We start from the raw sequence: 44,269 nt of genomic DNA, 5'->3' as shown, positions 1-44,269 counted from the left end.
CGCCGCCTCCGCCACCACGGGTCGCCGCGCCTCCGCCGCCGCCGCGGGTATCGGCGCCGCCTCCACCGCCACGGATGGCCGCGCCGCCGCCTCCACCGCCACGGATCGCCGCGCCGCCGCCTCCACCGCCACGGATGGCCGCGCCGCCGCCTCCACCGCCACGGATGGCAGCGCCGCCGCCGCCGCCGCGGATGGCCGCGCCGCCGCCTCCGCCACCACGGATGGCAGCGCCTCCGCCTCCGCCGCCACGGGTCGCAGCGCCTCCGCCGCCCCCCGCGGCTGCGGCAGTCAAGAAATGCCCGCCCAACGTGCCGCGGTGCTGACATTCCCGGCCCAGCAGTCAGGAAAGGTAAGGCCCCGAAAGGGGCCTTATTTCCTTGCTTCTGGCCGAAATCGCGCTATATAGCGCGCCATCTCACACGGAAACATGGCTCAAAAGGCCGTCCGGTGGCAGCCGGGCCGAGAAGGCTCCGTTTGCTCACACGTTTCCGGAGGAACCAACCGGAGAATTTACCAATGGCGCTGCCTGATTTCACCATGCGCCAGCTGCTTGAAGCTGGCGTGCACTTTGGTCATCAATCCCACCGCTGGAACCCGAAGATGTCGCCGTACATTTTCGGTACCCGCAACAACATCCATATCATCGACCTCGCCCAGACCGTGCCGATGCTGCATCACGCGCTGCAGGCCGTCAGCGACACGGTGGCCAAGGGCGGGCGCATTCTTTTCGTCGGCACCAAGCGCCAGGCGCAGGATGGCGTTGCCGACGCTGCAAAGCGTTGCGCGCAGTATTTCGTCAATTCGCGCTGGCTCGGCGGCACGCTGACCAACTGGAAAACGATTTCCGCCTCCATCAAGCGCCTGCGCCATCTCGACGAGGTGCTGTCCTCGGGCGAAGCCAGCTCCTACACCAAGAAGGAGCGCCTGACCCTGCAGCGCGAGCGCGACAAGCTCGATCGCTCGCTCGGTGGCATCAAGGAGATGGGCGGTCTGCCCGACATGATCTTCGTGATCGACACCAACAAGGAAGACATCGCGATCCAGGAGGCTCAGCGCCTCAACATCCCGGTCGCGGCGATTGTCGATACCAATTCGGATCCGAAGGGCATCACCTATGTGGTGCCGGGCAATGACGACGCCGGCCGAGCGATCTCGCTCTATTGCGAGTTGGTGGCGCGTGCGGCGATCGACGGCATCTCGCGTGCGCAGGGCGACTCCGGGATCGATGTCGGAGCCGCTGCCGAGCCGCTGGCCGAGGAAATTCCCGCCGCTCCCCAGACGGCCGGCTTCCAGGGCCTGGCGGGTCCGCGCGGTACCGCCGACGACCTCAAGAAGCTTCCGGGCGTGTCGGGCGCGATCGAGAAGAAGTTCAACGATCTCGGCATCTTCCACTACTGGCAGCTGGCCGAACTTGATCACGACACTGCGCACAAGATCGGCGAAGAGGTGGGGCTGCCGAGCCGTGCCGACGCCTGGGTTGCCAAGGCCAAGGCGCTGACCGCGGAAGCCGAATAGCCGAGGTTGGCCGGAACTCCTCCGGCCACCATTTCATGAATGCGAATCCTGGGGTGGACGGCGGCGGCAAGGCCGCGCCGCTTTCGCCCGGCAGGCAAGAAGGGTTTTCACATGGCAACGATTACAGCGGCGATGGTCAAGGACCTGCGCGAGTCGACCGGCGCGGGAATGATGGACTGCAAGGCAGCGCTGACCGAGACCGGTGGCGATATGCAGGCGGCCCAGGACTGGCTGCGCAAGAAGGGCCTATCCAAGGCGGCGAAGAAGGCTGGTCGCGTCGCGGCCGAAGGGCTGATCGGGGCGCTGACGTCGGGAACAAAGGGCGTCGTGGTCGAGGTCAACTCCGAGACAGATTTCGTCGCGCGTAACGACCAGTTCCAGGGTCTGGTCAAGATGATCGCCCAGGTGGCCATCCAAGTCGGCACCGACATCGACAAGATCAAGGCAGCCAAGATCGGTGAGGTCAACGTCGAGGCTGCGATTGCCGACGCGATTGCTACCATCGGTGAGAACATGACCCTGCGCCGCGCCGCTTCGCTCGAAGTCGGCAAGGGTGTGGTGTCTAGCTATGTCCACAACGCCGCCACCGAGGGCGCGGGCAAGATGGGCGTGATTGTTGCCCTGGAATCGTCCGGCAAGGCCGACGAGCTCTCCCAGCTCGGCCGGCAGCTCGCCATGCACGTTGCGGCCGCCAATCCGCTGGCGCTGGATCCGGCGGGGCTCGATCCCTCCCTCGTCAGGCGCGAAAAGGACGTGCTGGCCGACAAGTATCGCCAGCAGGGCAAGCCGGAGAACGTGATCGAAAAGATCGTCGAGTCCGGCCTGAAGACCTATTACAAGGAAGTCTGCCTGCTCGAGCAGGCCTTCATTCACGATACCGGCAAGTCGGTGGCGCAGGCGGTGAAGGAAGCCGAGGGGAAAATCGGCGGGCCAGTGAAGATCACGGGCTTTGTGCGCTATGCTCTCGGCGAGGGAATCGAGAAGCAGGAATCCGACTTCGCTGCAGAAGTCGCCGCTGCCAGCGGCAAGAAGTAAGCGCCGGGTCCATCCCTTCCGGCGTTTGCCGCCGGAAGCTGCGCCCCGGAAGGGAAGGCGATCATGGCTGGTCCGGTCTATCGTCGCGTGGTGGTCAAGCTGTCCGGCGAATATCTCGCAGGAAAGCAGGGCTTCGGCATTGACCAGCCGACCGTCGACCGTGTCGCGGACGATCTGATCGCCGCGCGCCACCTTGGCGTCGAGGTCGCCGTCGTGATCGGCGGCGGAAATATCGTTCGCGGCGTGGCGGTATCCTCGAGCGGCGTGTCGCGGCCGACCGGCGACACCATGGGCATGCTTGCGACCATCCTGAACTGCCTTGCGCTGGAGGCCGCCCTTGAGCGCAAGGGAGCGCCGGCGCGGATGCTTTCGGCGTTTGTCATGCCCGAGATATCCGAACTGTTCACCCGCGCTGCAGCGCACAACTATCTCGCCGAAGGCCGGATCGTGCTTCTGGGCGGCGGCACCGGGAATCCGTTTTTCACCACGGACACGACGGCGGTGTTGCGGGCCGCCGAGATCGGGGCGCAGGCCGTTCTCAAGGCGACCAACGTCGACGGCGTCTACTCCGCAGATCCCAAGAAGGATCCTGCCGCCAAACGATTCGACCGCCTGACGCATTCGCAGGCGGTGGAGGGCGGCTACAAGGTCATGGACGCCACCGCATTCGCGCTTGCCCGCGAGACGTCACTGCCTATCATCGTGTTCTCGATCGCCGAACCAGGATCGATTGGCGCCATTCTGCGCGGCAGCGGTCGCGGGACGATCGTTGCCGGCTGAGCGGCGTGTGGGCGCTGGACGATGTCGCCCACGGAAAGTTTCTGAAGGAGAGCGTGATGCCCACGGGTAATTTCGACATCAACGAATTGAAACGCCGCATGCAGGGCGCCGTCCAATCTCTCAAGCACGAACTCGGCGGCCTGCGAACGGGACGAGCCTCAACCTCGATGCTGGATCCTGTTCAGGTCGACGCCTACGGCACGCACATGCCGCTGAACCAGCTCGCCACCATCAGCGTGCCGGAGCCGCGGCTGATCTCCGTCCAGGTCTGGGACAAGTCAATGGTCAAGGCCGTCGAGAAGGCCATCGTCGACTCCAATCTCGGCTTGAGCCCCGCGACGGAAGGCCAGGTGCTCCGCCTCCGCATTCCCGAACTCAATGAGGAGCGCCGCAAGGAACTGGTGAAGGTGGCGCACAAGTACGCCGAGGCGGCGAAGGTCGCGGCGCGTCACGTTCGCCGCGACGGACTCGACGTTCTCAAGAAACTCGAGAAGAATCACGAGATGTCCGAGGACGACCAGGAGCGCCTTGCGGCTGACGTGCAGAAGGCAACCGACGGGACCATCGCGGAAATCGACCAGATCCTGGCGGCCAAGGAAAAAGAAATCCTCACGGTGTAGAGAAGCTTCTCGAATGTCGAATGCTGCCGCGCCTGTCACGCAAGGACCGGATCGGTCCGACGGCCCCGTGCATGTTGCCATCATCATGGATGGCAACGGACGGTGGGCGGCGGCCCGCGGGTTGCCGCGCGCCGAGGGCCATCGTCGCGGCGTCGAGGCCCTTCGCCGTGTCGTGCGCGCAGCCCACGATCTCGGCATTCGATACCTGACGATCTTTTCATTCAGTTCGGAGAACTGGTCGCGCCCGGCGAGCGAGATCGGCGATCTGTTCGGCCTGCTGCGCCGATTCATTCGCAACGACCTCGCCACGCTTCACGGCGACGGAGTAAGGGTGCGTGTCATCGGCGAGCGAGCAGGGCTTGAGTCCGACATCTGCGCGCTGCTCAATGAAGCGGAGGAGCTCACACGCGACAATACGAAGCTCAACCTTATCGTTGCCTTCAACTATGGGTCGCGACAGGAGATCGCGAGGGCCGCGCAGCGGCTCGCCCGCGAGGTCGCCGAAGGCAGGCGCGATCCTTCATCGATCGATGCGGACACGCTGGGCCATTATCTCGATGCACCCGATATTCCCGATCCTGATCTGATCATCCGCACGAGCGGCGAACAACGACTTTCCAATTTCCTGATGTGGCAGTCGGCTTATAGCGAACTCGTGTTCCTGCCGATCCATTGGCCGGATTTCGACAAGGCGGCACTTGAAGGCGCGATAGCCGAATACGCCAGGCGCGAGCGCCGTTTTGGCGGCCTGGCAGCGAAAACAGCCTCGTGAGCGAGAAAACAGCCGCGCCGGTGCAGGCCGGGCAGGGCGCACGCGATCTCTTGATGCGCGTGATTGCGGCGCTTGTGCTGGCGCCGCTCGCCATTGCGCTTGCCTATGCCGGCGGCTGGATGTGGAACTGCCTGGTGACGCTGGCCGCGATCGGCCTCTATGTCGAATGGCTGATGGTGGTCGGCGCCGCGGCTTACGTCGGGGCGATGGTTTCCGGAATTGTCGCCCTGGCGATCATCGGCTTCTGCTTCAACTTCGGCTGGGTTAACGTCGCATTCCTGTTCGGCATCCTCGGGCTTGCCTGGGTGGCGCTGCTGGCCTCGGAAAAGCGCGGCTGGGCCGCGGCAGGATTCGTCTACGCAGCCGCGGCGCAGGTCGCATCCGTGCTGGTGCGGCAGGATCCGACGAACGGATTTTCCGCCCTGATGTTCGTCCTCCTCGTGGTCTGGGGCGCGGATATTGGCGGCTATTTCGCCGGCCGCATCATCGGCGGGCCGAAACTGTGGCCGCGGGTCAGTCCGAAGAAGACCTGGGCGGGCGCCCTTGGCGGATCTGGCGCGAGCCTTCTCATTGCGGCGGGTTTTGCCGTTCTGGAATTCGGCAAGATCGGCCCGCTATTGGCGCTGGCGGCGTTATTGTCTGTGATCTCCCAACTTGGCGATCTGTTCGAGTCCGCGGTAAAGCGGCGGTTCGGCGTCAAGGATTCCAGCCATCTGATTCCCGGACATGGCGGGCTGATGGATCGCCTGGATGGCTTCGTTGCCGCCATCGTCATCGCCGCGATTTTCGGCCTGTTACGCCGCGGCCTGGATGGCATTGGCAGCGGTCTTATGGTTTGGTGAAGCATGAGCGCAGTTCCATTGCGTAACAACAAGGTTGCGGCGGCCGCCGTGCGCAGCGTGACGGTCCTCGGGGCCACCGGGTCGATCGGCGACAGCACGATGGATCTGCTGCGCGCCTCGCGCGACTGCTATCGCGTCGAGGCATTGACGGCGAACAGCAATGCACAGGCGCTGGCAAAGCTTGCCCGGGAATTTGGCGCCCGCTTCGCGGCAATTGCCGATCCCGCCAAGCTGTCGGAACTCAAGGAGGCGCTGGCCGGCACGTCGACCGAATGCGGTGCTGGCGAAAGCGCGGTGATCGAGGCGGCTGCCAGGCCCGCAGATTGGGTGATGGCAGCTGTCAGCGGCGCCGCTGGCCTGAAACCGGCGCTGGCGGCGGTCGATCGCGGCGCGACCGTCGCGCTGGCCAACAAGGAATGCCTCGTCTGCGCGGGTGATTTCTTCATGCAGCGTGCCGCTAAGGCGAGTGCCTGCATCCTTCCGGCCGATTCCGAGCACAACGCGCTGTTCCAGGCGCTGAGCTCGGGCAATCGTGAGGAACTGGTCCGCGTCATCATCACGGCCTCGGGCGGGCCGTTCCGCACCTGGAAGGCCGCCGATATCGAGCAGGCCACGCTCGCCCAGGCCCTGAAGCATCCGAACTGGAGCATGGGCCAGAAGATCACGATCGATTCCGCGTCGATGATGAACAAGGGACTCGAGGTGATCGAGGCGTCGTATCTTTTCGGACTGACGCCTGATGAGATCGAGGTGCTGGTGCATCCGCAATCGATCGTCCACGGCATGGTCGAGTTTTCCGATTGTTCCGTCGTTGCCCAGCTTGGGGCGCCGGACATGCGGACGCCGATCGCGCACTGCCTTGGATGGCCGGACCGCATCAAGGGCCACGCGGCGAAACTCGATCTCGCCAAGATCGGGCAATTGACCTTCGAGGCGCCCGATTTCAAGCGCTTTCCCGGGCTGCGTCTTGCTTACGAATCTTTAAGGACCGGACGCGGAGCGACGACGGTATATAATGCTGCGAACGAGGTCGCAGTCGCGGCTTTCATCGCCGGCAAGATCAGGTTCGGCGCCATTGCAAGACTGGTCGAGGCGACGCTCGAGGACTGGATCAGGTCCGGTAATCTGGCGCCGCTCGGGTCGGCCGATGATGCGATTGCTGTTGACCATAAAGCGCGAAATAGAGCCGCCACCCTATTGCCTCAAATTGCCTTAAAGGCATCCTAGAAGGTTGGGGAACAGGGCCTCCGGCTCTGCGTCAGGGGAATTGGATGTCCGAGTTTTTTCTGCATAGTTTCAGTACTTTGGGCCATGGGCTCATCGGCTACGCGATCCCGTTCCTGTTCGTCCTCACCATCGTCGTCTTCTTTCACGAGCTTGGCCATTTCCTCATTGCGCGCTGGGCCGGCGTCAAGGTGTTAACCTTTTCGCTTGGGTTCGGACCGGAGCTTGTCGGCTTCAATGACCGTCATGGCACGCGCTGGAAAATTTCCGCAATACCGCTCGGCGGCTATGTCAAATTCTTCGGCGATGACACCGAGGCATCGACACCTTCGGTCGATGCGCTCGCGAGGATGACGGAAGAGGAGCGGGCCGGCAGCTTCCACCACAAGAAGGTCGGACCGCGCGCCGCGATAGTCGCAGCCGGTCCCATCGCCAATTTCCTGTTGGCAATCATAATCTTCACCTGCCTTTTCACCTTTTTCGGCAAGCCGAGCACAAGCGCGCGCGTCGACAAGATCGAAGCGAACAGCGCCGCTGCAGCGGCCGGTTTCCAGGTAGGCGACGTGGTGACGGGGATCGACGGCAAATCGATCGGAAGCTTTTCCGACATGCAGCGGATCGTCGGAACGCATGCCGGCCAGAAGCTGACGTTCACGGTCACGCGCGAGGGCGCCACCGTGCAGCTTCAGGGGACTCCGGAACTCCGTGAAGTGAAGGATGCGTTCGGCAATGCTCATCGCCTCGGCGTGCTCGGCATCACTCGGCAGACCGCGGCCGGCGACGTCGTCACGGAGCGGGTCGATCCGGCGACGGCTATGTGGCTGGGCGTGAAGGAAACCTGGTTCGTGGTGGACCGCACCTTCGCCTACATCGGCGGGGTCTTTACCGGCCGCGAGGCGGCCGACCAGGTTGGTGGGCCGTTGCGGATCGCCCAGATATCGGGTCAGGTCGCCACCATCGGTTTGACGGCCCTGATCCACCTTGCGGCGGTATTGTCGATATCGATCGGGCTCTTGAACCTGTTCCCGGTACCGCTGCTCGATGGCGGCCACCTTTTGTTCTACGCAGTGGAAGCGGTACGGGGCCGTCCGCTGTCGGAGCGGGCGCAGGAAATGGGTTTCCGAATCGGGCTGGGGTTAGTGCTGATGTTGATGGTATTTGCGACCTACAACGACATTCTGCATCTGGCGGCATCCTGACGCGGCTTTTTTGTGACGTTGCTAATGAGCAACGTCTTGGAACGAAAATGGAATCATTGCCTCTTCTGCCGTTTGCTGCTCCGGCGAAATTGGCTAAAAGCGGCATCTGAAATGAGAATCTGTCGGTTCGACATTTGGGGGTCGAGCCGGCACTGGAATGACAAGGGCGCATTGCGCATGAAGTTTGGAATGCGAGTCCGGGGGGGCTTGTTCGCCGCCCTGATCATGTCCGTCGCGCCGGTGGTTGCTCCGCTGGGGTCGGTGTTCGTGTCGGTGCCCGCTGCGGCGCAGACCGCGCAGTCGATCGTCGTGGAGGGGAACCGGCGCGTCGAGGCCGACACCATTCGCTCCTACTTCAAGCCCGGGCCGGGCGGTCGCCTCGACCAGGCTGCCATCGACGATGGCCTGAAGGCACTGATCGAGACCGGCCTGTTCCAGGACGTCAGAATCACCCGGCCCGGCGGCAGGATCGTGGTGTCGGTCGTCGAAAATGCCGTGATCGGCCGCATTGCCTTCGAGGGCAACAAGAAGGTCAAGGACGAACAGCTCTCCGGCGAAATCCAGTCCAAGCCGCGCGGCACCTTCTCGCGGCCCTTGGTGCAGTCGGACGCGCTGCGCATCGCCGAGATCTACCGCCGCTCGGGTCGCTACGACGTGCACGTGACGCCCGAGATCATCGAGCAACCCAACAACCGCGTCGATCTCATCTTCACGATTGAGGAAGGCCCGAAAACCGGCGTCAAGTCGATCGAGTTCGTCGGCAACCAGGCGTTTTCGGACTACCGCCTGAAGGACGTCATCAAGACGCACGAGAGCAATCTGCTGAGCTTCCTCGGCAATAACGACGTGTACGATCCGGACCGCGTCGAGGCCGACCGCGACCTGATTCGGCGCTTCTACCTGAAGCATGGCTTCGCCGACGTGCAGGTCGTGGCGGCGCTAAGCGAGTACGATCCGCAGCGCAAGGGCTTCCTGGTCACCTTCAAGATCGAGGAAGGCCAGCAGTACCGGGTCGGCTCGGTCGAATTCCAGTCGAGCATTCCGAACTTCGATGCGAACTTTCTGCGCGGCTACTCTCGAGTCAACGTCGGTTCGGTCTATAACGTCGAGTCGCTCGAGAAGTCGGTAGAAGAGATGCAGATCGAGGCCTCGCGACGCGGCTTTGCGTTCGCGGTGGTGCGGCCTCGCGGCGAGCGCAACTTCGATGCGCATACCGTTTCCGTGGTATTTGCCATCGACGACGGACCGCGGACCTACATCGAGCGAATCAATATCCGCGGCAACACCCGCACGCGCGACTACGTGATTCGCCGCGAATTCGATATTTCCGAGGGCGATGCCTACAATCGCGCGCTCGTCGATCGCGCCGAGCGCCGGCTGAAGAACCTCGACTACTTCAAGAGCGTAAAGATCATCCCTGAGCCCGGTTCGTCGAGCGACCGCGTGATCCTCAACGTCGATCTCGAAGAGAAGTCGACGGGCGACTTCTCGGTGTCGGGCGGCTATTCAACGACCGACGGCGCGCTCGCCGAGGTCAGCATCTCCGAGCGCAACCTGCTTGGCCGCGGCTTGTTCGCCAAGGCGTCAGTCACCTATGGCCAGTATGCGCGTGGCTACTCGCTGTCCTTCGTCGAGCCGTACCTGTTTGACTACCGCATCGCGCTGGGACTGGACCTGTATCAGCGCCAACAGCTTGCCAACAGCTATATTTCATACGGTACCAAGACGATGGGCTTCAGCCCGCGGCTGGGATTCCAGTTGCGCGAAGACCTTTCACTGCAGCTGCGCTATTCGATCTACAAGCAAGAGCTCATGCTGCCGTACAATCTGCAGAACTGTAACAACGATCCGACCTCGCCGTTCTTCAATCCGACCCCGGCCTATGCGGCAGCCAACGGCCTCAGCCTCGCTTCCACCAACGGTCTCGGGTGCTATAGCGACGGCGAAGCCTCGTTGCCGGTGCGCAGGGAGCTGGCGAGTGGCAAGACGCTGACGTCTTCCGTCGGTTACTCGCTGTCCTACAACACGCTCGACAACAACAAGAACCCGACCGACGGCTTGCTCGTCGACTTCAGGCAGGACTTCGCCGGCCTCGGCGGCGACGTCTCCTATCTCAAGAGTGCGGTCGATGCGAAGTACTACACCCCGCTGGTCTCCGACATCGTCGGTTTGATCCACCTGCAAGGTGGCATCCTGAACAAGATCGGCAACACCGAGCTGCGCATGCTCGACCATTTCCAGATGGGACCGAATCTGGTGCGCGGCTTCGCGCCGAACGGCATCGGCCCCCGCGACATGAATCCGTACGGTACAATGGATGCGGTCGGCGGCACGAAATACTGGGGTGCGTCGTTCGAACTGCAGATGCCGTTCTGGTTCCTGCCCAGGGAGGTGGGTCTGAAGGGTGCGGTCTATGCCGATGCCGGCGGCCTGTACGATTACCAGGGGCCGACGACCTGGGCTTTCACCAACGAAGTGACGACGCCGGCGAACTCGGGCTGTATCACGCCAACGAACAACCCGGCGACGCCTGGCACTTGCACAGGATTGGTGTATGACGACAGCAGGGCCGTACGCTCATCGGTGGGTGTCGGTTTGATCTGGGCTTCGCCTTTCGGACCGCTGCGGTTCGACTACGCGGTTCCGCTCAGCAAGGGAAAATTCGATCGGGTGCAGGAGTTCAGGTTCGGCGGCGGAACGTCCTTCTGATCTTTTCACCGGCCGCACCGCGACGGGGTGGAATGGCGCAGCCGACCTTTTTCCAAAAGCCGCCTTCGTCGACGCTGGCTGAGATTGCCGCGTTGACGAAGGCGCATCTCGTCGACCCTTCGCGGGCCGATCATGTCATCAAGGGAATGGCCTCGCTGGACGAGGCCGGCCCGATGCATCTGGCCTTTTTCGACAATCTAAAATATGCCGACGAGCTTGCCGCGACCAAGGCAGGCGCCTGTCTGGTGAGCCCTCGGTTTGAGGCCAAGGTGCCGGCGCATGTCGCCGTGCTGAGGGTCACCCAGCCGTTCCGCGCGTTCGTAAAGCTCGCCCGTGAATGGCATGGTGATGCGTTGCGTCCGCAATCCTGGGTCGGCAATGAAGGCATCTCCAACTCCGCGATCGTCGATCCCTCGGCGCGCCTGGAGGACGACGTGGTCGTCGATCCGCTGGCGGTGATCGGCCCGGATGTGGAGATCGGTTCTGGGACCGTGATCGGCGTGGGCGCCGTGATCGGCCCCGGCGTCAAGATCGGCCGGGACTGCAACGTCGGCGCCCGCACGGCCATCCAATGCGCGCTGATCGGCAACAATGTGCTCATCCACCCGGGCTGCAGCATCGGCCAGGACGGCTATGGCTTCGTCTTCTTCGGGCCCGAGGGCCATCTGAAGGTCCCGCAGATGGGACGGGTCCTGATCCAGCACGAAGTCGAGATCGGCGCGGGAACCACCATCGATCGCGGCAGCCTGCGCGATACGGTGATCGGCGAGGGGACCAAAATCGACAACCAGGTTCAGATCGGCCACAATGTGACCATCGGCCGGCATTGCCTGCTGGCGGCCCAGATCGGGCTGGCGGGCAGCTTGACCATCGGGGACAACGTGGCGCTGGGAGCCAAGGTGGGGATCAACAATCACCTCAAGATCGGTGATGGGGCCCAGGTGACGGCCATGAGCGCCGTCAAGGACGACATCCCGCCGAACGGTCGTTGGGGTGGTCACTTTGCCAAGCCGACCAAGCAGTGGTTCAGGGAAATTGTCGCCGTGGAGCGTCTGGTGCGCGACAGCGCGGCCAGCGCGAAGGGCGAGGGGCAGGAGTGATGGAGGAAGCACCGATCAGGTTCGAGCTCGTGGACATCAACATGATCCTGCAGACGCTCCCGCACCGCTACCCGATGCTGCTGATCGATCGGGTAATCAACATCCGCACCGACTACAGCGGGATCGGCATCAAGAACGTGACCTTCAACGAGCCGCCGTTCCTCGGCCATTTTCCCGACCGGCCCGTTTATCCGGGTGTGATGATGATCGAAGCCATGGCGCAGACCGCCGGCGTGATCGGCATCAAGTCGGTCGAAGGCACCGAAAAGCCGAAGGCGGTCTATTTCCTCACCATCGACAAGTGCAAGTTTCGCAAGCCCGTGATGCCCGGGGACACGATCGAATACCACATGCGCTCGCTCGGCCGGCGCAAGACCATGTGGTGGTTTCACGGCGACGCCAAGGTGAACGGCACGATTGTCGCCGAAGCCGATGTCGGCGCGATGCTGACCGATTGAGCAGGCCGGCTCGGCGCGCTTGATCAGAGCGGATCGTGCGTCCGGCAAGCGAGGCGACCCGAATCATCGCCCCTGATACTTCGGTTGAAGAACTGGCCCATCGAGGGCGCGGCCATCAGGGCTTCGAACAGGTCAGCCGGCACGTTGCAATATTGATTGTATCTGCCCTTGGTCGCGACGAGCAGATGCCGCTGCTGCCGGTCATAGCAGACGCGCTGAACGATACTGCTGCGGTTGATGTCCCGGCATTCGAATCTCGTCAGCTCGACAGGGCCGCGCCTTTCGACCTCGACCGTTTCCGAAACGATCGGGGCAGTCAGCAGGTGGACGAGCATGGTGAGGGCAGTTCTGACCATGGTGAGCGCAGGGAATTGGCGTAGAGCGAATTCAGCCCCGGGTTCGCCCGGAAAAGGAAGCGATGCCCGTGGCGCTGAAACCAACCGAGATCATACGTCACTGGACAGTGATGGCAAAGTCGCGCTAACCACCGGAAAACCCAGTGATATCAACACAAGATCATACCTTCTTCATGAGCAGCATCGACCCCACCGCGCGGGTGGAAGACGGCGCCGTCATCGGCCAGGGCACCACGGTCGGCCCATATTGCTTGATCGGACCGAATGTCGTGATCGGCAATAACTGCAAGCTGATCGGACACGTGCAGGTCATGGGGCACACGAGGATCGCAAATGACTGCGTGATCTCGCCTTTCGTCGCGCTCGGCGGCGCTCCGCAGGATCTCAGCTATCGCGGCGAGCCGACGCGGCTGGAGATCGGTTCGGGCTGCACCATTCGTGAGGGCACGACAATGAACGTCGGCACCATCAAGGGCGGCGGACTGACGCGGGTCGGCGACCGCGGCTTCTTCATGAACAACAGCCATGTGGGCCACGATTGCATCGTCGGCAACGACGTCATCTTCGCGACCTCGGCGACGCTCGGCGGCCACTGCGAGATCGGCGATTACGTCTACATCGGCGGCTTGTCCGCGGTGCACCAGTTCACGCGGATCGGGCCTCAGGTCATGGTTGGCGGTGTATGCGGCGTGCGCGGAGACGTCATTCCGTACGGTCTCGTCAACGGCCAATATGCCGCGCTCGAGGGCCTGAACCTCATCGGCATGAAGCGGCGCAAGTTCACCCGCGAGCGGCTCGCCATGGTCCGGGCCTTCTATGACAAGCTGTTCCACGGGCCCGGCGTGTTCGCCGAACGGCTCGCCGCCGTGCAACCCATGGCGGGTGAAGATCCGGCGATCGCACAGATCCTCACCTTCATAGATAGCGCGAACAACCGCGCGCTGTGTCTTCCGGCCGACGGCGGTAATCGCAACTGAACAACGGGATCGCCGCAGCCATGACCACAGCGGCCTTGCAGATATCATCGCCTGTCGGCGTGGTGGCCGCTGGCGGCGCGATGCCGTTTGCTGTCGCGGATTCGCTTCGTGCTCGGGGCATCGAGCCGGTCCTGTTCGCGCTGCGCGGCGTCTGTGATCCCAAGCGCGTTGAGCGCTTTCGCCATCACTGGATTTCCATCGGCCAGCTCGGGCGCGCGACGAAATTGTTTCGCGCCGAAGGATGCCGCGACCTGGTCTTCATCGGCTCCCTGGTCCGGCCGGCGCTGTCGGAGATCCGGCTCGATTGGGGGACGGTGCGTGTCCTTGGCCAGGTTTGGGCGGCCTTCCGCGGGGGCGACGACCATCTGCTGTCCAGCATCGGTCGCATCCTCGAACGCGATGGCTTTCGCATGGTCGGGATCAGGGACGTGGCTCCCGATCTCCTGGTGCCGGAAGGCTGCCTGACCCGGATAATACCCGATGCCACCGCGAACGCGGACATCGCCAAGGGCCGGGAGGTGCTGCGTGCGCTTGGTGCGTTCGATATCGGCCAGGGGGTTGTCGTCATCGACGGCCACGTGATCGGCATCGAGGATATCGAAGGCACCGACGGGCTCCTGGCGCGGATGGCGCGCTTGCGCGGCGAGGGACGCATTCGTGCTGCAATGGGTCGCGGCGTGCTGGTCAAGGCGCCCAAGAGCACGCAGGATCTTCGCTTTGACCTGCCGACGGTCGGGCCGCGCACCATAGAGGCCGCCGCAGCGGCGGGACTTGCGGGGATTGCCGTGATCGCCGGAAATACGATCGCCGCCGAGCCGCAGGCCACGATTGAAGCCGCCGACGCCAAACACCTCTTCGTTGTCGGTTTGCCTGGCTGATGCAGGCCCGAACTCCCGATATCGCGCGACGCGTGTTCCTGATTGCGACCGAGGAATCCGGCGATCGGCTCGGCGCCGCGCTGATGAAGGTGCTCCGGCAGCGCCTCGGCGATGCCGTGCAGTTTGTCGGTGTCGGCGGGCGCGCCATGGCGCGCGAAGGGCTTGTCTCGCTGTTTCCCATCGAGGAACTGTCGATTGTCGGCTTCGCCACTGTCGTGCAGCAACTGCCGAAAATCCTGCGCCTGATCCGGCAGACCGCCGATGCGGTCATGCAGGAAACGCCCGACGTGCTTGTCATCATCGACAGTCCCGACTTTACGCACCGCGTGGCCCGGCGTGTCCGCGCGCGCGATCCGATGATTCCGGTCGTCGACTATGTATCGCCCTCGGTCTGGGCCTGGCGACCTGGCCGCGCTCGCGCCATGCGCGCCTATGTCGATCACGTGCTGGCGCTGTTGCCGTTCGAGCCAGAGGAGTATCGCAAGCTGCGCGGACCGGCCTGCAGCTATGTCGGCCATCCGCTCACGGAGCAGCTTTCCTCGCTGCGGCCGAATGAGGAAGAAAAGAGAAGGCGCGATGCATCCCCGCCGGTTCTGCTGGTGTTGCCGGGGAGCCGGCGCTCCGAGATCCGGCACCATCTTGCGACCTTCGGCGCCGCGCTGGATCGGTTGCGAGCCGTCGGTTCCGAGTTCGAGGCGGTGCTCCCGACCACGCCGCATCTCGAGCAGGCGGTCCGCCAAGGCGTACAGGGTTGGCAGGTCAAGCCGCGGATTGTGGTCGGAGAAGACGACAAGCGCGCCGCGTTCCGGGTGGCGCGCGCAGCGCTGGCGAAGTCCGGGACCGTGACGCTCGAGTTGGCGCTGTCGGGCGTTCCCATGGTGACGGCTTACCGCGTCGGCGCGATGGAGGCCGTCATCCTGCGGCGGGTGATCCGGGTGCAATCGGTCATCCTGGCCAATCTTGTGATCGGCAAGGATGTCATCCCCGAGTTTCTCCAGGAGGACTGCACGCCGGAGAAACTGTCGCAGGCCGTTTCCGAAGTGCTCGCCCATTCCGTCTTACGCCGGCGGCAGCTCGAGGCTTTCGCAACGCTCGATGCGGTCATGTCGACCGGCCAGCCGCCAAGCGTACGGGCCGCGGACATCGTGCTTGCGACCATGCGGAAGGGGCACCGCTAAGCGCGGCGAAGTCGGTCCGGATCCGTATCGCCCGAGGATTTGGAAGAGGAAACGAAAGAGCCGGATGCTCGGCGCATCCGGCTCTTTGTTTCAGCGCCGAACGAGAGTGTCAGCCCCGCTTGTTGATCGGGACATAATCGCGGCGGGCGACGCCGGTGTAGAGCTGGCGCGGACGGCCGATCTTCTGGTGCGGGTCCTCGATCATCTCGCTCCACTGGCTGATCCAGCCGACGGTGCGGGCAACCGCGAATAGCACCGTGAACATCGAGACCGGGAAGCCCATCGCCTTGAGCGTGATGCCCGAATAGAAGTCCACGTTCGGATAGAGCTTGCGGTCGATGAAGTACTGATCGTTGAGCGCGATGCTCTCCAGCTCCATAGCGACCTTCAGCATCGGATCGTTGCCATGGCCGATCTCGTTCAAGACGGCATGACACATCTTCTGCATGATCTTGGCGCGCGGATCGTAGTTCTTGTAGACGCGGTGACCGAAGCCCATCAGGCGGACATCGCTGTTCTTGTCTTTCACCTTGGCGATGAATTCCGGGATCTTGTCGACCGTGCCGATGCTGGAAAGCATGTTCAGCGCCGCCTCGTTGGCGCCGCCATGGGCCGGTCCCCACAGGCAGGCGATGCCGGCCGCGATGCAGGCGAACGGGTTGGCGCCGGAGGAGCCGGCGATGCGCACCGTCGAGGTCGAGGCGTTCTGCTCGTGGTCGGCGTGGAGGATGAAGATCTTGTCGAGCGCGTCCGCGAGCACCGGGTTGATCTTGTACTCCTCGCACGGCACCGCGAAACACATGTGCAGGAAGTTCTCGGCAAATTTGAGCGAGTTCTTCGGATAAACGAAAGGTTGGCCGATCGAGTATTTGTAGGCCATCGCCGCCAGCGAGGGGATCTTCGCGATCATCCGCATGGACGCGATCATGCGCTGCTTCGGATCATTGATGTCGGTGGAGTCGTGATAGAACGCGGCGAGCGCGCCGACCGAGGCTACCATGACCGCCATCGGATGGGCGTCGCGACGGAAGCCCTGGAAGAAGCGGGCCATCTGTTCATGGATCATCGTGTGATGGATGACACGATAATCGAAGTCCTTCTTCTGAGCGGCGGTCGGAAGCTCCCCGTAAAGGAGAAGGTAGCAGGTCTCGAGGAAGTCGCCGTTTTCGGCGAGTTGCTCGATCGGATAGCCGCGGTATTCCAGCACGCCCGCATCGCCGTCGATATAGGTGATCTTCGATTGGCAACTGGCGGTTGAGGTAAAGCCCGGATCGTAAGTGAACAGGCCGGACTGCGCATAGAGCTTGCCGATGTCGATCACGTCCGGCCCGATGCTGCCGCTGTAGATCGGGAGATCAAAGTTCTTGTTTCCGACCGTCAGCGTTGCGGTCTTCTTGTTGGATGCGTCCATCGTAAATCCCCGATGAAATCGTGTGTAAACAGGCCGGACCCTGCCCAGCTTGGAGGAGGCGGGACAAGCCGGATTATTCTGAAGGTTCCGGTTTTATGCGTATATTATTGCACTGTGCGCTGCAAGATGGCCCCAGCCCGGGGCAACTTAGGTAGTAGTCTGATCGTCAAGCCTGGCAAGGCTCTCGTCGCGGCCAAGCACATCCAGAACCTCGAAAATCCCGGGCGAGGTGGTGCGTCCGGTCACCGCCGCCCGGAGGGGCTGGGCGACCGCGCCGAGCTTGAGGTTGTTGGCCTCTGAAAATGCACGCATCGCGGATTCGGTGCTTCCGGCGGTCCACGGCTCCACCGTCGCCAGCGCCTGCTTGAGCCGGCCGATCAGCTGGCGATTTTCCAGGGTGAGGATCGCTGCGGCTTTCGGGTCGAGCTCGATCGGCCGATCGGCGAACAGGAAGTTGGAACCGTCGATCAGCTCGATCAGGGTTTTCGCACGTTCCTTCAGGCTCGGCATGGCCTTGAGCAATTGCGCACGCGTCGTGTCGTTCAGCCTTGCCTTGAGCGCGGCACGGCCCGGAACGTGATCCAGCACGTCCTCGAACATTTTCACGAGCGATCGATCGTCGGTGTGCCGGATGTAGTGGCCGTTGAGGTTTTCCAGCTTGGCGAAATCGAACCGCGCAGCGGCGCGGCCGACACCCGAAAGATCGAAGGCCGCGATCATCTCTTCGGTCGAGAAGATCTCCTGGTCGCCATGGCTCCAGCCGAGCCGAACCAGGTAGTTGCGCAGCGCTGAGGGCAGATATCCCATGGCGCGGTAGGCGTCGACACCGAGCGCGCCGTGCCGCTTGGACAGCTTCGATCCGTCGGGCCCGTGGATCAGCGGGATATGCGACATGCTCGGAAGCGACCAGCCCAGCGCGTCGTAGATCTGCTTCTGGCGCGCAGCGTTGATCAGGTGGTCGTCGCCCCGGATGATGTGGGTGACGCCCATGTCGTGATCGTCGACCACCACCGCGAGCATGTAGGTGGGCGTGCCGTCGCCGCGGAGCAGGACAAGATCGTCCAGGTTTTCGTTCTGCCAGACCACGCGGCCCTGCACCTGGTCCTCGATCACGGTCTCGCCGGTCTGGGGGGCCTTCAGCCGGATGGTGGGCTTCATGCCGGTGGGCGCCTCCGAGGGAGCGCGATCCCGCCACATGCCGTCGTAGAGGCGGGTGCGGCCCTCGGCGCGGGCCTTCTCGCGCATGGCGGCGAGCTCGTCCGGCGTGGCATAGCACCGGTAGGCCTTGCCTTCCGCCAGCAGTTGCTCGGCCACCTCGCGGTGGCGCGCGGCCCGGCTGAACTGGTAGATCACATCGTCGTCCCAGTTGAGCTCAAGCCATTTCAGGCCGTCCAGGATGGCGTCGATGGCTTCCTTGGTGGAACGTTCCCGGTCTGTGTCCTCAATACGCAGCAACATCTTGCCGCCGTGCTTGCGCGCATAGAGCCAGTTGAACAGCGCCGTTCGGGCGCCTCCGATGTGGAGAAAGCCGGTCGGCGAGGGGGCAAAGCGCGTGATGACTTGAGACGTGGTCATTCGATAGCAAGTAACCGATGTGAGCTTGACGGGCGACCGTGTATCATAGGCTCGGGAGATTTTGCTAATGCTAATCCAGGTCGTTCATAGCCATCCGCTTGTGGACAGCTACAACCATGCGCTGTTCCGAACCATCGTCGAGACGCTCGAGCACCGCCACGAGGTGATCGCGACCGATCTTTACCGTGAGGAATTTTCCCCGGCGATGACCGAGGGGGAGCGGCGCAGCTATTACCAGGGGCCATATGCGGAGGATGCGGTGGCGCGCCTTGTTGGCTTTCTGCGGCGAGCGGACGGCATCATTTTTTGCTTCCCGCATTGGTGGTTTTCGATGCCCGCCATGCTCAAGGGATATTTCGACCGCGTCTGGGCGCCCGGAACCGCGTTTGCCCACGAGACGGGAGGCGGGCGCATCAAGCCACTGCTCACCAACATCCGCTTGTTCGGGGTCGTGACGACCTACGGCTCGCCGTGGTGGCTGACCCGCATCGTCATGCAGGATCCTGGCCGCAAGGTGCTGTTTCGCGCCCTGAAGCCAATGTGCGGACCGCACGTTGAGTCGTTCTATTTGGCGCATTACGACATGGACCGCTCAACGCCGGCGTCCCGGATAGCGTTTGCAGACCGGGTGCGTGCCAGGATTGCCGGACTTTGACCGCCGTTGGCGCAGGGCTTGGCGTGCGGGCGCGAATTTGGCAGAAGGGCCGCAGGTTTCCTCACAGGATTCAGGAATGAGCACAGAACCGGTAGTGGCGGAGGCGGGGCGCGATTTCATTCGTGACATCGTCCAGGCCGATCTCGATGCAGGCAGATACAAGGAGATCGTGACCCGGTTCCCCCCGGAGCCGAACGGTTATCTGCATATCGGCCATGCCAAGTCGATTGCGCTCAATTTCGGCATCGCCCAGGAATTTGGCGGCCACTGCAATCTGCGATTTGACGATACCAATCCGACCAAGGAGGAGCAGGAATACATCGACTCCATCCAGGCGGATGTGCACTGGCTTGGCTTCGACTGGGGCAAGAACGTATTCTACGCCTCGGACTATTTCGAGCGCCTGTACGAATGGGCCGAAGGTCTCATCCGCGGCAGTCTCGCCTATGTCGACGACCAGTCGCAGGAGGAGATCCGCGCCACCCGCGGCACGCTGACCGAGCCCGGCAAGAACTCGCCTTTCCGCGACCGCTCGGTCGAGGAAAACCTCGACCTGTTCCGGCGGATGAGGGCCGGCGAATTCCCCAACGGCGCGCGCGTGCTGCGGGCCAAGATCGATATGGCCTCCGGCAACATCAACCTGCGCGACCCGGTGCTCTACCGCATTCTTCACGCGCATCATCCGCGTACCGGCAACAAGTGGTGCATCTATCCGAGTTACGACTACGCGCACGGTCAGTCGGACGCGATCGAGGGCGTCACCCATTCGATCTGCACGCTGGAATTCGAGGATCACCGTCCGCTCTATGACTGGCTGATCGAGAAGCTGCCGGTCCCCTCGCGCCCGCGTCAGTACGAATTCGCGCGCCTCAATCTGACCTATACGCTGCTGTCGAAGCGCGTGCTGACCCAGCTGGTGCGGGATGGGCATGTTGCCGGATGGGACGACCCGCGCATGCCGACCATGGCCGGATTGAAGCGCCGTGGTGTGCCGCCGGCGGCGATCCGCGAATTCGTCAAGCGCATCGGCGTCGCCAAGGCCAACTCGGTCGTCGACGTCGGCATGCTCGAATTCTGCATTCGCGAGGAACTCAACCGTACGGCGCAGCGGCGCATGGCGGTGCTGCGGCCGCTGAAGGTTGTGATCGAGAATTACCCGGAAGGGCAGGTCGAGGAGCTCGAGGCGGTCAACCATCCCGACGATCCGTCGGCGGGCACGCGGAAGATCGCCTTCGGCCGGGAGCTTTATATCGAGCGGGACGACTTCATGGAGAATCCGCCGAAGAAGTTCTTCCGCCTGTCGCCGGGCACCGAAGTGCGGCTGCGCTATGCCTATTTCATCAAGTGCCGCGAAGCGATCAAGAACGCGGCCGGTGAGGTGGTCGAGGTGCGCTGCACCTACGATCCCGCGACCAGGGGCGGCAACGCGCCCGACGGCCGCAAGGTCAAGGCGACCATGCACTGGGTGCCGGCGGCGCAGTCGCGTGTCGCGGAGGTCCGCGTATACAACCAGCTCTTTGCCAATCCCAGCCCGAGCGCCGCGAACTTTGCCGCCGACCTCAACCCCGAGTCGCTCGAAGTCCTGCGCGATGCGCGGGTCGAACCTTCGATCGTCGAGGGCAGTTCGAACGAACCGATGCAGTTCGAGCGCCAGGGCTATTTCGTCCGCGACAGGGCCTTTACGCCCGAACGTCCGGTGTTCAACCGCACGATCGGTCTGCGCGATACCTTCGCCAAGGAGGTCGGCAAGGGCTAGGCGGCCTGCGGTGCAATCGTCGACGGAATCATCGTGATGCCTAGCCACGCGGACGAGATCGTGTACGGGATCATTGGGAAGTGGTCGGCAGGTTTCCGCAAGCTTGATGCCGAGGCGCTTGCTTCGCTCTATTCCAGAGAGGCGTTCTTCTTCGGATCGAACCCGAACCTCTATCGTGGGCGCAAGAGCATTGCGGCTTATTTCAATGGGCTGCCGCGTTGGGAGACGCCGAGCGTCCAGTTCGGCGACGTCCGGATTGCGAAAGTCAGCTCCGAACTGATCAACATGGCCGGCAAGGCGTCATTTTTCCTGGACGGCGAGGCGTCGGCCCTTTCGGTCAAGATTACCTGGACGATTGTCCGCGAGGACGGCGACTGGAAGATCGCGAGCCACCACGTTTCGTCGTACACGCCGCTGATCGAGCGGTAGCGGGTCACCGGTTTGCGGCTTTCCGCCATGCCGACGTGGTGGTGACATGCACGGAGAGATATAGCCGGTCGCCGCCGCGCATCCACCGCGAGGCCTTGTTGTTTGACTTGGCACGTGGAGATCGGTGATTAAGAGGCGTTCGAAGTCACGCGGCGTGATGGTCCCGTTTTGCGATCATCAGGGTGACACCGTTGGATCCGACGGTCGAGGGGCAACATGTCGGTAACATTTCGGAATCCCGTCGTGAATATGTCGACGGGCACAGCCATTTTCGAATGGCTCTTCACCATCGATCATAAGCGGATCGCGATCCTCTACCTCATCGGCTCCCTCGCGTCGTTCGTCGTCGCAGGTATCCTGGCGCTTGGCATTCGTATTGAACAGATGGCGCCGGGCGAGTCGGGCGTGATCAATTACTTCGTCCTCGACTTGGCCAGGACGCTGTCAACGGGCGCCGCCTATAATGCCGCGCTGTATTTTCACGGCGCCGCGATGATCCTTGCATTCCTGATTCCGGGGCTCACCGGATTCGCAGCGAACTATCTGGTGCCACTGATGATCGGGGCCCGTGACGTGGCCTTTCCGCGTCTGAATGCGCTGTCGCTTTGGTTGTTCTGGGCCGCCATTGTGATTGCCCTGCTGACATTCGTCGTCGCCGACAAGCCCGACGTCATGTGGACCGGCTATCCACCGTATTCCATAACCACGACGGCCAACACCTCGCTTTACGTCTTCACGGTGTATCTGATCGGCTTTTCGTCACTGCTCAGCGCAGTCAACTTTCTCGTCACCATCATCTTCATGCGGGCGCCGGGGATCGGCTGGCATCAGCTGAACATCTTCGTCTGGTCCACGTTCGCCGCGTTCATCATTCAACTCGTCTTCGTCCCGGTGCTCGCGGCAGCCGTGACGTTGCTTCTGTTCGACAAATACGCCGGTACTGGCTTTTTCGACTCGGCGCGGGGCGGTGACGTCCTGCTCTATCAGAACCTGTTCTGGTTCTACGGCCACCCTGCCGTCTACGTGATCTTCCTGCCCGCGATCGGGCTTCTGTTCGACATCGTTGCCACGCAGGCCAAGAACCGCGTGTTCAATTACAGGATCGTGGTTTGGGGCGGCATCATTCCAATCATCGTCATGAGTAGCGACGTATGGATTCATCATCTCTACATCGCCGGGATGCCGGACTGGATACGCATCGCAATGATGGTGACGACGATGATGATCTCCATCCCCGTCGGGCTGGTGATGATCTCTCTGTGGGGTACGATGTGGAGGGGAGCCATCACCTACAACGTATCGATGTGGTACGCCGTGGCGTGCCTGTTTCTGATTCTTGTCGGAGGGCTTACTGGCATTCCGCTTGGCATCACGTCGTTGACGGTGCACCTGTCGGAAACGACCTTCGTCCATGCGCATTTCCATTTCATCATGGCCTTGATGGCGGCCTTTGCCCTGTTTGCGTCCGTCTATCATTGGTTTCCGAAAATGACGGGACGCACTGCCGACACGCGCACGGCCAAAATTGCTTTCTGGTTGACGATGCTCGGCACGCAGATGACGTTCTGGCCGCTCTTGATCATCGGCATTGAAGGCATGCCGCGGCGGTACTGGAATTACGCGCTGTTTTCGCAGTTCGAATCCCTTCATCGCGTTGCAACGCTCGGCGCCTTCATTACGGCGATTGGCACACTGCTCATGATCGTCGGCTGGATCCATTCGGCATTCCGCGGGCAGATGGTCGCAAGCAACCCGTGGCGATCGAAGTCGCTCGAGTGGACCCAAACTGACAGCCCACCCGGTCCGGGAAACTTCAGGCAGCCTGTCGAGGTCGATAAGGGATGGAGCCCCTACGCTTACCACTAGGCCGCCAGGGGTACCCGACGCGGCCTATTGCCCCCAGTCGAAGGTGGCAGGATGCGGCTGTCCGCCAATGCCGATGTGGCGGTGACCATGGACAGAGAGAGCCGGTACCGCCGCCCTGTCACACCATTCTGCATCCGTTCTCCTATCCGACGCCCCACAGCTTCCGGTAGCCTTGGGATGCCTGAGGGATCGCAGGGTGTAGAGCCGAATGGCAGAGCCGGGCAGGCCGCCGCGCCGGGCGCAGGGAGTAGCGGGCACGTGGCCGCCGGGCAGGACGGCACAGGCCGGCGGTCTTGCGCCGGCAGGCCTTGACGCCTGGTCCAGCCTCGTCGAGCGCCTGCGCGGCTGGGCGCGGGCTGAAGCCGGAGCGGGTCGCCTGTTGCCTTGGGTACCGGTCGCCTTCGGCAGCGGCATCGCGCTGTATTTTGCCGCCGATCACGAGCCGGTCCTTGCGGTCACCGTCATCACGGCGATTGCGCTCTGTGTCGCGGCCTTCCTGCTGCGGCGGCAGAGGCTGTTTCCGCTCGCGGTGATGATTGCCGCCGTGGCGGCGGGGTTTGCAACGGCGACCTTCAGAGCCGCCCGCGTCACGCATACAGTGCTGTCACGGCCGCTCTACTCGGTATCCCTGTCCGGCTTTGTCGAGACCCGCGACATTCGTGAGCGCACCGATCGCTTCGTCCTGCGCGTTACCCACATGGAGGCCGGCCGGGGAGACCTGAGGCTTGATCGTGTGCGGCTCTCGGTCCGCAAAGGTACAGCGCCGGCGGTCGGCAGTTTCGTGCAGCTGAAGGCGCGCTTGTTGCCGCCGCTCGCGCCGGTGCGGCCCGGCAGCTACGATTTCGGCCGCGACATGTATTTTCAGGCCATCGGGGCCTCCGGTTTCGTCATGGGCGCGATCACGACCGCAGCGCCGCCGGCCGAGCGCGCCCTGACGCTGCGCTATGCCGCGTTCATGCAGGGTCTGCGCGATGCGATCGATGCCCGCATCCGCGCAACGCTCGAAGGCGACAACCGCGCGATTGCGACCGCGCTGCTCACCGGACGGCGCGACGCGATCTCCGCGCCCGTCAACGATGCGATGTTCATCTCCGGTCTCGGCCACGTGCTCTCGATCTCCGGCTATCACATGGCGGTAGTTGCCGGTGTCGTGTTCTTTGCCGTGCGGGCGCTGCTGGCGCTGGTGCCGGGGCTCGCGGTGAGTGCTCCGATCAAGAAGTGGTCGGCGGCGGCGGCCCTCGTTGCGGCCGGGTTCTATTTGCTGTTGTCCGGCGCCGAGGTCGCGACGCAAAGATCGTTTTTCATGACGGCCGTGGTGCTGATCGCGGTGATGGTCGATCGCAGGGCCATTACGTTCCGCACCCTTGCGGTTGCCGCGCTGATCGTGCTGGCGATAGCTCCGGAAGCGTTGGTGCACCCGAGCTTCCAGATGTCGTTTGCGGCGACACTCGGTCTTGTCGCGCTGGTGCAGGTCGGCATGCCGCGCCTGTTCGCTTCGCCCGATCATTCCACGACCGCGCGCATCGCGCTGTGGGGCGGACGGGAGATCGTCATGCTGCTGCTTGCCTCTCTCGTTGCCGGACTTGCGACCACGCCCTATGCCGCATTCCACTTTCATCGCGTCACGCCCTACGGCGCGCTTGCCAATCTTGCCGCGATGCCGGTGGTCTCGGCCATGGTGATGCCGGCGGGGCTGATGGGACTGGTCGCCACGCCGTTCGGCCTCGATGGCGTTTTCTGGTGGCTGATGGGACTTGGCATCGACTGGATGGTCGCGGTTGCGCGCTGGGTGGCCGCGCTTCCCGGCGCGGTGGGGCGCATTGCAGCGTTCGGTATCGCTCCACTGATCGCGGCCAGCGTTGGCATCATCCTGTTGGGCCTGCTGCGGACCCCGCTGCGCTGGTCGGGCGCGGCGGTGCTCGCCTTTGCGGTGGCGTGGGCACTGCAGGTGAAGCAGCCGGACGTGCTGGTCTCCGCTGACGGCCACAACGTCGCTGTCCGGGGCAGGGACGGGCGCCTGCACCTGATGCACACCACCAAGGATGCGTTCCTCGTGAAGGAATGGCTGGCCGCGGATGCGGACTCGCGGCTGGTCGGCGATTCCTCGCTCGGCGCGGGCGTCTCCTGCGACGACGCGGGCTGCGTGGCGCCGATGGCCGACGGCGCATTCGTCGCACTGGCGCTGCGTTCCGAGGCGGTCGCCGACGATTGCAGCCGCGCGGTGCTCGTGGTGGCTGCCCGGCAGGTCCAGCCGGACTGCGCTGCTGCCGTCGTCAATCGCGAGCGAATGCAGCGTCAGGGCGCGCTGGCGTTGACACGGAACGGATCGGAGTTTTCGCTGAAGAGCGTCAAACCCAAGGGCGCAAACCGACCCTGGTCGCCGGCAGCCGCCGGCGATAGCGACTTGGAAAACCGACTCGCACCGCGGCCGGCCATTCCGCGCGACAAGGACGCAACGCCGCCGGAAGCCGACCTGCAGGCCGAGGATTAAGCCGGAGGCTCTTGCCCAGAGCCGCGGCGATTATGACACGGTCAGCCGATCGGCAGTGACGTCGTCGTGCCCTGCGTCCGGGCGGCCGGCTGCTTCTTCGGTTCGCTTACCGGCTGGGTTACGGGCAACTGGAGCACGGTGGCGCGCTGTCCTTCGACCAGCTGGGTCACCAGCACGGAGTGTCCGTCCGGAAACTCGATCGCGTCATGGTGGCGGTCGGGAACGTGCGGATCGATCTTGCCGAACTTGCCGACGCGGGAGTTGACCGTCCTGGTCCAGATCCAGCGGTTGTCGTAGCGAACGTTCTCGGTGAAGGCCAATTCGGTGCCCGGCAGGAGACAGACGGCCACTGCAGGATCGTTTTCCGAGGCAAAGCCGCGTGTCGATGTGCCGCGGAAGGTCGTGGTGACAAGTGTCTCGCCCACTTGGGCGGGGCGGGAAGCAACGGCGTGCAGGCTATAATCACACATCGGAGGTGCTCCTCGTATAAGAGATAGCGACCAACGCCCCCGAGACGCAGGTCTCTATCAGGGTGAGCTTCAAAGATTTTGCTTGGTTATGGGCAAATCTGCGGCTCTCGCGCGCGCAGGGCCATCACAATATCTTTTTCGATGCGGGTCGTATTTTTTGGAACAAAGTAAGCGGTAGCGAGTCTTACTTGGTTCGCTTTCGTGACGTTTCGCGGCGACGACAGGTTGCCGAGGCGGGATCGCCCCGTGCAGCCTTCATCTCTGGCGTGCCATCTCTGGCGTGCCGCGGCGTTCCTCAGTACTTGCGATAGAGCCCGATCAGCCGGCCCTGGATCTTCACCCGGTTGGGGGGCAGGATGCGAACCTCATAGGCAGTGTTGGCAGGCTCGAGCGCGATCGAAGCGCCGCGGCGGCGGAACCGCTTCAGCGTCGCCTCCTCGTCGTCAATCAGCGCCACGACGATGTCGCCGGTGTTTGCCGTCTCGTTGCGCTGGACCAGCACCGTATCCCCGTCGAGGATACCGGCATCGACCATGGAATCGCCGCGGACTTCGAGCGCATAGTGTTCGCCGGGGCCGAGCATGTCGGGCGGCACGCTGATGGTGTGGCTGCGCGTCTGCAGGGCCTCGATCGGCGTACCGGCGGCGATGCGGCCCATCACCGGTACAGCCACGGGGCGCTCGCCTTCGTCGGCGCTCGATCTCCCCTTGCCGAGATTGCCTTCGATGACGCTGGGGGTGAAGCCGCGGCGGCTGCCGGCCGCCGCCAACTCGGGCAGCTTGATCACCTCGATGGCACGGGCGCGATTGGGCAGGCGGCGGATAAAGCCGCGCTCCTCCAGGGCAGTGATCAGCCGGTGAATCCCGGACTTCGACCGCAGATCGAGCGCATCCTTCATCTCGTCGAAGGAGGGCGGCACGCCCGATTCCTTCAGACGCTCGCTGATGAAGCGCAGGAGCTCGTATTGCTTGCGTGTTAACATCTCGACCAGATCCTCAACGTTGGTGTCGCTTCGATTCCGCGACATCGGATTCAGCTAGGTCCCACTCAGACTGCCAAATACTCGAAACAAATCATGAACGGACACTATATGTTCGATATGTGTTCCGCAATCATTTAATTTAGGGTGAACGCGAGGAAGTTCTGGAACTCGTCGCCAGACGCGTTCAGATGGGCAGCCGCAGCACCTCGCACGGCGTGCCCGCCGAGGCCGCCGGCGCGTGCGGGTGCCGGACGAGGAGTGCCTGTGCTGCAGCCAGATTCGCGAGCAGCGAGCTGTCCTGGTGATTGACCGGCGTTGCCACCAGCGCGCCGTCCGAACGCTGGTCCAGGCGCGCGCGAACGTAGTCCTCGCGAACGTCGTTGGCGTCGATGTCGCGGCCGAGAACGGCCGTCTCGCGCCGGTGGTGAACCGCCGTTCTTCCGGAGAGGGCTCGAATCAGCGGCACCAGGAACAGGAAGGCACAGACGTAGGACGAAACGGGATTGCCGGGCAGTCCGATCACCCGCATTGCGCCGAGCCGGCCATGCATCATCGGCTTGCCGGGCCGGATGGCGATCTTCCAGAAGGTCATCGAGATGCCTTCGGCCTCGAGCGCCGGCTTGACCATGTCATGGTCGCCGACCGAGGCGCCCCCGCTTGTGACCAGGATGTCGGCACCTGACTCGCGCGCAGCGCGGATACCCGCGGTGGTCGCTTCGATGGTATCGGCGGCAATCCCGAGATCGATTGTCTCGGCCCCCTCGGCGCGGGCGAGGGCACGCAGTGCATAACCGTTTGAGTGGACGATCTGCCCGGGACCCGCCGCGCTGCCCGGCATGACCAACTCGTCGCCGGTGGCCAGCAGAGCCACCTTCGGCCGGCGGTGCACGAAAAGGTTAGGATGATTCATCCCGGCGGCGAGCGCAACGTCGCGTTCGGTCAGGAGGGTCCCCTTCCTGAGCAGGACTTCGCCCTCCCGGAAGTCGATGCCGGCCGGGCGGATGTGCCGGCCCCGGACCGCCGGTTGGGTGATGGTCACGTCGTCACCACCGGCGACGGTGTCCTCCTGGATCACCACCGCGTCCGCCCCTTTGGGGATCACGCCGCCGGTGAAGATGCGGAGCGCCTGGCCGGCGCCGACCGATCCCTCGAACGGCCGGCCGGCGGCCACTTCGCCGATGACCTTCAGCCGGGTGTTGGCTCGTGCCGCATCCTCGAAGCGCACCGCATAGCCGTCCATCGCGGACATGGCCTGCGGCGGCTGCGTACGCAGCGCAGCGACGTCGCGCGCCAGCACGCGGTGCCAGGCTTCATCCAGCGCCGCCAGTTCTTCCGGCAACGGCTCGGCGCCCGCAATGACTGCGGCAAGTGCGTCGGCAACCGGCATGAGGGCCACGGCGAACTCCTTGACTAGCGAACGGCTCGACCAGACATCGCGGTTGCCTTCTAGCCGAGTGCGGGCCTGGAGGCAAAACGCGCGGTGATGGCCATTCCGCGCAGGCGGGTGATCAAGCCGCCTAGATGCCGAGCGCGCTCAGCGCGTTGGCAATGTCGGCGGAGGAGGTGACGTGAACCGCGGTCAGTCCGCGGGCGCGGGCGCCCCGGACGTTCTCGGCAAGATCGTCGAAGAACACGATGCGCTGCGCCGGCACGCCGATCGCTTTCACCACGTGATCGTAGGCCTCGGCATCCGGCTTGCGAAGCCCCATGGTCGAGGACAGGAACAGCTCGCGGAAATGGCTGAGCAGGTCGGCATATTCCTTGGAGAAATACTCAACATGCGGCCGGTTGGTGTTGGAAAAGGCGTAGAGCGGCAGGCGCCTGGCCGCGCGCGCGAGCAGGGATGCGATATCCGGCATTTCACCGGCGAAGATCGCGTTCCAGCCTTCCAGGAACTGCTCGTGCGTGATCGAGATCCCGAGCGAAGCGCGCAACGAGTCAAAATAGGCCTCGTCGCTGATCGTGCCGGTCTCGTGGTGCTGGTAGGCCTCGTCACGCACGAAGCGCGAGACGATCGCTGCCGGCTCGCAGCCCGCATGGCCGGCCCAGCACACGATCGCCTTTTCGAAATCGACGTTGAGCACGACGTGGCCGAGATCGAACAGCAGCGCATCGGCCGCGCCGGGGGTGAAACTGGGAAAGGTCATCGCGTCCACGAACACCCTCTAGTAGCGATAGGGCTCGACATCGAGCAGCGGGAACGCGCTGAATACGTCCGGCAGGTTGGTCGCCGCCGCCGGATGCAGGAAGGTTCTGTCGACCTCCGCGAATGAAGTCGCGCCGAGCAGGCCGAGGCACCGGATCACCTCGTCCTCGAGCAGCTCCAGCATTCGCTCGACGCCGGCTTCACCGGCTGCCGCCAGCGCCCAGCATTGCAGGCGGCCGATGCCGACAAGATCGGCGCCGGAAGCGATCGCCTTCACGACGTCCGTGCCACGGCAGAAACTGCCGTCGACGATGATCCTGGCCCGGCCTTTCACCGCGTCGACGATCTCCGGCAACACATGCATCGCGCCGCGTCCGTGATCGAGCTGCCGTCCGCCGTGGTTGGAGACGTAGATCCAGTCCACGCCATGGTCGAGCGCGAGCAGCGCGTCTTCCGCGGTGGCGATGCCCTTGATGATCAGGGGTATGTTGAACCTGTCCTTGATCAGCTTGACCGTACGCCAATTGAGACCCTTCTGGTAATCGCCGCCAGTGGCGCGCAGCCGGCTCTCGCGAACGTACCGCTTGGCGATGTCACGTTCACGGCGGCTGTAATGGGCGGTATCGACCGTCAGGCAGAAGCCGGCATATTTGTTCGCGACCGCGCGGCTGACGACCTCCTCGACAAAATCATCGTCGCCGCGAACATAGAGCTGGTAGAAGCGCAATGCGTCCGGCGCGGCTTGCGCGACCTTCTCCAGGCCGGGCTCGGAAACAGAGCTCAACATGTGCGCCGCGCCAAACCTGCCGGCCGCGCGCGCGACGGCAGCGGCTCCCGCGGGATCAAAGATCTCCAGCGCACCGACCGGTGCCAGCACCACCGGCAGGCGCAATTTGCGACCGAGCTTCTCGACAGAGGCATCAACGTGCCGGACGTCGCGCAGGACGCGCGGCCGGAACGCAATCTCGTCAAGCGCCATCCGGTTGCGGCGCAGGGTGGTCTCGGTCTCCGTGGCGCCGATGATATAGTCCCAGGCATTCTGGTTGAGATTGGCCCGCGCTTTCCGGATGAATTCGTGCAGGTTCTGGAACGGCTCGTCGCTGGCGCCGAGTTCGACATTCCTGGATGGCTGGATGCGGGGCGTCTCGTTCATTCTTCCCTCCCGAAATGTGATGCGGCTTTTCCATCGCCTATCGCGTCCGGCGACCCGATACTATCCCTAAATTGCATGGCTTCCGGGCGGTCTTGCCGAGGATCGCCGGCTATGCCGCGCCTCGCGGTCCGTATATCGTCAGGGGATCCCGTCCAGAACGCGTGCGCTTCGAGGGAACGTCATGTCCGCAATCCTGCTGTTTTCGCCGCTGACGATCCGGGACCTGACCTTGCGCAACCGGATCGTGGTGCCGCCGATGCACCAATACTCCGCGGTGAAGGGCTTCCCGACGGACTGGCACCTGATGAACGCCGGCAAGTTTGCGGCCGGCGGCGCCGGCCTTGTGATCGTCGAATCCACCAAGGTCGAGCGGCGCGGCTGCGGCACGGTGGGCGATCTCGGGATCTGGGACGACGGGTTCATCGAGCCGCTGCGGCGGCTGGCAAAATTCATCAAGGAGCAGAACGCGGCCGCCGGCATTCAGCTCGGCCATTCCGGCCGCAAGGCGCGCGCAAGGCGGCCCTGGGAGGGCGACGGGCCGCTGCCACGAACGCCCGACATCGACGACTGGGACGCGTGGACACCGGTGGCGCCCAGCGCGATTGCCCACAGCGAGAAGTGGCCGGTGCCGCGCGCGATGGAGCGGCAGGAAATCAAGGACCTCGTGCTGGCTTGGGGCGAGGCGGCGCGGCGGGCGCGCGAGGCCGGGTTCGATGTTCTCGAGTTGCACGGTGCCCACGGCTACCTCGTGCACGAATTTCTGTCCGAACGCGCGAACCAGCGCACCGACGAATATGGTGGATCCGAATTGAACCGGATGCGCTTCTTGATCGAGATCACCGAGGCCGTTCGGGTCCAGTGGCCTGACGACAAGCCGCTGTTCGTCCGCTTGTCGGTGGAGGACAATGCGGGCTGGGGGCCGGAGCAAAGCGCCCGACTTGCGAAGATCCTGAAGGCCAAGGGCGTCGATGTGATCGATTGCTCGTCCGGCGGCATCACCGACGTCGCGCCGATCCTGGGCCAGGAAATCAAATACAATTATCAGGTGCCGCTGGCGGAATATGTCCGAGGTCACGCCGACATCATGACCATGGCCGTTGGATTGATCATCCACGGCGATCAGGCCGAGCGGATCCTGCGCAGCGGACAAGCGGACCTGATCGCGGTCGGACGCGAGATCCTCAACAATCCGAATTGGCCGATGGATGCGGCCCTCAAGTTGGGCGTTGAAGCGCCCTTCCGCAACGTTCCACCGCAATTCGGCTGGTGGCTTGGTACACGGCACAGGCGCGGGTTCGGCACGCGGCCCTCCACCTGGCAAGTCGGCCTCGAAGAAACAACTCGGCCTTGAAGAAAACAGAAAGCTATTGTGACATGCTTTTCGGATCGCCATTTGCATCGGCATCCCAAGTAACAATCAATTAACAACCAGAAGGCTCGCCATTCATGCGGAAGATTCTGCTTTTCCCACTCGGCGCGCTCACGGGAGCGTGTCTGACCTTTCTGGCGACCACCCCGCAGGGCGGGCATTTGGCTGCAGTGGCGAAAGCGGCGGGCGCGGATGCCTATTCGCAACTCAATCTGTTCGGCGAGGTATTCGAGCGGGTGAGGGTCGACTACGTCGAGAAGCCCGAGGACCCCAAGCTGATCGAAGGCGCGATCACCGGGATGATTACCTCGCTCGATCCGCATTCGCGCTATATGAACGAGAAAGCCTGGCGCGAAATGCAGGAGACGACCACCGGCAAGTTCGGCGGTCTCGGAATCGAGGTCACCATGGAGGATGGCCTCGTCAAGGTCGTCGCGCCGATCGACGAAACGCCTGCGGCGAAGGCCGGCCTGTTATCGGGCGATCTGATCAGCAAGATCGACGGCGAGGCGGTTCAGGGGCTCACGCTTGAGCAGGCCGTCGCCAAGATGAAGGGCCCCGTCAACACCAAGACCAGGCTCACGATCGTGCGCAAGGGCAAGGATCCGTTCGACGTCACGATCACCCGCGAAATCATCCATGTGAAGCCGGTGCGCTATCGCACCGAGGGCGACATCGGCTACATCCGCGTCACTTCGTTCAACGAGCAGACAACCGAGGGGCTGCACAAGGCAATTGGTGAGATCTCCAGGCAGCTTCCGGCGGAGAAGCTTGCCGGCTATGTCGTGGACCTCCGCAACAATCCGGGCGGACTGCTCGATCAGGCGGTCTCGGTCTCCAGCACTTTCCTGGCGCGCGGCGAAGTCGTCTCGACGCGCGGTCGCAATCCGGAAGAGACGCAGCGCTTTACCGCGCATGGCGGCGATCTCACCAAGGGCAAGCCGGTGGTCGTGCTGATCAATGGCGGCTCGGCCTCGGCTTCCGAGATCGTGGCGGGCGCGCTGCACGATCATCAGCGCGCCACGCTGATCGGGACTCGTTCCTTCGGCAAGGGTTCGGTGCAGACCGTCATCCCGCTCGGCACCCGCAAGGGTGCGCTGGCGCTGACCACGGCGCGCTACTACACGCCCTCCGGACGATCGATTCAGGCCCAGGGCATCGCGCCCGACATCGAGGTGTTGCAGGACGTGCCGGACGAGCTCAAGGGCCGGACCGATACCATGGGTGAAGCATCGATGCGAGGTCACCTGTCCGGTTCCGGCGGCGATGAGCAGACCGGCTCGCAATCCTATGTTCCGCCGGACGAAAAGGACGACAAGGCACTGCACACCGCCTTCGGCTTCCTGCGCGGTGTGACGGTGAATGCGGGCGTTCGACCGGCTCGCAAGTCGGCGTTGCCGAACTGAATGACACCAGGGCGTGGGCCCGCGTGCTGGGCGCGCCTGGTCAGCAGTACTGTTGTGCCGAGCCCGTTGCGCGAGCGATCGGTTCGGGCGACGTTGCGGATCCGAATCGATCAGGCGCGGTAGTGACCTGACTTTCCGCCCTTCTTCTCAAGGAGGCGAATGCCCTCGATGCGTACGCCTCGCTCGACGGCTTTGATCATGTCGTAGATGGTGAGACAGGCGACGGATACCGCCGTCAGCGCCTCCATCTCCACGCCCGTCGGTCCGGTGACCTTCACGGTTGCCTGGACGATGCAACCCGGTATTGTCGCGTCAGGCTCGATGTCGACGACGACCTTCGAGAGCGCCAGTGGATGGCACAGCGGGATCAGCTCCGAAGTGCGCTTGGCGGCCATGATGCCGGCAATGCGGGCGGCGCCAAGCACGTCGCCTTTCTTGGCATTGCCCGACAGGATCAGGTCCAGTGTTGAATTGCTCATCACGACGCGCCCTTCGGCGGTCGCGGTGCGCTCCGTGGCGGGCTTTTCCGACACGTCGACCATGCGCGCCTCGCCACCGGCGTCAATGTGGGTGAGGGCGGGCTCGGTCTGGGGGGATTTGCGCGTCATGTCAGGGCGTGCCCCGTCGCGCGGCCGGCGTCTTCACGCGACAGCAGCGCGCGCGTTGCTGCGGCGACATCGGGCTGCCGCATCAGGCTCTCGCCGACCAGGAAGGTCGAGATGCCGACCCGCGAGAGCCTCGCGAGATCGGCGCTCGTGAAGATGCCGCTTTCGCCGACCAGCAGGCGATCGCGCGGAACCAGCGGAGCGAGGGCTTCGCTGGTCGCAAGCGTGGTCTCGAAGGTGCGCAGGTTGCGGTTGTTGATGCCGATCATCGGCGAGCGCAGCTTCAAGGCGCGGTCGAGCTCGGCACGGTCGTGGATCTCGATCAGCACGTCCATGCCGTAGGAAAGTGCGGCCTGTTCGATATCGCTTGCCGCGCCGTGGTCGAGCGCGGCCATGATGATCAGGATGCAGTCGGCGCCGTGGGCGCGGCCTTCCACCACCTGGTAGGTGTCGAACATGAAATCCTTGCGCAGCACCGGGAGCGAAGTCGCCGCGCGCGCCGCCACCATGAAATCGAGATGGCCCTGGAAGGAAGGGGTGTCGGTCAACACGGACAGACAGGCGGCACCGCCCGCCTCGTAGGCCATGGCGAGGAGCGGCGGATCGAAATCGGCCCGGATCAGCCCCTTCGACGGAGAGGCCTTCTTGATCTCCGCAATCAGCGCGTAATCGCCATTGGCGTGCTTCTGCCGGATCGCCCGCACGAAGCCGCGCGGCGGGGGCGCCGCCTTTGCCCGCGCTTCGAGGGACGAGAGCGGATGCTCGCGCTTGGCTGCCGCGATCTCTTCGCGCTTGTAGGCCTCGATTCGCGTCAGGATATCCGACATGCGCGCCCTTCCGGCATCAGCTGTTGGAGACCGCGATCAGGTGCTTCAGCTTACCTGCCGCCGCGCCGCTGTCGACCGAACGGGTGCCGAGCGCAACGCCTTCCTTCAGATCGCTGGCGAGGCCGGCCACGATCAGCGCGGCCGCCGCGTTCAGCAGGGCGATGTCGCGGTATGGGCTCGGCATCCCGTCAAGCACGCTCTGCAACGCGATCGCGTTGGCATCGGCGTCGCCGCCCTTCAGTCCGTCGTGCCCGCAGCGGGGCAGGCCGGCCTGTTCGGGGCTGACCTCGAAGGTGCGGATGGCGCCGTTCTCGAGCGCGGCAACGAAGGTAGGGCCGGTGAGGGTGAGCTCGTCCAGTCCGTCCGAACCATGCACCACCCACACGGAGTCCGATCCGAGGTTCTTCAGCACCTGCGCCAGCGGCTGCACCCATTGGCGGGAGAAGACGCCGACCATCTGCCGCTTCACGCCGGCCGGATTGGACAGCGGACCCAGAAGGTTGAAGATGGTGCGGGTGGCGAGTTCTACGCGGGTCGGACCGACGTTCTTCATCGCCGGATGATGCGCCGGCGCGAACATGAAGCCGATGCCGCATTCCTCCACGCAGCGTCCGACCTGCTCGGGTCTAAGATCGATCTTCACGCCCAGCGAGGCCAGCACGTCGGCCGCGCCCGAGCGCGAGGACAGTGCGCGGTTGCCGTGCTTGGCGACCGGCACGCCGGCCCCCGCGACGATGAAGGCCGCGCAGGTCGATACGTTCACCGAGCCAGAGCCGTCCCCGCCGGTGCCGACGATGTCGACTGCGTCGGGCGGTGCCGTGACGCGCAGCATCTTGGCGCGCATGGCGGACACCGCTCCGGTAATCTCGTCCACCGTTTCGCCCCGTACCCTCAGCGCCATCAGGAGCCCGCCCATCTGCGAAGGGGTCGCCTCGCCGGACATCATGGCATCGAAGGCGCCTGCCGCCTCATCGCGCGACAGGCTGGCGCCGGTCGCGACTTTTCCAATAATCGATTTCAGGTCGTTCATCGCGTGCTTTCGGGTCTACTGGTTTGCGCCTGTTGCCTGCGCGAAGGCGGCCTGATTGATCGTCGTTCCAATGTCCTTCTCAAGCTTGGCAACGTATTCGGCAATCTGTTCGTCTGTCAGCGAGCGGTCCAGCTGCTCCTTCAGCCGCTTGATCGCGTCGGAAGCAAAGTCGACCGGTGGATCGATGACGTCGGTCACCCGGAAGATGATCCATTCGTTGCCGTCCGCCGAGCTTTGGCCGACGCCGTCCTTGGCGGTACGGAATGCCGCGGCGACCGTGCTGGAAGGCACGCCGGCCGGCGCGCCATCGCGCTTGAAGCCGGTCGCGGCTTCAACCTTGACGCCGATGCCGCCGGCTTCGTCTGGAAGCTTGCCGCCTTGCTCGATCTTCTGCACGATTTCGGTCGCCTTCGCACGCAGCCGGCTCGCGATCTGGTCGTCACGCCAGCGCGTCTCGACCTGGTCCCGGACTTCGTCGATATTGCGCTCGCGCGAGGGCGTGATGCCCAGCACTTCATACCAGACATAACCGCCGCGGAACGAGATCGAGTCGTTGTCGACGCCGACGTCGCTGCTGAAAGCCTGCGACACCACGTCGAGGCCGGGCGGGATGTTGCTGGCCGTTTGTCCGTTGGGCAATCGTCCCGAACGGTCGACGGCATCGATCGTGACGGGGGTGAGGCCGAGCTTCTGGGCAGCTTCCACGACACTCGCACCGCCGCCGCGCTCGTCTTCCATCTTGTCGCGCAATGTCGCCACCTGGTTGCGGGCACGTTCGGTGGCGATCTGCTTCTTCAACTCGGGCGCGAGGTTGGTGTAGTTGGCCTCAGCACCGGGTTCGATCTTGTCCACCCTGACCAGAGCCACGCCGAAGCGGCCTTGCACCGGCTGGCTCACTTCGCCGGAGGCAAGCGAGAACGCGGCATCAGCGACCGCGGGGTCAAGGATCGCCGATTTCGGCACGAGGCCGAGATCGACGTCGGCCGACTTGAGGCCACGTTCCTTGACGAGATCGTCGAATGACGAGCCGCTTGTGACGCGGTTGCGCGCCGCCTGGGCTTCTTCCACGTTCGGAAACACCATCTGCTGGACCTGGCGCTTTTCCGGCGTCCCGAGCTTGTCCTTGGTCTGCTCGAAGAGCTTTTTCGCATCCTCGTCGGAGACCTCGGCCCATTTGCCGAGTTCTTCGGGCGTGATCACGGCGAAGGCGATCTTGCGGTATTCCGGTGCGCGGAACTGCGCCTTATGGTCCTCGAAATAGGTCGCCAGTGTTTCCGGGGAGGGCGGGTCGATCGTTCCGGCCTGGGCGGGCCCCAGCTTCATGTATTCGATCGAGCGCTGCTCGTTCTGAAAGCGGGTGAACACCTCGATCATGGACTTGGGCGGCTCGAGACCGGCAGAGAGGCTGCTCACGAGTTGCCGGCGTAGCAACACGCGCCGCTGCTCGGCGACGTATCGCTGCTCGGTGTAGCCGAATTGCCGGATGACGGCCTGGAAGCGCTGCGCGTCGAAGGTGCCGCCGAGACCCTTGAAGTTCGGATCGTTGAGAATTGCGCGCCTGATGTCCTCGTCGGATTGGCCGAGCCCGAGCCGCCGTGTCTCTTCATCGAGCGCCGCTTCCGCAATGGTCTGCTGCAGTACCTGGCGGTCAAGCCCGAAGGCGCGGGCCTGATCCATCGTCAGCGGCCGGCCGAACTGGCGCCCGATCTGCTGCAGCCTGTCGGTATAAAGCTGACGGAATTCGTTCAGCGAGATCTCGGTACGGCCGACCGTGGCCACCGTCGACTGTCCAAAGCCGCGGAAAATGTCGCCAATGCCCCAGACGCCGAAACTGACGATCAATACGCCCATCACGACGGTCATGACGGTCTTGCCGAGCCAGTTTGATGAGGCCTTGCGTATTCCTCGAAGCATTGGGGTCCAACTTTTTAGGCAGGAGGGAACCGGGCGCGCCTTAAAGCGGATTCCGCAAAGGGGCGTCACCGGATTGATAAAGCATCATAAAGTGGCGGCTATTCTCCCGCAACCTCGCACCGACCAGCGGAGCCGGTCGGACCCGGGACCAAGTGAAGCGGTTAACGCCCCGACGCTGGAACTGCGGGCTGGGCTCTGCTAGCGCATGCTCCGAACCTATCTTGCTGGATTTTTGCCATGACTGATGCCATTCGACCGCTGATCGCCGGCAACTGGAAAATGAACGGCCTCAAGGCGTCGCTGACCGAGTTCGAGGCCATGCTCGCCGGCGCTCCCGAGGTGGCGGGGAAGGCCGATCTCCTGGTCTGTCCGCCCGCGACCCTCGTTGTGGCCTTTGCGGACAGGGCGCGCGCCGCCAAGATCCTCACCGTCGGGGCCCAGGATTGTCACCCCAAGGCGTCCGGCGCCCATACCGGCGACATCTCGGCCGAAATGCTCGCCGATGCCGGTGCAAGATCCATCATTGTCGGTCATTCCGAGCGCCGCGCCGATCACGGCGAAAGCGACGTTCTCGTCAAGCAGAAGGCCCAGGCGGCATGGAGGGCCGGTCTCACCGCGATCGTCTGTATCGGAGAGACCCAGCATCAGCGGGACGCAGGCCAGACCCTGGACATCTGCCGCGGCCAGCTCAACCTGTCGCTGCCCGAGGGCTCGCGGGCCGACAACCTCGTGGTGGCCTATGAGCCGGTTTGGGCGATCGGTACCGGCGTCACTCCGACGGCCGGGGATGTCGAGCAGATTCACGGCTTTATCCGGGAAATATTAATCAGCCGGTTCGACGGTGAGGGGGCCAGGATGCGCATCCTCTATGGCGGCTCGGTCAAGCCCTCGAATGCGGCCGAACTGATGGCGGTTGCCAACGTCAACGGCGCGCTGGTGGGCGGCGCCAGCCTGAAGGCGGCCGACTTCCTTGCAATTGCGAGGGGTTGTCCCTAGCTGACGCCCTGATGCTTCCGGGGGGTGACAATACCCGGTCCAATCGTGTAACACCCGCCCGACTTCAGGAAGACTCGCAAGGTACGGATGCAGCCGGGGTGGAACCGGCGCTTGCCGCTTGCGATGGAAGGTAATCATGCAGACTGTCGTTATCGTTATCCACCTCATGATCGTCTCCGTGATGATCGGCGCCGTGCTGCTGCAGAAATCCGAAGGCGGCGGCCTTGGCATGGGTGGAGGCGCGGGCTTCATGTCGAGCCGTGGCACGGCCAACCTGTTGACGCGGACCACGGCGGTCCTCGCCGTTTGCTTTTTCATCACCAGCCTGTTCCTGTCGTGGTATGCGGGTTACGAGCGCAAGCCCGCTTCCATCATCAGCAGCCAGCCGGCTTCGCAGCAGCCGGTCGGAGGCGGGACGCCGGTGGCGCCGCCGACGTCCGGCGGCATCCTCGATACGCTGAAGAAGGCCGACGAGCAGCAGCAGCAGAATCAGGCGCCGGCGGGGCCGCAGGCGCCGCGCTCGCAATGAACTCGCAGTTAAAGCAGGGTTGCCATGCAGGGCAGCGTCTTCCGCCCTGCATCAACAGTCGCCATTAAGTCTCTGGCAAACTTCTGATTTTCGCCTCACCCACAACCCCGCAAATTATTGGTCGGGGGACACGAATCGCTTTGGCGAATCGGCTTCGGGGGATTAAAGGTTAAGTCCCATGGCGCGGTACATCTTCATCACCGGCGGCGTGGTTTCCTCGCTCGGAAAGGGTCTGGCTTCAGCGGCACTGGGTGCGCTCCTGCAGGCCAGAGGCTACAAGGTCCGGCTTCGCAAGCTCGATCCCTATCTCAACGTCGATCCCGGGACGATGTCGCCGTACCAGCACGGCGAAGTGTTCGTGACGGACGACGGCGCGGAGACCGATCTCGATCTCGGCCATTACGAGCGCTTCACCGGACGGCCGGCCAGCAAGGCCGACAACATCACGACCGGGCGCATCTACCAGGACATCCTCGCCAAGGAGCGGCGCGGCGACTATCTCGGCGCGACCATTCAGGTGGTGCCGCACGTCACCAATGCCATCAAGGATTTCATCATCGACGGCAACGACGGCTACGATTTCGTGCTGGTTGAAATCGGCGGTACTGTCGGCGACATCGAGGGTCTGCCGTTCTTCGAGGCGATCCGTCAGATCAAGAATGAGCTGCCGCGCGACCACGTCATCTACATCCATCTCACGCTGCTGCCGTTCATCCCGAGCGCGGGCGAACTGAAGACCAAGCCTACCCAGCATTCGGTGAAGGAGCTGCGCTCGATCGGCATCCAGCCCGACATTCTGCTGTGCCGCACCGACCGTCCGATTCCGAAGGAGGAGCGGCGCAAGCTGGGGCTGTTCTGCAACGTGCGGGAAAGCGCGGTCATCGAGGCGCGCGACGCCGACAACATCTATGCGGTTCCCGAGGCCTATCACGCCGCGGGTCTCGACGACGAGGTGCTGGCGGCGTTCGGCATCGAGGCGCGCATTCCGCCGGCCCTGCAGAGCTGGAACGACATCAACGAGCGGGTCCGCAATCCCGAAGGCAATGTCACCATCGCCATTGTCGGCAAGTACACCGGCATGAAGGATGCGTACAAGTCGCTGATCGAGGCGCTGTCGCACGGCGGCATCGCCAACAAGGTGAAGGTCAATCTCGACTGGATCGAGAGCGAGATCTTCGAGAAAGAGGATCCCGCGCCGTTCCTCGAGCACGTCAACGGCATTCTCGTGCCGGGCGGATTCGGTCAGCGCGGCGCCGAGGGCAAGATCCGCGCGGCGCAGTTCGCGCGCGAACGGGACGTGCCTTACTTCGGCATCTGCTTCGGCATGCAGATGGCCGTGATCGAAGCGGCGCGAAATCTCGTCGGCATCACGGAAGCGAACTCCACCGAGTTCGGTCCGACCAAGGAGCCTCTGGTCGGCCTGATGACGGAATGGCTGCGCGGCAACGAACTCGAGCGCCGGTCGAAGAGCGGCGATCTCGGCGGCACCATGCGGCTCGGCGCTTACCCCGCGATCCTCAAACGCGGCAGCCGCGTCTCGGATGTCTATGGCGGCGCCACGGAAATCTCCGAGCGCCATCGCCACCGTTACGAGGTCAACACTGCCTACAAGGACCGGCTCGAGCAGCACGGGCTGAAATTCTCGGGCATGTCACCCGACGGCGTGCTGCCGGAGATCGTGGAATACGAAGATCACCCCTGGTTCATCGGGGTGCAATTCCATCCCGAACTGAAGTCCCGGCCGTTCGAGCCGCATCCTCTGTTTGCGTCTTTCATCCAGGCCGCGGTGGTGCAGAGCCGGCTGGTGTGATGCCGTCGCGCCGACCGGCTTTGACGAACGCAGCATTTGTTGCGACAAATCTCGCCTGCGACCGCAAGAACAGCAAAACGAAAAACAACAGAGCAGGGAGTGAAGTCCGATGATCTACGAGATGCGCGTCTATCGCTGCGTGCCGGGGCGGCTGCCGGCGCTGCTCAAGCGCTTCGAGACGATCACGCTCAAGCTGTTCGAGAAGCACGGGATCAGGCAGGCCGGGTTCTTCACGACGCTCGTTGGCGCCTCCAACCAGGAACTCACCTACCTCCTGGCCTGGGATTCCATGGCGGACCGCGAGAAGAAGTGGACCTCCTTCCAGACCGATCCGGAATGGATCGAGGCGCGCGCCAGGACCGAGGCGGATGGCCAGATCGTCGAAAACATCGTCAGCCAGTTCCTGAGTCCGACCGCGTTCTCCTCGGTGAAGTGAGCGTGCCGGGGCGGCTCGCGGCTGACGCGCAACCCTGATATTCGCCTGCGCCGGCCGAATAGGGTTGATCCGGTGGGGTCGGCCGTTATGGTCACCGGCGAAGCGAGGATGATACGTTGAGCGCAGAGAAATCAACAGCGCCGGTCGTGACGGTCGGATCGGTCCGGTTCGGCAACGAGTTGCCGATCTCGATTATCGCCGGTCCGTGTCAGCTCGAGAGCAGGGCCCATGCGCTGGAAGTCGCCTCCGCGCTGAAGGAGATCGCAGCCCGGCTCAAGGTCGGGCTCGTGTACAAGACGTCCTTCGACAAGGCCAATCGCACCAGCGTCTCGGCCGCGCGCGGGATCGGGTTGATGCAGTCGCTGCCGATCTTTGCCGAGATCCGCTCTTCGCTGGGGCTTCCCGTCCTGACCGACGTGCACGAGGCATCGCAATGCGCGGAAGTCGCGCAGGCGGTGGACGTCCTGCAGATTCCCGCCTTCCTGTGCCGGCAAACCGATCTGCTGCTCGCCGCGGCGGCGACCGGCAAGGTGGTCAACGTGAAGAAGGGCCAGTTCCTGGCGCCCTGGGACATGGCGAACGTCGTCGCCAAGATCACCGGCTCAGGAAATCGCAACGTGCTGGTGACCGAGCGCGGCGTCTCCTTCGGTTACAATACGCTGGTCTCCGACATGCGTGCGCTGCCGATCCTTGCCCGCACCACCGGCGCGCCCGTGATCTTCGATGCTACCCATTCGGTGCAGCAGCCGGGCGGGAAGGGGACTTCCTCCGGCGGTGAACGCGAATTCGTTTCCGTGCTTGCGCGTGCGGCGGTCGCGGTCGGCGTTGCCGGCGTGTTCATCGAGACCCATCCCGATCCGGATCACGCTCCGTCCGACGGACCGAACATGGTGCCGCTGCGCGAGTTCGAAGGCCTGATCCGTCGGCTGATGGCCTTCGACGCGATTGCCAAGAATCCTGACATCAGTCCAGACATGAACGTGACGCGCTGATGCACCAGAAGGTGTCGGCGCGCGAACGCCTGCCGCAGGCGATCAACGTGATTACTCTCGCGAGCTTTGCCGCGAGCCTGTCGACACGCGCGCTCGATCCGGTGCTGCCGCATGTTGCGGAGGACTTCGCCGTCAATATCGCCACCGCCGCGGGGTTTGCCGCGGCCTACGCCTTCACCTATGCGATCGTCCAGCCGCTGATCGGCGGGGCAGCCGATCTGTTCGGCAAGGCGCGTCTGATGGTCGGCTGTCTGGCGATCCTGGGACTTGCCAACATCCTTGGCGCGCTGTCGACTTCATATTCAGTGCTCTTCGCAAGTCGCATTCTCGCCGGCATCGGCTCCGGCGGCGTATTCCCGGTCGCGCTGAGCCTGACCTCCGATCTCGTCGCAACCGAAAGGCGGCAGGTCGCGATCGGCCGAACGCTCGCCGGTTCCATGGCCGGCAATCTCCTCGGTGCGTCCGTCGCCGGTCTGATCGGCGACTTCTTCGGCTGGCGCACCGTGCTCGCCGTGCTTGGGGCGCTCGCGGTTGTGGCATCGGTTGCGGTCGCGGCGGGCTTCCGCGGTGCCGAGTTGAAGAACCCGCCAAAGACGAGCTTGTCGGCGCTAAGGACCGGCTATCGCACGATCTTCACCAACCCGAACGCGCCCATTTGCTACTCGGCCGTATTCATCGAGGGCTGCTGCGTGCTCGGCCTCTTTCCCTTTGTCGCCGCGCTCCTCTTCGACCTCGGCCAAACCTCGCTGTCCGTTGCCGGCATCGTCATCGCGGGATTTGCCGTTGGTGGGCTCCTCTATGCCGTGACGGTGTCGCGGCTGCTGCCGCGCCTCGGTATCAACGGCATGATGATTGCGGGGATGGCGCTGGTCGGCTCGCAGCTCGCCGCGATCGCCTTCGGCCCGCGCTGGGAAATCCAGACGCTCAATCTCCTGATCATGGGCTGGGGCTTCTACATGGCCCACGGCTGCCTGCAGGTCTTCGCCAGCGAATTGTCGGTAGAGGCGCGCGCCACCGCGCTGTCGCTGCATTCGTTCTTCTTCTTCATGGGCCAGACCGTCGGTCCAATCGCCTATGGCTTCGGGCTGCAGCATGCGGGCAAGGTGCCGGCGTTGCTGGTGAGCGCGGTGATTATGGTCGCGCTGGGGATTGCCTGCGCGCGGCTGCTGCGGCCCCGAACTCCTGCTGATGCCGGCGACTCTGGTACATCTGGCGCCGCTGCCTAATTCTAGGGCAGGTTGCGAAGCGCTTCCCTACTACTAGCCTCTCGAGACCAGCAGAGAACGGCGGAATCTTAAGTCAAATCTCATTTTCTTGCGCTTGAATAGTAGTGACGCCGCGAGTCGGCACCGTTCTTGGTGAGCCCCTTCCATGAAAAAGCAACCGTCGGTTGCGCGAGTCCTCGGAGCCGTCGTCGGCTCGCTTGGTCTCGTGCTGGTATTGATCTGCGCCTATAGTTTAAAAGAGGCGGTGAGCCGCCATTCCGACAGCAATCGCATCGTCTCTCTGGCATTTGCCAGCCGGGATCTGACGACGGCGCTTGTCGCGTTCCGCCTTGAACGAGGGGAGACGCTCAGCTATCTGGCGGCAGCATCTGCCGCCTCGGAGAAGAACGCGGCTGGAATCGCAGAATTGCGCACAGCGGGAGCCAGGACCTACAGTCAGGCGTTGCAGACCCTGCAAGCCGTCGAACTGCCTGGCATTGCCGACCACTTGCAAAAGCTGCGCGGGCTCTGGGAGCAACTGGAGGAGCTGCGGCCGCGCATCGCCGCCGCGGT

Annotated in this window: 39 protein-coding genes and 2 pseudogenes; 28 read left to right on the top strand and 13 right to left on the bottom strand. The window is 63.8% G+C overall.

The annotated features are described in order from the left end of the window. A pseudogene (locus HY852_RS09650) lies at positions 1–249 on the bottom strand (hypothetical protein); the annotation flags it as partial. A 267-nt stretch (positions 250–516) separates the two neighbouring features. Between HY852_RS09650 and HY852_RS09645 the strand changes: the two are divergent. The 11 genes from HY852_RS09645 to fabZ all read left to right on the top strand — a co-directional run bounded on the left by HY852_RS09645 (position 517) and on the right by fabZ (position 12,254). After that, on the top strand, positions 517–1,515 hold the full coding sequence (locus tag HY852_RS09645; RefSeq protein WP_291604347.1) for a 30S ribosomal protein S2: 999 nt from the start codon (positions 517–519) through the stop codon (positions 1,513–1,515). Positions 1,516–1,626: 111 nt separating this feature from the next. Then, positions 1,627–2,550: a translation elongation factor Ts gene (gene tsf / locus HY852_RS09640; RefSeq protein WP_291604346.1), complete on the top strand. Its 924-nt coding sequence runs from the start codon at positions 1,627–1,629 to the stop codon at positions 2,548–2,550. Between the two features lie 63 nt (positions 2,551–2,613). Continuing rightward, positions 2,614–3,330, top strand: coding sequence for a UMP kinase (gene pyrH / locus HY852_RS09635; RefSeq protein ID WP_291604345.1), 717 nt, complete (start codon positions 2,614–2,616; stop codon positions 3,328–3,330). A gap of 56 nt (positions 3,331–3,386) precedes the next feature. After that, positions 3,387–3,950: a ribosome recycling factor gene (gene frr / locus HY852_RS09630; RefSeq protein ID WP_291604344.1), complete on the top strand. Its 564-nt coding sequence runs from the start codon at positions 3,387–3,389 to the stop codon at positions 3,948–3,950. A 13-nt stretch (positions 3,951–3,963) separates the two neighbouring features. Continuing rightward, positions 3,964–4,722 (top strand): isoprenyl transferase, encoded by a 759-nt coding sequence (locus tag HY852_RS09625; protein WP_291604343.1) that lies wholly within the window; start codon positions 3,964–3,966, stop codon positions 4,720–4,722. A 53-nt stretch (positions 4,723–4,775) separates the two neighbouring features. Next, positions 4,776–5,564: a phosphatidate cytidylyltransferase gene (locus HY852_RS09620; protein ID WP_291604353.1), complete on the top strand. Its 789-nt coding sequence runs from the start codon at positions 4,776–4,778 to the stop codon at positions 5,562–5,564. Positions 5,565–5,567: 3 nt separating this feature from the next. Continuing rightward, positions 5,568–6,791, top strand: coding sequence for a 1-deoxy-D-xylulose-5-phosphate reductoisomerase (gene dxr, locus HY852_RS09615; protein ID WP_291604342.1), 1,224 nt, complete (start codon positions 5,568–5,570; stop codon positions 6,789–6,791). 44 nt (positions 6,792–6,835) lie between these two features. After that, on the top strand, positions 6,836–7,987 hold the full coding sequence (gene rseP, locus HY852_RS09610; RefSeq protein ID WP_291604340.1) for an RIP metalloprotease RseP: 1,152 nt from the start codon (positions 6,836–6,838) through the stop codon (positions 7,985–7,987). Between the two features lie 177 nt (positions 7,988–8,164). After that, positions 8,165–10,696 carry an outer membrane protein assembly factor BamA gene (bamA, locus tag HY852_RS09605; protein ID WP_291604338.1) on the top strand — a complete coding sequence of 844 codons (2,532 nt, stop codon included), beginning with the start codon at positions 8,165–8,167 and terminating at the stop codon, positions 10,694–10,696. Positions 10,697–10,728: 32 nt separating this feature from the next. Then, a complete protein-coding gene (gene lpxD, locus HY852_RS09600; protein WP_291604337.1) occupies positions 10,729–11,796 on the top strand; it encodes a UDP-3-O-(3-hydroxymyristoyl)glucosamine N-acyltransferase in 1,068 nt (355 codons plus the stop codon). Beyond that, positions 11,796–12,254, top strand: coding sequence for a 3-hydroxyacyl-ACP dehydratase FabZ (fabZ, locus tag HY852_RS09595; RefSeq protein ID WP_291604336.1), 459 nt, complete (start codon positions 11,796–11,798; stop codon positions 12,252–12,254). Before lpxD ends, fabZ begins: the two co-directional genes overlap by 1 nt. A gap of 23 nt (positions 12,255–12,277) precedes the next feature. Here the strand turns inward: fabZ and HY852_RS09590 are convergent, their stop codons facing one another. Next, complete coding sequence (locus HY852_RS09590; protein WP_291604335.1) at positions 12,278–12,610, bottom strand: KTSC domain-containing protein; 333 nt, start codon at positions 12,608–12,610, stop codon at positions 12,278–12,280. Positions 12,611–12,783: 173 nt separating this feature from the next. Between HY852_RS09590 and lpxA the strand changes: the two genes are divergently transcribed. Genes lpxA through lpxB form a run of 3 tightly spaced genes read left to right on the top strand, consistent with a single transcriptional unit; the run spans position 12,784 to position 15,643 of the window. After that, a complete protein-coding gene (lpxA, locus tag HY852_RS09585; RefSeq protein ID WP_291604352.1) occupies positions 12,784–13,587 on the top strand; it encodes an acyl-ACP--UDP-N-acetylglucosamine O-acyltransferase in 804 nt (267 codons plus the stop codon). A 20-nt stretch (positions 13,588–13,607) separates the two neighbouring features. Beyond that, positions 13,608–14,465, top strand: coding sequence for an LpxI family protein (locus HY852_RS09580; protein WP_291604334.1), 858 nt, complete (start codon positions 13,608–13,610; stop codon positions 14,463–14,465). Continuing rightward, positions 14,462–15,643, top strand: coding sequence for a lipid-A-disaccharide synthase (gene lpxB / locus HY852_RS09575; RefSeq protein ID WP_291604351.1), 1,182 nt, complete (start codon positions 14,462–14,464; stop codon positions 15,641–15,643). Before HY852_RS09580 ends, lpxB begins: the two co-directional genes overlap by 4 nt. A 109-nt stretch (positions 15,644–15,752) precedes the next feature. Here lpxB and gltA read toward each other — a convergent pair whose 3' ends face one another. Then, positions 15,753–17,054, bottom strand: coding sequence for a citrate synthase (gene gltA, locus HY852_RS09570; RefSeq protein ID WP_291604333.1), 1,302 nt, complete (start codon positions 17,052–17,054; stop codon positions 15,753–15,755). A gap of 147 nt (positions 17,055–17,201) precedes the next feature. Then, complete coding sequence (gltX, locus tag HY852_RS09565) at positions 17,202–18,629, bottom strand: glutamate--tRNA ligase (protein ID WP_291604331.1); 1,428 nt, start codon at positions 18,627–18,629, stop codon at positions 17,202–17,204. Between the two features lie 67 nt (positions 18,630–18,696). Between gltX and HY852_RS09560 the strand changes: the two genes are divergently transcribed. From HY852_RS09560 to HY852_RS09540, 5 genes are all read left to right on the top strand, one after another. Then, positions 18,697–19,284 (top strand): NAD(P)H-dependent oxidoreductase, encoded by a 588-nt coding sequence (locus tag HY852_RS09560; RefSeq protein WP_291604329.1) that lies wholly within the window; start codon positions 18,697–18,699, stop codon positions 19,282–19,284. A gap of 76 nt (positions 19,285–19,360) precedes the next feature. Beyond that, the gene (locus HY852_RS09555; RefSeq protein WP_291604327.1) at positions 19,361–21,040 is read left to right on the top strand and encodes a glutamine--tRNA ligase/YqeY domain fusion protein; all 1,680 of its coding nucleotides are present in this window, start codon (positions 19,361–19,363) and stop codon (positions 21,038–21,040) included. A gap of 36 nt (positions 21,041–21,076) precedes the next feature. Continuing rightward, positions 21,077–21,469, top strand: coding sequence for a nuclear transport factor 2 family protein (locus tag HY852_RS09550; RefSeq protein WP_291604326.1), 393 nt, complete (start codon positions 21,077–21,079; stop codon positions 21,467–21,469). 249 nt (positions 21,470–21,718) lie between these two features. Further along, on the top strand, positions 21,719–23,335 hold the full coding sequence (locus HY852_RS09545; RefSeq protein WP_291604350.1) for a cbb3-type cytochrome c oxidase subunit I: 1,617 nt from the start codon (positions 21,719–21,721) through the stop codon (positions 23,333–23,335). Between the two features lie 208 nt (positions 23,336–23,543). Further along, a complete protein-coding gene (locus HY852_RS09540) occupies positions 23,544–25,826 on the top strand; it encodes a ComEC/Rec2 family competence protein (RefSeq protein WP_291604324.1) in 2,283 nt (760 codons plus the stop codon). Positions 25,827–25,867: 41 nt separating this feature from the next. Here the strand turns inward: HY852_RS09540 and HY852_RS09535 are convergent, their stop codons facing one another. The 5 genes from HY852_RS09535 to HY852_RS09515 form a co-directional block, all read right to left on the bottom strand. After that, positions 25,868–26,296, bottom strand: coding sequence for a hypothetical protein (locus HY852_RS09535; RefSeq protein WP_291604322.1), 429 nt, complete (start codon positions 26,294–26,296; stop codon positions 25,868–25,870). Between the two features lie 295 nt (positions 26,297–26,591). Then, on the bottom strand, positions 26,592–27,278 hold the full coding sequence (lexA, locus tag HY852_RS09530) for a transcriptional repressor LexA (RefSeq protein WP_291604349.1): 687 nt from the start codon (positions 27,276–27,278) through the stop codon (positions 26,592–26,594). 184 nt (positions 27,279–27,462) lie between these two features. Continuing rightward, complete coding sequence (gene glp / locus HY852_RS09525) at positions 27,463–28,674, bottom strand: gephyrin-like molybdotransferase Glp (protein WP_291604320.1); 1,212 nt, start codon at positions 28,672–28,674, stop codon at positions 27,463–27,465. A gap of 121 nt (positions 28,675–28,795) precedes the next feature. Then, on the bottom strand, positions 28,796–29,425 hold the full coding sequence (locus tag HY852_RS09520) for an HAD-IA family hydrolase (RefSeq protein ID WP_291604348.1): 630 nt from the start codon (positions 29,423–29,425) through the stop codon (positions 28,796–28,798). Positions 29,426–29,443: 18 nt separating this feature from the next. Further along, entirely contained in the window at positions 29,444–30,577 is a 1,134-nt protein-coding gene (locus HY852_RS09515) for an alpha-hydroxy acid oxidase (protein WP_291604319.1), read from the bottom strand. 181 nt (positions 30,578–30,758) lie between these two features. Between HY852_RS09515 and HY852_RS09510 the strand changes: the two genes are divergently transcribed. Further along, positions 30,759–31,928: an NADH:flavin oxidoreductase/NADH oxidase gene (locus tag HY852_RS09510; protein WP_291604317.1), complete on the top strand. Its 1,170-nt coding sequence runs from the start codon at positions 30,759–30,761 to the stop codon at positions 31,926–31,928. A gap of 95 nt (positions 31,929–32,023) precedes the next feature. Then, on the top strand, positions 32,024–33,352 hold the full coding sequence (locus HY852_RS09505; RefSeq protein WP_291604315.1) for a S41 family peptidase: 1,329 nt from the start codon (positions 32,024–32,026) through the stop codon (positions 33,350–33,352). Between the two features lie 110 nt (positions 33,353–33,462). Here HY852_RS09505 and moaC read toward each other — a convergent pair whose 3' ends face one another. From moaC to HY852_RS09485, 4 genes are read right to left on the bottom strand one after another with little or no spacing between them, the layout of a single operon-like run. Then, positions 33,463–33,960, bottom strand: a complete 498-nt coding sequence (gene moaC / locus HY852_RS09500; RefSeq protein WP_291604313.1) for a cyclic pyranopterin monophosphate synthase MoaC — start codon at positions 33,958–33,960, stop codon at positions 33,463–33,465. Continuing rightward, on the bottom strand, positions 33,957–34,784 hold the full coding sequence (trpC, locus tag HY852_RS09495; protein ID WP_291604311.1) for an indole-3-glycerol phosphate synthase TrpC: 828 nt from the start codon (positions 34,782–34,784) through the stop codon (positions 33,957–33,959). Before trpC ends, moaC begins: the two co-directional genes overlap by 4 nt. Before the next feature lie 16 nt (positions 34,785–34,800). Then, positions 34,801–35,814: an anthranilate phosphoribosyltransferase gene (gene trpD / locus HY852_RS09490; RefSeq protein ID WP_291604309.1), complete on the bottom strand. Its 1,014-nt coding sequence runs from the start codon at positions 35,812–35,814 to the stop codon at positions 34,801–34,803. Positions 35,815–35,829: 15 nt separating this feature from the next. Further along, the gene (locus HY852_RS09485) at positions 35,830–37,728 is read right to left on the bottom strand and encodes a peptidylprolyl isomerase (protein WP_291604307.1); all 1,899 of its coding nucleotides are present in this window, start codon (positions 37,726–37,728) and stop codon (positions 35,830–35,832) included. A gap of 237 nt (positions 37,729–37,965) precedes the next feature. On the opposite strand from HY852_RS09485, the gene tpiA reads away from it, so the two are divergent. The 7 genes and pseudogenes from tpiA to HY852_RS09450 all read left to right on the top strand — a co-directional run. Next, the gene (tpiA, locus tag HY852_RS09480; RefSeq protein WP_291604306.1) at positions 37,966–38,724 is read left to right on the top strand and encodes a triose-phosphate isomerase; all 759 of its coding nucleotides are present in this window, start codon (positions 37,966–37,968) and stop codon (positions 38,722–38,724) included. Positions 38,725–38,860: 136 nt separating this feature from the next. Beyond that, positions 38,861–39,253, top strand: coding sequence for a preprotein translocase subunit SecG (gene secG, locus HY852_RS09475; RefSeq protein ID WP_291604303.1), 393 nt, complete (start codon positions 38,861–38,863; stop codon positions 39,251–39,253). Positions 39,254–39,431: 178 nt separating this feature from the next. Then, positions 39,432–41,063: a CTP synthase gene (locus tag HY852_RS09470; RefSeq protein ID WP_291604301.1), complete on the top strand. Its 1,632-nt coding sequence runs from the start codon at positions 39,432–39,434 to the stop codon at positions 41,061–41,063. A 109-nt stretch (positions 41,064–41,172) separates the two neighbouring features. Beyond that, on the top strand, positions 41,173–41,499 hold the full coding sequence (locus HY852_RS09465) for an NIPSNAP family protein (protein ID WP_291604299.1): 327 nt from the start codon (positions 41,173–41,175) through the stop codon (positions 41,497–41,499). Positions 41,500–41,615: 116 nt separating this feature from the next. After that, positions 41,616–42,491, top strand: a complete 876-nt coding sequence (gene kdsA, locus HY852_RS09460; RefSeq protein ID WP_291604297.1) for a 3-deoxy-8-phosphooctulonate synthase — start codon at positions 41,616–41,618, stop codon at positions 42,489–42,491. Next, positions 42,491–43,717, top strand: coding sequence for an MFS transporter (locus HY852_RS09455; protein WP_291604295.1), 1,227 nt, complete (start codon positions 42,491–42,493; stop codon positions 43,715–43,717). The genes kdsA and HY852_RS09455 overlap by 1 nt, the downstream gene beginning before the upstream one ends. Before the next feature lie 205 nt (positions 43,718–43,922). Beyond that, positions 43,923–44,269 (top strand): annotated as a pseudogene (locus HY852_RS09450) (methyl-accepting chemotaxis protein); the annotation flags it as partial.

It is taken from the genome of Bradyrhizobium sp. (genome assembly GCF_016213215.1).
Classification (GTDB): Bacteria; Pseudomonadota; Alphaproteobacteria; order Rhizobiales; family Xanthobacteraceae; genus Bradyrhizobium.
The sequence above is the reverse complement of the archived record's forward strand: the minus strand, read 5'-3'. Positions and strand labels throughout refer to the sequence as shown.

Coding starts and splice junctions, on each gene's coding strand:
- moaC (WP_291604313.1), bottom strand. CDS start 33,960: ATGACGCGCAAATCCCCCCAGACCGAGCCCGCCCTCACCCACATTGAC.
- HY852_RS09470 (WP_291604301.1), top strand. CDS start 39,432: ATGGCGCGGTACATCTTCATCACCGGCGGCGTGGTTTCCTCGCTCGGA.
- tsf (WP_291604346.1), top strand. CDS start 1,627: ATGGCAACGATTACAGCGGCGATGGTCAAGGACCTGCGCGAGTCGACC.
- frr (WP_291604344.1), top strand. CDS start 3,387: ATGCCCACGGGTAATTTCGACATCAACGAATTGAAACGCCGCATGCAG.
- bamA (WP_291604338.1), top strand. CDS start 8,165: ATGAAGTTTGGAATGCGAGTCCGGGGGGGCTTGTTCGCCGCCCTGATC.
- lpxA (WP_291604352.1), top strand. CDS start 12,784: ATGAGCAGCATCGACCCCACCGCGCGGGTGGAAGACGGCGCCGTCATC.
- dxr (WP_291604342.1), top strand. CDS start 5,568: ATGAGCGCAGTTCCATTGCGTAACAACAAGGTTGCGGCGGCCGCCGTG.
- lpxD (WP_291604337.1), top strand. CDS start 10,729: ATGGCGCAGCCGACCTTTTTCCAAAAGCCGCCTTCGTCGACGCTGGCT.
- HY852_RS09520 (WP_291604348.1), bottom strand. CDS start 29,425: ATGACCTTTCCCAGTTTCACCCCCGGCGCGGCCGATGCGCTGCTGTTC.
- HY852_RS09485 (WP_291604307.1), bottom strand. CDS start 37,728: ATGCTTCGAGGAATACGCAAGGCCTCATCAAACTGGCTCGGCAAGACC.
- trpD (WP_291604309.1), bottom strand. CDS start 35,814: ATGAACGACCTGAAATCGATTATTGGAAAAGTCGCGACCGGCGCCAGC.
- HY852_RS09515 (WP_291604319.1), bottom strand. CDS start 30,577: ATGAACGAGACGCCCCGCATCCAGCCATCCAGGAATGTCGAACTCGGC.
- HY852_RS09625 (WP_291604343.1), top strand. CDS start 3,964: ATGTCGAATGCTGCCGCGCCTGTCACGCAAGGACCGGATCGGTCCGAC.
- HY852_RS09645 (WP_291604347.1), top strand. CDS start 517: ATGGCGCTGCCTGATTTCACCATGCGCCAGCTGCTTGAAGCTGGCGTG.
- HY852_RS09550 (WP_291604326.1), top strand. CDS start 21,077: ATGCCTAGCCACGCGGACGAGATCGTGTACGGGATCATTGGGAAGTGG.
- HY852_RS09560 (WP_291604329.1), top strand. CDS start 18,697: ATGCTAATCCAGGTCGTTCATAGCCATCCGCTTGTGGACAGCTACAAC.
- lexA (WP_291604349.1), bottom strand. CDS start 27,278: ATGTTAACACGCAAGCAATACGAGCTCCTGCGCTTCATCAGCGAGCGT.
- rseP (WP_291604340.1), top strand. CDS start 6,836: ATGTCCGAGTTTTTTCTGCATAGTTTCAGTACTTTGGGCCATGGGCTC.
- HY852_RS09590 (WP_291604335.1), bottom strand. CDS start 12,610: ATGGTCAGAACTGCCCTCACCATGCTCGTCCACCTGCTGACTGCCCCG.
- HY852_RS09620 (WP_291604353.1), top strand. CDS start 4,776: ATGCGCGTGATTGCGGCGCTTGTGCTGGCGCCGCTCGCCATTGCGCTT.
- HY852_RS09545 (WP_291604350.1), top strand. CDS start 21,719: ATGTCGACGGGCACAGCCATTTTCGAATGGCTCTTCACCATCGATCAT.
- trpC (WP_291604311.1), bottom strand. CDS start 34,784: ATGTCGGATATCCTGACGCGAATCGAGGCCTACAAGCGCGAAGAGATC.
- HY852_RS09510 (WP_291604317.1), top strand. CDS start 30,759: ATGTCCGCAATCCTGCTGTTTTCGCCGCTGACGATCCGGGACCTGACC.
- gltA (WP_291604333.1), bottom strand. CDS start 17,054: ATGGACGCATCCAACAAGAAGACCGCAACGCTGACGGTCGGAAACAAG.
- HY852_RS09505 (WP_291604315.1), top strand. CDS start 32,024: ATGCGGAAGATTCTGCTTTTCCCACTCGGCGCGCTCACGGGAGCGTGT.
- HY852_RS09465 (WP_291604299.1), top strand. CDS start 41,173: ATGATCTACGAGATGCGCGTCTATCGCTGCGTGCCGGGGCGGCTGCCG.
- HY852_RS09540 (WP_291604324.1), top strand. CDS start 23,544: ATGGCAGAGCCGGGCAGGCCGCCGCGCCGGGCGCAGGGAGTAGCGGGC.
- tpiA (WP_291604306.1), top strand. CDS start 37,966: ATGACTGATGCCATTCGACCGCTGATCGCCGGCAACTGGAAAATGAAC.
- HY852_RS09580 (WP_291604334.1), top strand. CDS start 13,608: ATGACCACAGCGGCCTTGCAGATATCATCGCCTGTCGGCGTGGTGGCC.
- pyrH (WP_291604345.1), top strand. CDS start 2,614: ATGGCTGGTCCGGTCTATCGTCGCGTGGTGGTCAAGCTGTCCGGCGAA.
- HY852_RS09555 (WP_291604327.1), top strand. CDS start 19,361: ATGAGCACAGAACCGGTAGTGGCGGAGGCGGGGCGCGATTTCATTCGT.
- gltX (WP_291604331.1), bottom strand. CDS start 18,629: ATGACCACGTCTCAAGTCATCACGCGCTTTGCCCCCTCGCCGACCGGC.
- fabZ (WP_291604336.1), top strand. CDS start 11,796: ATGGAGGAAGCACCGATCAGGTTCGAGCTCGTGGACATCAACATGATC.
- HY852_RS09455 (WP_291604295.1), top strand. CDS start 42,491: ATGCACCAGAAGGTGTCGGCGCGCGAACGCCTGCCGCAGGCGATCAAC.
- secG (WP_291604303.1), top strand. CDS start 38,861: ATGCAGACTGTCGTTATCGTTATCCACCTCATGATCGTCTCCGTGATG.
- HY852_RS09535 (WP_291604322.1), bottom strand. CDS start 26,296: ATGTGTGATTATAGCCTGCACGCCGTTGCTTCCCGCCCCGCCCAAGTG.